Source organism: Streptococcus sp. HMSC061E03 (assembly GCF_001813505.1).
In the GTDB taxonomy this organism is placed as follows: domain Bacteria; phylum Bacillota; class Bacilli; order Lactobacillales; family Streptococcaceae; genus Streptococcus.
Genome location: NZ_KV812784.1, coordinates 67,723 through 114,430 on the forward strand (window position 1 = coordinate 67,723; position 46,708 = coordinate 114,430).

Here is a 46,708-nt window from a genome sequence, read left to right on the forward strand (position 1 = left end):
GAAACAAAAGAAGTGGCAACAAACAAACCAGTTGCTGTCACTTATCATACGGGTGGACAAACAGAAGTAGCTGCTACACCAGCAACTGGTCTTCCAAAAACAGGTCAAGATGAATTGGCTTCAACCGTCCTTAGCCTCTTTGGTATGACCTCATTAGCTTTAGCAGGCTTTGTAGCTAGCAAAAAACGTGAAGGTTAAGAGAAAAAGAGACTAGCAATAGGGTCAAAAAATTCTCGATAAAAAGAATCAGGAGCTCCCAACAGGGAGCTTCTTTTTTATTTATGGGTGGAATTTTCAGAAGAATCAATCATTTATTATACCTTAGGAATTTTACTATAATTTATTGACTTTGATAGAGAGAAGAGCTAAAATGGAAGCAAGCAACCGCTTACAAATATAATAATGACATAGGAGGTCATGTAGATGAGAAGTGAAAGGCAACAACGGTTTTCTTTCCGTAAATATGCAGTCGGTTTGGTATCGGTACTTGTCGGATGCCTTTTTTGTGGTGCGACTGTTTTGGCTGAGGAGCAGGAAGGGCAACTGAATACTCCTGCTATCGTAGCAAAAGAAGAAAGTCAGGCAGTGAATCCGACAGCTGGTCAGGACAAAGACTCAGCTGCAGCTCTTCCAACTGATAAAGTCAATATTGAAACTTCTTCACAAGAGCAACCCATACCTGATAAAACTCCTGAGATAGCCCCTTCACAGACTCCAACAAAACCGGTCTCGGATCCTATACCTGAAAAAGAAGCTGTTGAAAAGAAAGAGCAGCAGGATCAATCTATTCCAGAAGCGAATCCAGTAGAAAATAAAGAAAGTACTTCAGAAACTGTGGCAGATGAAGCCCCTGTTCAGGCCTTGGTACGCTTGGAGACGAAGAAGCAAGAGACGGCAACGTCTCCAAGTATTGCAGAGCAGATCCAGAATAATGCTCCAATCAAGGAAACTGTATTAAATGAATTGAAGGAAAAAGGAATTCAGTACAAAAAATTGGCAGATTTTGATTTGGTTTTTAATGGATTCGTTTTAGAAACCAAGTACAAGGATGCTTTGAAGATTCGGCAACTCGCACGTGTTGAAAAGGTGGAAATTACCCCATTGACGGCTAGAACGGATGGAGAGCCTAGCTCAAATAAGCAGAACACCCTTCTTCCTACAAAGGTGAGCGATGAGAATGAATTGATCAATCTGCAACCCCTTTGGGATAAAGGAATCAAGGGCCAAGGTCGGGTGGTAGCCGTTTTAGATACAGGCCTTGACGTCCACCATAATTTCTTTAGTTTAACCGATAAAAGCAAAGCCAAATACCAGAATAAAGAGCAGATGGAAGCGGCAATGAAAAAGGCAGGCATTACTTATGGGAAATGGTACAACGATAAGGTGGTCTATGCCTACAATTACTCTGATATGAACGATGAGATTCGAGAAGATGATCCGCGTTCACATGGGACCCACGTGGCAGGGTCGGCTGTGGGGAATGCGACAAAACCAGTCCCAACTGGTGAATATTTAAAAGGCGTCGCACCCGAAGCTCAGCTTATCTTTATGCGTGTTTTCTCTGATAAGAAAGGAATGACGGAACAAGGATTTATCGTAGCCAAAGCAGTTGAGGATGCGGTTAAACTAGGTGCAGATACCATCAATATGAGTTTTGGTGGGGTCAATGGGTCTGAAGCAGACACTAATCCCTTAACTCGTCAAGCCTTTGAATTCGCTCGTAAATCCGGTGTTGTTATCAATGCCGCAGCAGGAAACTATGCTGTAAGTGGTTATTGGCAGGCCAAACCAAAAGCAGATGCTCCAGATACAGGAACGATCGATGAACCCTCCATTGAAGATGGGGTTCTTGCCATTGGCGCCTTCAATAATAATATCAATCACGAAACGACCATTCGCCTTGAAATCCCAGCTTTAAAGGATAAAAAAGAATTCCAAAACGGCTTGGTCGATTTACCCGTTTATCGGTTGATCTTCCCAGTAGAAGGTCCTCAAACATATGTTTCAGTACCAAAAGGCGGAGAAGACACTTATCGAAATGCTGCTGTAAAAGACAAAATTGCCTTGGTTGAAAGTGGTGGCGATGTAACGGATGAAGATAAGGTCAACGCCCTCAGACAAGCTGGAGCAAAAGGGGTCCTCGTTTATCAAAATGAGGAACAAGGAGATACTCTTCAAAATCTTTCCATGGGGTATTGGGGATCCTTCTATCCTGTCAGTGTACTTGGTCATTCTATCGGAAAAGAGCTAGCTTCTCATGCTGGAGAGTACAAGCTAACTTTCCATCAAGAAGTTAAGAAAGTACCCTATAGTGAAGCAAACAAGATGCTCTTCTTTACTGGTTGGGGGCTTTCTGCTGAAGGAAAACTCAAGCCAGATGTTACCCTTCCTGGGGGAATGGTTTATTCAGCGATTCCAGATGGTTCCTATGATATGGATGCAGGTACGAGTATGGCGACACCTCATGCGGCAGGGGCGACAGCCTTGATTAAGCAAGCCTTAGAACAACGATTCCCAAATTATAGCCCAGAGCAAATCCATACGCTTTTGCGACAATTAGTCATGAGTACAGCCAAACCTCATTTTGATCAGGAAAGCAAGAGCTACTCCTCTGTCCGCCAACAAGGATCTGGTCTTATGGATGCTGCAGCTGCAGCCTTTGGCGATGTCTTTGTAACAGGTGGGAAAGGAACAACTAGCAGTCTGACTCTTGGCAATGTCAAGGATTCCTTCACATTTGATGTCACTGTGCATAATCTTAGTTCAGAAGCAAAAGAATTTACTTACCATACGGTCGTTAATACGGATCAAGTGGAAAATGGACGTATTACCTTGAAGATGCGCCAACTACTGGATCAAGAAGACGAAAAAACCATTTATGTACCAGCTATGGGAAGTGTGACGGTTCCGATTTCTGTGAATACTAGTAACTATACAAGTGAGCTCACCAATCAAATGAAAAACGGTTACTTTTTAGAAGGTTTTGTCTTCTTTAAAGATGCCAAAACCAAGAAAGAATTAGTGAGTCTTCCATATATTGGTTTTAAAGGGAACTATCAAGATTTACCAGGAATTGAAAAACCTATCTATGCCTTCACTGGGGATGAAAAACCATTCTATTATTACGCAAATGAAAAAGCGGAACACCCTGAAAAAGACTCAGGAGATCACTTTACAGCCTTGGTCAGCACTATTTGGCGCGGGGGCAAAGAAGTACAGGTTGTCCTGGGAGAAAAAGATGGGCATTACGATGGAAATCAGCTCGTCTTCTCGCCAAATGATGATGGATCCTATGATAGTGTCAAACTCAATGCAGTGGTCTTAAGAAATGTGGACAATATTCACCTGACAGTTTATCGTGCGGATGATATCAAGAGAGAACATCCAATTTTTGAAAAAGGCAATGAGAGCCAGAAAAAATCAGATTATGGCTGGCGGATCAACGATCGTAGTAAGATTCTTTATGCGACACAGTGGGCAGGCAAGGACAATAACAATCAGCTTGTTCCAGATGGGGACTATCAATATGTAGTCACTTATCGTCCAAGCACACCTGGTGCCAAACCTCAAGAGATTGTCTTAAAGGTCAAGGTCGATAAGCAAGTGCACAATTGGCTAACACCAAGGATCTGTATGATCCAACAACGCGCCTCTTTAAGCCAGGTGAGATTGTTGAAACGGGTAGTGGGCTAGCTGGTAAATACCTCTCCTACCAAAAAGATGGTCAGGAAGTAGAAATCACTCCAAACGAAGATGGAACCTATCTCATCCCTGAAGGAGTCGATCTAAAAACAGTGCGTTTCTATATTTGGGATCAGGTCAATAATACCAATACCTTGACTTTGGATGGAAAGACTGTCTCGGAAGAAAGTACGACTGAAAAAGCCGGAACAGAGGATGCAAGTCCAACACATGAAACTAGTGAAGCTACAGTCGGCCGTTTAGAAGTACAAATTGTCAATGAAAAAGGAGAGGCGACCAATCAATATCCAGAAATGATGCGTTACCAAGTGTTTGACAGCAAAGGAAATCGGATTGATAAGGAATTTAATATTTATTATGAAGATCCACTACCAACTCTTCCATTTGGAACCTATACTGTAAAAGTCGTCGGTCAAGACCAAAATTACTCTTGGGCTTCTCCAACAACGGTAACAGTTGAATTGAGCAAAGAGCATCCAGAAGGTGTGGTCAAATTTGTCTACCACTATATCGACAAAAATCGCTTTGATCTCGTCTTTGATAAAGAACTTCCAAACGGCACCCGCGTCTTTGCCATCGATAAAAAGACCGGTCAGAAAGTGGAGTTGGATCAAACTCTTTATGAACCGAAGACCTTTGAAAAGATTCTGGTGAATGGAGACTATCAGATCCATATTGATCTACCAAAAGGTTATCGTGCAGTGGAAAACGACTTCTTCTATACAGTTGGTGAGCGTATCAATCGTTACTTGACCAGTTTTATCGAAGTTTCAGATGACCAGGTAGAAGATCCAATTATCCCATCTTCTTCTATTCCATCTCCTCAACCGTCAACGATGACGCAAGAAGGTGAAAAAGGAAAACAACCGGCTGTAATCGATAGCCATCCAATAGTCGCGAAAAAGACAGATATCCGTCCAATGTTCCAGAAAGATCTTGAAAGAGTATCAGAAATGGATCCGTCGACTAAAGAGGTTTCAAGTCAATCATCACCTTCTCTTCCAAATACAGGACAAGAAAATGAACAAACAGGGATGGTAGGTTTGATGGTTCTTCTTCTCACTTTTGGTGCTATCCGCTTGAAGAAAAATCGTCCAGATCAAGGATAATCTTCTATTAGTTTAGTTGCAAGAATAAAATAAGGGTTAAGGTAGTGTGAAGCTACCTTAACCTAGTGTGTAAAAAGGAGTTTTTATGGAATTTCATCGACAACAGCGTTTTTCCATTCGTAAATACGCAATTGGAGTCGCTTCTGTTTTGATTGGTACCTTTCTAATGGGTTCAGCCGTTTCAGCTGATACGATCGTACCAACACCCTCTGTCGTAGAGCCTTCTGTAGTGGTGCCAGAAACCGCAGCAACAGATGAGAAAACAGCAGAACCGATTCCGGCTACCAAGGACAGTATGCCCACTTCAGTTATAGAAGATACTGCTTCTAAAAACCTTGCTACAGCTGAGATTGAGAGTAAGGAAAAGACAAATCAGTCTCTACCTTCATCTTCAATCGATACAAGCAGTTCGGCTACAAATCAAGTAGAAGCAGAGAAGGCTTCGCCTTCTGTTGCGGAAGCGCCAAAAGAAAATGGGGTTGCTACTCCAATTACGACTTCTATTGAGCCAGTAAAGGAAAATTTAGAAGAAACAAGCCCAGTTGAGGTGCTGGTTCGCTTGAAAGAAAAGGTTTCTGAGGGCATTGGAGAAGTATCTCCGACTTCAAAAGAAACTCGCATCGAAAAAACCAATCAGGATCATGAACAGTTTTTGAAAGAGCTCGAAAAGCAATCCATTCAATTTAAAAAATTATATGACTTTAATCTGCTTTTTAACGGCTTGGCTCTAGAGACGACTTATGGAGATGCTAAAAAGATTCGGGGACTAGCGCGTGTAGACGCTGTAGATTATGCTCCACTTGGTCGGACCAGAGTGGCGGAAACACAGCCTACACCTACATCACCGACTTCAACTACGACCAAGGTCAGTGAAGAAAATAGTCTGATCAATTTACAACCCCTCTGGGATAAGGGAATCAAGGGTCAAGGGCAGGTAGTTGCGATCATTGATTCCGGTGTGGACCCTGCTCATGATGTTTTTCGTCTGACAGATATCAGTAAGGCCAAGTACAAGAGTGAAGCGGAAATTGAAGAGGCTAAGAAAAAAGCGGGGATCACTTACGGCAAATGGTACAACAATAAAATTGTCTACATTCATAACTACAGTGATATGGACGACAATGTCAAAGAAGACGATCCAATTTCACACGGGGCTCACGTAGCAGGAACTGCTGTGGGAAACGCTTCTCAACCTTCTCCAAATGGTGAAATTATCCGTGGTGTTGCTCCAGAAGCCCAACTGATGTTTCTACGTGTTTTCTCAGATACCAAGGGAGGTCAAGTTCAAAATTTCATCTACACTAAAGCGGTAGAAGATGCGGTCAAATTAGGGGCGGATTCCATCAATATGAGTTTGGGAACAGCTTCAGGCTCTGTTTATGATGTTGGAGAGATCACTCGCCAGGCCTTTGATACAGCAAGAAAGGCGGGAGTAACCATTACAGTCGCTTCTACCAATATGGCGACCAATGGCTTCTGGCACAGCAAGCCACTGGCCACCACACCAGATTACGGAATGACAGGGACGCCTTCCGTCAATCCAAATGTCATCTCAGTCGCGTCTATTAATAGTCTAACCAAGCATGAGTCGACAGAAGCAAGTTTGACCGTAGATGCATTAAAAGATTCAAAAGACTTCCCAGAGGGCAAGATTCCGATGCATTCCTTTGTAGAACGTGACGCCTTTCGGACAACCATCTCTCAAAGCTATCTCCATGTGGAAAAGGGAGGGATCGACCACTACCAAGCTGATAGTATCAATGGGCACTTAGTCCTTACGGAGCGAGGTGGCGAAGTTTCGGATGTGGATAAGGTCAAAGAGCTGAAAAGAGCTGGTGCTACAGGGGTGATCTTCTACCAGACTAAAGAGCAGGGCAATAATCCTGTAAGCTTTGACTTAGAAGGACTGGGGGAACGATTCCCAGTTGGGGTTATTGGCCACGCTGCTGGACTTGTTTTGGCTCAACATGCCAATGATTACCAGCTCCATATTGCCAATAAATTCAAACGTGTGCCTTACGATGCAGCCAATCAACTATCTGACTTCTCCTCTTGGGGGCTATCAGCTGATGGGGATCTCAAACCGGATGTCACCCTTCCAGGAGGAATGATCTACTCATCTGTTAATAATGGGGAGTACTATATGGATAGGGGAACCAGCATGGCCTCTCCTCATGCTGCGGGAGCCACTGTACTGGTGAAACAAGCCTTGAAGGAGCGCTTCCCTCATCTTAGCCCAGAACAACTACAGGTTCTAGTCAAACAAATGACTATGAGTACAGCGATCCCTCATGTAGATGAGGAAACGCATGCCTATTCCTCTGTTCGTCAGCAAGGAGCGGGGGTTATGGATGTCACAGCTGCGGCACTAGGTGATCTCTATGTGACGGCAAAAGATGCTAAAAGTAGCCTGACACTTGGCAATGTCACAGATACCTTTGAATTTGATGTGACCATCCACAATCTTTCCAATCAAGATAAGTCTGTTCGATATGAAACCACTCTTCAGACAGATCAAGTTCAAGATGGCAAATTCACCCTCCATCCTCGTCTATTAGAAACTTTAGACGGTAAGGAAACGGTCACTATCCCAGCCAATGGTCAGCGGACCATCCACGTAGCAGTTGATGCAAGCAAGTACAAGGAAGAGCTCAGCAAGCAAATGCCAAATGGTTATTTCTTAGAAGGTTTTGTACTGGTTAAAGATGCCAGCACCCAAAAACATCTGGTCAGCCTCCCTTATGTTGGTTTCCATGGGGATTACCAAAATCTGCGTGGCATTGAAAAGCCTATCTACGAATATACAGGTAGCGACAAGCCGTTTTACTACTACAAGGATAAGACCGATTATCCAGATGAAAAAGTCCCAGAAACTCCAGAGCGTCATCCAGACAATCACTTTACCTCTTTGATTAGTTATGTCTATGAAAATGGAGAGTCCGTAGCCAAAACTCTTGGTCAGGATGGGGATCGCTTTGACGGGGATCAACTCTACTTCTCTCCGAACAACGATTCCAGCTTTGATAGTGTCAAGGTAAAAGCCGTCATGCTTCGCAATGTTGAAAATGTACACCTATCAGTCTACAAGAAGGATGACACAGCTCGTGCTAATCCAATTTACGAGGTCGGAAATGAAGTACATCGTAAGACGGACTGGAGTTACCGGATTGGGAATCGCAGTGAAGAGTTTTATGAAATCTCTTGGGAAGGCTTGGACAAAGACGGCAAGCAATTACCAGATGGGGAATACCAATTTGTGATCACTTACCGTCCAACTGCTTCAGGGGCCAAGCAACAAGAGCTTAACTTCAAGGTTAAGATTGACAATACGGCTCCAAGCATCGAGTCTGGAAGTGCTCAGTACGATCCAGCAACACGGATTTTCCGACCAGGTAAGGTACTTGAAACCGGTAGTGGTTTAGCAGGGACTTATCTGTCCTACGTCAAAGATGGGGAAACAGTGGCCTTGGAACCCCAAGAGGATGGTAGCTATCTTCTTCCAGAAGGAGTGGACCCTTCTACTGTTCGTTATACCATCTGGGATAAGGTCTACAATACCACTGAGATGGACATTGAAGGAAAGAAAGTAGAGGCAACGACTCCGACGAATGAAACCAGTTCAGATGAACAACCAAGTGAGACAGAGTCTGAAAAACCGAAGGCTGAAAAGGGTACCCTAGAAGTCGTCTTCACAGATAGCAGTGGCGAAGTCATTTCTTATTATCCATCCGTCGTTCGTTACCAAGTGGTGGACGACCAAGGACGTGTAGTGGAAGGAGAGTTCAATGCTTCCTATAATGGTGGCACCTTCCCAGACTTGCCTTTTGGTACTTATACAGCCAAGATCACCCTATCTGATTACCATTATGATTGGGGAACAGAGCTGGTGAAAAAGGTGACCGTTTCACCTGAGAATCCACATCCAAAAGTAACCTTTGCCTTCCATTATTTAGATGAAAATAAATTGACCATTGGATTTGATCAGCCAGTCCCAGCCGGAACGGTTGTAAAAGTGGTAGGGAATGACGGTATCAGCCGACTTCTCCCACAAAGCATCTATGATCTTCTGCGCTTTGAGACGATGCTGATGAACGGTTCCTATCGTGTCCATGTCGATCTCCCGGCAGGCTATCATGTTGCGGAAAATGATTTCCTTTATGAAGTGAGCAATCGGATCAACTACCATCTTCTTTCTTTGGTCAAAGACGTTATCAAGCCAAACCCAGAGGTACACAGTGGAGCGATTGTAGAACCATGGATTCAACCAGAAAATCCGACACTAGTGATAGATGAAGTGCCAAGTCGTCAATCAGAAATCCCAGTGACCCCAGACCAACTAGTAGTATCCGAAACTCCAGTAACTCCAGCTCAACCAGTTGCAAGCGAAACAAAAGAAGTGGCAACAAACAAACCAGTCGCTGTCACTTATCATACGGGTGGTCAAGCTGAAGTAGTTGCTACACAAGCAACTGGTCTTCCAAAAACAGGTCAAGATGAATTGGCTTCAACCGTCCTTAGCCTCTTTGGCATGACCTCACTAGCTTTAGCAGGATTTGTAGCCAGCAAAAAACGTGAAGGCTAAGTTCTTCATCCGTTAAGTTACCCTAAAAAACGTCCGTTCTTTTAAGAAACGGACGTTTTTGATATCTTAGGCTGTTTTTTCCACCCAGACACTGCGGACAAAGAAGAGGCTGATCAGAGCTAGTGCTAGAAAGGCAACTCCAAGGTAATAATAGGGTTGATCCATTGTGGTAGATCGACCAGAGAGGTTGACAATCCCTCGGTAGAGGGCCCCGGCTGTGAGCGTAGCTACTCCTGAATTCCAAAGATTGAGACTCAGTCGAGAGAAGCCTTTCACCATCAACTGTAGAGCCACTAGTAGGGCGCCACCGATCAAAGGAATCAAGAAGAGGTAGTGCATGAAGGCGGAGGTTTCGCCAAAACTAAAGTGTTCGTAAATGCGACTTCCAACGAAGAAGAAAGCTGAAATCAGAGTGTACCAGAGAATCGTTTTTTTAAACCGTTGTTTAATAGGATTAGTAACCGATGTAGACAATGTCACTCACCGCCCTTTCTGAGATAGTACCATTTGTTGTTGGTTTGTTAATAACTTGGCCATTGAAGTAAAGGGTAGAAGATCCACCCCCATCCAGGTTGTAGGCTGTTTTAACGCCATAAGACTTCATCACTTCTGCTAATTGGTAGAGAGACAGGCCTTCACTTTCTGAAGTCCGTCCGTCTGACACGACGATAATGTAGTGGTTTTCATCGATGATCCCAATCGCTGTCCGTGGGTTGGATGCCATAGATTGCCCAACCTCTGAGTTGGTATCGACAGTAATTTCTCCATTTTCAACTAAGGAAGGACCGAAAGCGAGGAGATTGACGACCCCGTCCTTGACCAATTGATCTGCAGAGATCTCGTCTTCGTAGATAATTTTGAAGGATCCATCCTTGTAAATGGCTAGGTCACCATTGCTTGCATCTTCCCGAACGGTATCGCGGTAGACCACTCCATTTCGGATGACGTATCCTGTACTGTTAGCCCCGTAATAGTCACCATTCACTGCTAGAATGGCACTGTTGTTGGCGGCTGTGACAGAGGTCTTAGCAGTCACGTTGGTTCCGTAAGTGTTTTGTGCAAAGGCTGTTTTGAGGTAGTCAGATGAGCTGACTGTGATATCTGCAATGTAAACCTGGGTATTTTCAACCGTTTTTTCTGTTAGGTTCACCTGGATATTGTCATCTGAATAGCTAGTATCGGTCGTTGTAGCCGATGCAGCTGCTTTTTTGGCTGCCTTGGTGTCCGTAGTCGTAGCTTTTACGGTTTGGATGGCATCGGATAAGACAAAGGTCTTGAGCATCGAGTAGCTAAAACTGCTGGTCAAAAGAAGGCCAAAGCAGGCAGCATAGGTGTAGGATTTTTTAAAGAATTTCATGGTGGGGAGCAGTCCTTTCTTTGAAGATCACTTTTTTCTGGATCACCCATGAGACCAGAAAGAGGAGGAAGCCGACGACAATCTTACTGATCAGGAGATTGAGCCCGAAAGCAGTATAGAAGAGTCGAATCAAGAGCGTATCGAGAATAAAGAGGCCAAGAGCTAGACCAAAGTAGCCACTTCCAGTTTTAGCGACACTATCTTTATTCTTAAAGACCAGGTGCTTATTGGTCGAGTAGTTAAAGATGGAACTCGTCACACGAGCGATCCCATTCGCTAGGAGAATACGCAGACTAATGGGCACGGCCATCATCACGAAAAGGAAGAAGGCGTAGACCAGATAGTCAACGATAAAACTACTCAGAGAGGAGAGGGCAAACTTGAACATGTCCTTGTAGATCATGAGGCCATCTCGAATAGGTCGGAAATGGGAGCCTTCGTTGTCATTGATGTAGACCGTCTCGATGGGAACTTCCACGATGGGGAAGGATTTGCTTGCTGCGAGGAGTACATTCATTTCGTACTCATACCGTTGTCCCTCGATTTCTAACATAAAGGGGATCATGTTGGTTGTAAAGGCTCGAAGGCCAGTCTGCGTATCTGTCACAGCGACCCCTGTTTGTTGCTTAAACAAGAAACGAGTCAATTTATTTCCGAAAGCAGAACGCAAAGGAACTTTTCCAGAGAAGGCGCGTGCTCCTAGAATAAGTGTTCCAGGATGCTCTTGAGATTGGTTAACAACCCTGAAAATATCCCAAATTTTGTGCTGACCGTCTGCATCAGCTGTAACAATGCTTCCATAGGTGCCTCTTTCTAGGATGTAGGCATAAGCAGTCTTGAGTGCTTGTCCTTTTCCTTGGTTGTGCTCATGAGTCAGAACTGTCGCAAGACCCTCTAATTTGTCAAAGATCACTTTCTTGTCAGCGTCACTCCCATCGTCGATGACGATGATGTGGAGATCGCTCTTAGCGTGAACCAGGCGAACCAGTTTGACAAGATTCAGATCCGGTTGATAGGCGGGGATGATAAGATAATTCATAATCGTTCCTCGTTTCTTGAGATTTGTTGTAGCTAGTATAAAGACTCAAGCTTAAAGCTAACTGATATCAGTTTTCTTTAAGGAAAGAGGAGAAAGAAGGGGAGGGGTTTCTTCTATAAAATGTCATTTTTTAGGACATTTCTTTCTTTTTTCTCGAAGGGGACGTCCAGAATCATTTTTCAAATCCTAAAGATAATTCTTGCCTTTGTTCGAAAAGTCTGGTATAATAGTTTCTTGTGAGTAAACCTCACTTACCCCTTGCAAAGACAGGGGGTCATTAGTCCAAAAGGAGGAACATTATCAATGGCTAAATACGAAATTCTTTATATTATTCGTCCAAACATTGAAGAAGAAGCTAAAAACGCTTTGGTAGCACGTTTCGATTCTATCTTGACTGACAACGGTGCAACTGTTGTTGAATCAAAAGATTGGGAAAAACGTCGTCTTGCATACGAAATCCAAGATTTCCGTGAAGGACTTTACCACATCGTAAACGTTGAAGCGAACGACGCTGTAGCTCTTAACGAGTTCGACCGTCTTTCAAAAATCAACGGTGACATTCTTCGTCACATGATCGTAAAAGTTGACGCGTAAGAAATCATCAGAGGTGACTTATGATTAACAATGTTGTACTTGTCGGTCGTATGACCCGTGATGCTGAACTTCGCTACACTCCAAGCAATCAAGCAGTTGCTACTTTCAGCCTAGCTGTCAACCGCAACTTCAAGAGTCAAAATGGAGAGCGCGAAGCCGATTTCATCAACTGTGTGATCTGGCGTCAGCAAGCAGAAAACTTAGCCAACTGGGCTAAGAAAGGTGCTTTGATTGGGATTACCGGTCGCATTCAAACACGTAATTACGAAAACCAGCAAGGTCAACGTGTTTATGTCACTGAAGTCGTAGCAGACAGCTTCCAACTATTGGAAAGCCGTGCAGCACGCGAAGGGCATGCAGGTGGTGGCTATTCATCAGGCAACGGTGGTTTTGCTGGAAATGCAACTCCAAGCTTTGGTGGATCTGAACCAAGCAATGCAGCGCCAAACTTTGGTCGTGAAGAAAATCCATTTGGAGCTAATCCAATGGATATCTCAGACGACGATCTTCCATTCTAAGAATGGGTTTAACGAATTAAAACTATAAAGGAGAATTAAACATGGCTCAACAACGTCGTGGCGGATTCAAACGCCGTAAAAAAGTTGATTACATCGCAGCAAACAAAATCGAATATGTCGATTACAAAGATACTGAGCTTCTTAGCCGTTTCGTTTCAGAACGTGGGAAAATCCTTCCTCGTCGTGTAACTGGAACTTCAGCGAAGAACCAACGTAAAGTAACAACAGCTATCAAACGCGCTCGCGTAATGGCTTTGATGCCTTTCGTAAACGAAGATTAAAAAAGAGGTCCGGGGGACCTCTTTTTCACGAGCTTGAAAACAAGAAAGCGAGTAAGACCCTGGTGGGTCTTTTTTTCAGGTCCGGTGGACCTCTTTGACCTTTCCCTAGCTCTAATCGTGTTATAATGTGGGGAGAAAGGTATCAAGGAGGGAACTATGAAGGAAGGTGTAATCATCAGGAGGATGATAAAGGCAGATATTGAGCACATCTCTCAAGCTTTTATCCACCAAGAGTGGCCGGGTAGAGAGGATATCTTGACTAGCTATTTTCAGGAGCAGGAGAATAGAGAGAGGGACGTATTAGTAGCTGAGTCGGATGGATTTGTGGCAGGCTATATCACTATATTGCCTGCTGCCAAGCACGGCCCTTTTGTGGGAGTTTATCCTGAACTATCTGATTTTAATGTTTTTGAACCATTTAGAAATCGAGGGATTGGGAATCAACTCTTAGAGGAGGCAGAAAAAAGAGTCCGGCTACTATCAGAGATTGTTACTTTAGGGGTTGGTTTACACTCGGGTTATGGCCCAGCTCAAAGACTGTATGTCAAACGGGGCTATATCCCAGATGGATCTGGAGTTTGGTTTAGGGATCAGCCCTTGGCCCCTTACAGTTCTTGTGAAAACAATGATGATTTAGTCCTCTATTTTTCAAAAAGGTTGAACAGGGAAATACAGTAAAACAAAAACGGATGAAAACTTCATCCGTTTCTTTTTAGCGTCGAGTTGTGGGTGCTGTGCTCGAACTTTTAATATTAAAGCGTTTCTTGAGATAGAAGCGAAGGACAAGCGCTAGAGCTCCTAAAACGATGGCAAAAACATCTGGAATAGTTGGGTTGAGGACTTGTGGAAGTAATGAGGTAAAGGACAAGACGATGACCCAAAGGAACATGACGCCGACAAGAATCGGCATGGATTTCCAAAGAGAGGGACGCTCACTGCGATCTTTTGTGCCATCCATATACTGATAGAAGAAGTAGTACATGAGATACAAGAGCAGAGCACCTGTCAAACTTCCAAGGATCAAGGTGATCAACCCATAGCCAGTACGACGCGGTGCAACCAAGTTCATAAAGGCGCTAATCGCAGCAAAGACACCAAAGATAAAGAGGAAGGAATCCAAAATCATAAGGGAGGGAGCATCGTTTAATTTCGGATGCTCTTTTTCATAGCGTTCTTTCTCGCTGAAAGAATTCGCCCAAACAGTTGGAGCTCCAAAAAGAGTCCGTGCCGGAATCCCTTTTCCTTGGTTTTCATGGATAGCTGGAAGGATTTCTTGGATGAGGCTTTCTGCTTCTTCCTCTGATTTCCCGTTTTCAAGCAATTGGTGTTTGGCGATGCGGATAAATTCTTGGTTTTTCTTGCTGAGTTGATTCAAATCAAATTGAGACATAAATACTCCTTAGTGTTATTAGTAGGTGTTAGAACCATTTTTTATGGATGAGGTAGACGACGAGAGACCCGGTCAGGGCAAAGGCGATGAAAATGATGAGCCAGAAGGCGTTTGGTTCTCCATTGAGCGGTAATTCATTGTCTTTGAAGTTCATCCCATAGGCAGAGAAAATCATGGTTGGGATGGACATGACGATGGTCACCATGGCCAGGGTCTTCATGATATTGTTCTGGTTGTTGGAGATGATCGATGCAAAGGTATCGGTCATGGAGTGCAGGATATTTCCATAAATATCTGCCATCTCGATGGCCTGCTGGGTTTCGATCAAGGTATCTTCCAACAGATCCTCGTCTTCTAGGTATTTCTTGATGTTACTAGTAGCACTGGTCAATTTCTTGATCACGCGTTCATTGGTTTTCAGAGAGGCCTTAAAGTAGACGATGGTTTTTTCCAACTCCATCAATTCAATCAGCTCTTCATTACGCGTTGATTTGTGCAATTGACTTTCAATCTGCTCGCTTTTGCGATCCAAGGTACGAAGCGCAGACAAGTAGAGTTCAGCGTTGCGATAGAGGATCTGAAAGATAAAGCGTGACCGCATAAAGGTATAGAAATTCCGCAAGCGTCGGTTGATAAAGATATCGAGAAGCGGCAGTTTCTCCAAGCAAGTCGTGATAATAGCCTCTTCTGTCAGGATAATCCCTAGCGGAATGGTCACGTAGTAGGTCTGATTGTTCCGCTCTTCCTTGATGGGAACGTCTACGATAATCAAGGTATACTCGTCTTCGATGGTCATACGGGACATTTCTTCCGCATCGAGTGGAGCCCGCAAGTCTGCAATATCAATATTAAAAGCAGAAGCGATTTCCATCGATTCACTTTGAGAAGGGTTCACAAGGTTGATCCAGCTACCGGGTTCCAGCGTCTCTATTTCCTTAAATTCAGTCGTTGTCGATAAAAAGACCTGTTTCATGGTGCCTCCCCTTGTTTTTTTACACCTTAACATTATATCAGAAAAAGGACGGTTTTGGATAAAAGAATACTAAAAAATTTGTTATAATGGAGGTTAACAAAAAGGTGATTAGAGTAAGAACATGCAAGATAAAATTGTCATTCATGGGGCACGCGCCCATAATTTAAAAAATATAGACGTGGAAATTCCACGGGACAAATTGGTCGTGGTGACGGGTTTGTCTGGTTCTGGAAAGTCCAGTCTGGCCTTTGATACCCTCTATGCAGAAGGCCAGCGCCGCTACGTGGAGAGCTTATCGGCCTATGCCCGGCAGTTCTTGGGAAATATGGAAAAACCAGATGTGGACTCCATTGACGGCTTGAGTCCAGCCATTTCCATCGACCAAAAAACGACCAGTAAAAACCCCCGTTCTACAGTGGGGACGGCAACAGAGATCAATGACTACCTGCGCTTGCTCTATGCGCGTGTAGGGACGCCTTATTGTATCAATGGGCATGGAGCGATTACGGCTTCTTCGGTTGAGCAAATTGTCGATCAAGTCTTAGAATTACCAGAGCGCCAACGCCTGCAAATTTTAGCTCCCATTATTCGCAAGAAAAAAGGCCAGCACAAGAATAGCATTGAAAAGGTGCAAAAAGATGGTTATGTCCGGGTGCGGGTCGATGGTGAGATCTATGATGTGACAGAGGTTCCAGAACTGTCTAAAAGCAAGCAGCACACGATTGAAGTAGTTGTGGACCGAATCGTGATCAAAGAGGGCATCCGCTCGCGGCTCTTTGATTCGATTGAAGCAGCCCTTCGGATTGCGGATGGTTATGTCGTGATTGATACCATGGATGGCAAAGAGCTACTCTTTTCTGAGCATTATGCTTGTCCAGTCTGTGGCTTTACCGTTCCTGAATTAGAGCCCCGCCTCTTTTCTTTCAATGCGCCTTTTGGATCTTGTCCAGACTGTGATGGGCTGGGTATTAAGCTAGAGGTGGACTTGGATTTGGTGGTGCCAGATGATCGCTTAACCCTTCGCGAAGGAGCACTTGCTCCTTGGAATCCGATCTCTTCCAACTACTATCCACAGATGTTGGAGCAGGCCATGATCCATTTTGGAGTTGATATGGACCGACCTTTTTCCGATCTTTCTCAAGAAGAAAAGGACTTGGTCCTCTATGGGTCAAACGGGAAGGAATTCCACTTCCACTATGAAAATGAGTTTGGTGGAGTTCGAGATATCGAAATTCCTTTTGAAGGGGTCGTAAACAATATTCACCGTCGTTTCCGTGAGACCAATAGTGATTTCACCCGCAACCAAATGCGCTCTTATATGAACGAATTGACCTGTGCGACCTGCCATGGCTACCGTCTCAATGACCAGGCTCTCTCTGTTCGTGTCGGAGGAGAAAAAGGGATGCATATAGGGGAAGTGTCAGATCTTTCGATTGCGGACCACTTAAAAGCTGTGGATCAGTTGGTCTTAACGGACAATGAAGCTACGATTGCAAGACCGATCCTAAAAGAGATTAAGGATCGCTTGACCTTCTTAAACAATGTGGGGCTCAATTACTTGACCCTGTCACGATCGGCTGGAACCTTATCGGGTGGAGAAAGCCAGCGCATTCGCCTGGCAACCCAGATCGGTTCCAACCTCTCTGGTGTCCTTTACATCTTGGATGAGCCGTCTATCGGCCTCCACCAAAGGGACAATGACCGCCTGATTGCCAGTCTCAAGAAAATGCGCGATTTAGGCAACACCTTGATCGTCGTCGAACATGATGAAGATACCATGAGAGAGGCAGACTACCTGATCGACGTCGGCCCAGGTGCCGGTGTCTTTGGGGGAGAGATCGTTGCAGCAGGAACTCCAAAGCAGGTGGCTCGCAACAGCAAATCCATCACGGGTCAGTACTTGTCCGGCAAGCGCAAGATTCCGGTTCCAACAGAGCGCCGTTCAGGAAATGGTCGCTATATTGAAATTACGGGGGCCAGTGAGAATAACTTACAAGACATCACAGCACGCTTTCCTCTAGGAAAATTCATCGCAGTCACTGGAGTTTCCGGTTCTGGAAAATCGACCTTGATCAATGGCATCTTGAAAAAAGCCATCGCTCAAAAACTCAACCGCAATTCGGAAAAACCAGGGAAATACAAGACCATTCAGGGGATTGAGCATATCGATCGCTTGATCGACATTGATCAAAGCCCGATTGGTCGGACTCCTCGTTCTAATCCAGCGACCTATACAGGCGTCTTCGATGACATTCGCGATCTCTTTGCTCAGACCAATGAAGCCAAAATTCGGGGCTATAAAAAAGGCCGCTTTAGTTTCAATGTCAAGGGCGGGCGTTGTGAAGCCTGCTCAGGAGATGGGATCATCAAGATTGAAATGCACTTCTTGCCAGATGTCTTCGTTCCTTGTGAGGTCTGCCATGGACGTCGTTACAATAGTGAGACCCTTGAAGTCCACTACAAGGAAAAAAATATTGCAGAAGTGCTGGATATGACGGTCAACAAGGCAGTTGAATTCTTCAAGCACATTCCAAAAATTGAACGCAAACTCAAGACCATCCAAGATGTGGGCTTGGGCTATGTAACACTAGGCCAACCAGCGACTACTCTTTCAGGTGGGGAGGCGCAACGGATGAAGTTGGCTTCTGAATTGCACAAGCGCTCTACAGGAAAATCCTTCTATATCTTGGATGAACCAACGACTGGACTCCATACCGAAGACATTTCTCGCTTGATCAAAGTCTTAGAGCGATTTGTAGATGATGGCAATACGGTCCTTGTGATTGAGCACAATTTGGATGTCATTAAGACCGCAGACCATATCATCGATTTAGGGCCCGAAGGCGGTGTCGGTGGTGGAACCATTATTGCGACCGGAACACCAGAAGAAGTAGCAGCAAATCCTGCTAGTTACACAGGACAATATTTGAAAGGAAAATTACAATGAATCAACGGATCAGCAACTTAAGAAACAAAATGAAAGCCCAAAACCTCAAAGCGGTATTGATTAACAATTTGAAAAATGTTTATTATTTGACCAATTTCTGGGGTTCAAACGGGACCGCTTTGGTGACAGAAGAACGCGTGGTCCTCTTTACAGATTCGCGCTACACCATCCATGCCCATGCGACTTGTTTCCCCTTTGTAGAGATTGTGGAAACACGCGATGAGTTGACTGCAGCTGCAGAGATCGTTAAGGACCTTGGCATCAAAGAACTTGGTTTTGAGGACGAAGTGACGGTAGCCTACCATGCCCGTATGGCTTCTGTTTTCAGTGGCATTAGCCTTCAATCTCTAGCGAACTTTGTCATGGAATTGCGCTTGATTAAAGATGAGACCGAGATTGCGGCCATTAAAAAAGCTTGTAGCATTTCTGATCAAGCCTTCCATGATATTTTGGACTATATCAAGGTTGGAAAAACGACTGAGTTGGAAGCGGCGACTTTCCTAGATTTTAGAATGCGGGAGTTGGGAGCTTCTGGTGTATCTTTCGATATTATTTCAGCAGCTGGTGAACGTTCTGCCATGCCTCACGCGACTCCAAGTGATCGGGTCATTTCAGCAGGAGATGCCTTGACCCTTGATTTTGGTTGCTTGTATGACCACTATGTCAGCGATATGACACGGACTATCTATGCAGGACATGTCAGCGACAAGGAAAGAGAAATTTACGAAACCGTTTTGAAAGCCAATCAAGCCTTGATTGCTGCGGCTAAAGATGGACTTGGCTTCCGTGATTTTGATAAAATCCCTCGGGATGTGATCGAGGCAGCCGGCTATGGTCAATACTTCACGCATGGAATCGGTCATGGAATTGGGCTAGATATCCACGAAGAACCATACTTCAGCCAAACGTCTAAAGAAGCGATTCAAGCAGGGATGGTCTTAACAGATGAGCCAGGTATTTATATCGAAGGCCTCTCTGGTGTGCGGATCGAAGACGACCTCTTGATCACAGAAACTGGCTGTGAAGTCTTGACTCTTGCTCCTAAAGAATTGATTGTCCTATAAAATAGACAGTATTTTCTTAACCCCTGTGTAACAAACAAAGATAAGAAAAGAGGCCTATGAAAAAACGAAGTGTAATAGTTGGAATTCTTCTAGTAGTCCTGCTATTTGTATTTGTTCCTTCTGCCCATGCAGGTGTCGGTAATACAGATAGTGGTGGCAGTAGCTTGATTGATTCAGGTGGCGGTAGCAGTTGGTCCGATAGTGGCAGTAGCTGGTCCGATGGCGGAAGTAGTTGGTCTGGTGGCAGCAGCTGGTCTGGTGGATCCAGTAGCTACAGTTCTAGTTCAGGAACAGACTCTGGTGGTGCGGTAGCAGTTGTCGCCATCATTGGATTGATTGGATTTGTCTACAATATTGCAAAAGAAGCTAATGATAGTGATGAATCATTTTCTTCAAATAGTGGTCCAAAACGGACTACCGAAGAACGGGCTGGTCGACCAATTGAGAACAACTATGAAGCGATTCGTCGCATCCGTAAACTGGATCCAATGTTTGATGAAGACCGCTTCTTGTCGCAAGTCAAGCTGGTTTATCTTCAATTGCAGTCTGCCTGGACAGAAAAAGATTGGAATTCCGTACGGAACTTAGAAAGTACCAGTCTTTATGAGCAACACTTGACGCAGTTGCAAGAGCATATTCGCGCCAAAACAACCAATGTTCTAGAGCGCGTGCGTGTGGAAGATTCGAAGATCAAAGACTTTATCGAAAATCCAGAAGGCAATGACCGCATTGAAGTTATTCTGTCTTCGACGATGAGAGATTACATCCGAAATGATGAAACGGGTCGTGTGATCGAAGGGGATCCAACCAAAGATCTCTTTACCGTTTACCGCATGGTCTTCCTCCGTGAACATGGAGCTCAGACAGAGATCATTAAGAATTCAGAAGTCGTTAGTGATCACTGTCCGAACTGTGGTGCGCCACTGACGATCGATTCAATCGACAAGTGTGAATATTGCCAAGCATCCTTGAAGCACAATCCAAAAGATTGGGTCTTGGATGTCTACGAAGTTGTGGATGAAATTGAATTCTACAGATAGGAGAATGTATGGGATTTATTAAAGCAGCCCTTTCAGCGGGCATTTCAAGTTTTCAAGATAGTAAATTTAAGGAAGCCATTACCCTGCCAGAAGCTGTTCCAGCAACAGCTTTGGCCATTAAGGGACAGCTCTTAACCAAAGATCCAGATGGGCGCTCTCGTCAGAGTAACCAAAATACGGGCCTATTGACAGATGGTTCTGTCGTCATCGTTCCCCAAGGCTATGTTGCTCTCTTGGTCAATAATGGAACTTTTCTAGGAGACCTTCTAGAAGCAGGGAGCCACGAATGGCAAGCCGGTGAAAATGCCTGGTTGTTTGAAAAGGGTGGTGTGAAAGGAACGTGGGATCAGTTCAAGAATCGTTTCTCATTTGGAGGCCAAGTGGTCACCCAACAAGAAATTATTTTTGTGCGGATGCAACCTTTTACAGGAAATAAATTTGGCACTCAAAATCCAGTCGAGTATTTTAGCGACCGTTACCAACAACTTCTTAGTATTCGTTTTTATGGTCTTTATGATGTTAAAGTAGCAGATCCTGTACTCTTTTACATCAGTGCAGTCAGTCGTCAAATCACTACAGATAAGCCATTTACCTTGGAAGATGTGGCTCAGGGAACCTTACGCCAAAACCTGGCTCCAAAAATTGCAGTGGCCATTTCAAAATATACAGCAGAAAATAAGGCGGACATTTACAATATCAATGCGGACCAAGATGTCTTCAATGAAGTTGCAAAACGCGAAGTCAACAAAACTTGGACAGAATTATATGGTATCGAATTAACCAATGTCCTCATCGAAGATTTGAGCTACGATGCAGACAGTATGGCCAAGGTCAATAAACTGGACAGTGAATTGGCAGCGATGAAGTACAATACCATTGAAATCGAAGAACGTCGTGCTCGCAATGAGGCCTTGGTCGCAGCTGCTAAAAATGAAGGTGGTAATGGCATGAACATGATCATGGGGATGAACTTGGGTCAAGCCCTTGGCAATGACCTTCAAAAACAAGCCTCTCCAGCTCAAGACAAGCCTCATACCTTCTACATTGAAGTAGATGGAAAGTATGTCCATGTCACCAAAGATGCGGATGGCAATATTGTGCCTGTGGATCAATAAGGAATTGTGAAGATGGAGTTGGAGATGTAGAGATTCGAAGGACTCGTTTCTGCAATCTCTCTCCGCCTTCTAGCCTTCCTAAAAAGGGAAAATTGCTGTTTGAGAAAAATCAAATAGTGTGTTACAATAAAGAGTAATCTATTTTTAAAAAAGAGGTAATAAAACATGATTGAAGCAAGTAAATTGAAAGCTGGTATGACTTTTGAAACAGCTGACGGAAAATTGATCCGCGTTTTGGAAGCTAGCCACCACAAACCAGGTAAAGGAAACACTATCATGCGTATGAAATTGCGTGATGTCCGTACTGGTTCAACATTTGATACAAGCTACCGTCCAGAAGAAAAATTTGAACAAGCGATTATCGAAACTGTCCCAGCTCAATACTTGTACAAAATGGATGATACAGCCTACTTCATGAACACGGAAACATATGACCAATATGAAATTCCAGTTGTGAATGTAGAACAAGAATTGCTTTACATCCTTGAAAATTCAGAAGTAAAAATTCAATTCTACGGAAGCGAAGTGATCGGTGTAACAGTTCCTACAACTGTTGAATTAACTGTTGCAGAAACTCAACCATCTATCAAAGGTGCTACAGTGACTGGTTCTGGTAAACCTGCTACAATGGAAACTGGTTTGGTCGTAAACGTTCCTGACTTCATCGAAGCTGGACAAAAATTGGTCATTAACACTACTGAAGGAACTTACGTTTCTCGTGCATAAGAGACATCTCAGGGTGTCAAATAGAAAGGAACTTCTATGGCAACTGAACAATTTGGTGACATCGTTATTGCACCACGTGTATTAGAAAAAATTATTGCGATTGCGACAGCAAAAGTAGAGGGTGTCTATTCGCTTGAAAACAAGAGTGTTTCAGATAGCTTATCCAAACGCTCCCTTGGACGTGGCGTCTACCTTCATACAGAAGAAGATGGTCAAGTTTCAGTAGACATCTATCTCTATTTAGAATATGGAGTGGCTGTACCATCTGTCGCTGTAGCCATTCAAAAAGCGGTTAAGTCTGCAGTTTATGATATGGCAGATGTAACCTTGGATGCTGTCAACATTCACGTTGTTGGTATCGCAACGGAAAAATCTCCAAAACCAGACTTGAAAGACTTGTTTAATGAGGACTTCCTCAATGACTGATGAAATTTTATTAGAATCACGTCGAGATTTGCGTGAGCGTGCCTTCCAAGCCTTGATGGCCTTGGAATACGATGGAGACATTGTTGAAGCTTGTCGCTTTGCTTATCTACATGACAAGGACCTAGCAGAAGACAAAGAAGTCGATCTTCCTGCCTTTCTCATGAATCTCGTGACGGGTGTCTATCAGTCAAAAGATCAACTAGACCAACAAATCGGTCAACATTTGAAAACCGGCTGGACTGTTGAGCGCTTGACCTTGGTAGAGAAAAATATCCTTCGTCTGGGAATTTATGAAATGACAGAGTTTGATACACCACAGATCGTCGCAGTCAATGAAGCGGTGGAATTGGCCAAGGCCTTTTCAGATGAAACCTCTTCACGATTTGTCAACGGTGTCCTCAGTCAATTTGTGACAGAAGAATAATTAAAAAAGAGCCGATGGCTCTTTTTTTGGTAAAAAATATCCCCACAGTTTCTACTGAGGGGATATTGCTTTTAGACACTTTTTCCAGAGTGGAGACTAACGGGCAAGAAATAACCGGTAGTCGCTACTTTTTTTCCTTCGATCTTTTGGAGTAAAAGATCCACCATGAGGATAGCAATGTCTTCGAGGGGTTGTTGGATGGTTGTCAGTTCAGGTGTATAGGTCTCGATGAACTGGGTTCCATCATAACCAATCACTTTCAAATCCTGAGGAATCTGAATATCTAATTCTCTAGCGACTTTCATGATCAAGATCGCCGTCAAATCATCGGAGGCAAAAATAGCGTCTGGTTTGTGGTGGGTTAAAATCTGTTTGATTTCCATTTCTTTGCGAATAGGGGAGAAATCACTGGAAACATTGATGATCATGGACTCAGGTAGAACTGATGCAAATCCCGCATGACGCAAGCCAGTTGGGGAGTTAGAGTTGTCATTACCTGTGATCATGATAATATTTCGGGCTCCGGTTTTTACTAAAGTTTCTGCTGCTAGCACTCCACCAGCATAGTTGTCTGAAGAAACAACCGGAATTTCTGGGGAGAGGTTGCGGTCAAAAGCAATGATAGGAGCAGTTACCCGGTTGTAATCTTCAATGCCCAAATTATGACTTCCTGAAATGATGCCATCTACCTGGTTAGCCTCCAACATCTCAATATATTCGCGCTCTTTCTCGGAGTCGTGCTCACTATTGCAGATGATGGTTTTATAGCCATGTTTGAAGAGTTGGTGTTCTAGTTTGTCGATTAATTCAGCATAGAAAACATTGCTGATGTTGGGAAAGATCAAGCCGACTAACTTGGCTGATTTTCCTTGGAGGCTTCGAGCAACATTGTTAGGTTTATAGCCTAATTCTCGCATGGCTTCTTGGACTTTTTGAATCGTTTTCTCAGACAGGTATCCTTTTTTATTGATAACCCGTGAGACAGTAGTAGGGCTGACACCGGCGAGTTTGGCGACATCAGTTAGCTTTGCGACCATAATCAAGTTCGTAGTAAGTTCCAGTAGGGGTTCCAGACTTGATCAAGATTCCATTTTGATCTGCATGTGGGTAGACCCGACCAGAAAATACTTTTTCTCCTTTATTGATAAAGATTTCAAAAATCGAATTGTCAATGAAAATATTAGCGGTTGTTGCTTGGTTAGCGATTGTGCAGCTACGGCTCGCACCGAATTCTTGGGCATATTGCTCACCAGCCTGGCTTCGATCGACTGTGACCAATCCTTTAGCCAGATCAAATGTGAGAGCTAAGCCCTTCCCTTCTGCATCGGCAAAGAGGACGATTTCGTTCTGGCTATCCTTTTCAAACTGCAATTCCAATTCATAGCAGTTCTTGGTTTGTGCCTTGTTGGCAAATTCCTCACTCTCAGCGCGCAAGTCTTTGATGGCTTCAACTGGGTATTGGTAGAGCTTGCCATCTTTGATGGTTAATTCTTTGACCAGTGAGAGAGCTCCTTGGTAGTCATAGGAATCCGTTGGATAAGAAACGTCTGGAAGACCTAGCCAGCTAACAGTATAGGCACGTCCATCGGGAGCATTAAATCCTTGAGTGGCATAGGCTTCAAAACCATAGTCGAGATTATGCAATTCAGATACATCAACCATTTTGGCCTTTTCTGGGTCAAAGCTTGCCCCAATCTTGTACATATTTGGATAGATATTGTCATAATCGAGAACGGCTTTATCTAAGCCTTGAGGGCAGTATAGGAGAACGGGTTGGTCTCCTACAAAGACTAGGTTGGGACATTCCATCATATAAGCTGTCCGATCGTTTGCAAAATCCAAGTCACCGACTGTAACCCAGTTGGAATAGTCATTATCTACAGCCTTATAGAGACGGATGAATCCTTTCTTCTCAAGGTCTTGACCACCAACGATAGCGTAGAATTGACCTTTGAAATTAAAAATCTGTGGGTCACGAAAGTGATCCGTAGAGTCAGCCGGTTGATCAATCAAGATTTTGTCAATTTTTTCAATCTTGCCGTCTTTATCCATCAAAGCACCGACTTGGTAAGGATGACGAACCCATTCTGCATCACGAACATTTCCGGTGTAGAATAAGAATAGTTTGTCACCAAACTGCATGGCTGATCCGGAATAAGCTCCATGGCTATCCAGATCTGTGTCTGGAAGAAGCGTTACACCAGTTTCTTTGAAATGAACCAAGTCTTCACTTTCTGTTTGTACCCATGATTTTAACCCATGGGCTGCACCAAATGGGAAATTTTGGTAAAACAAGATCCATTTTCCATCAAAGTAGGAAAAACCGTTAGGATCATTTAAGAGACCAGCTTTTGGCTCAACATGATAGTGTGTATGCCAAGGAGATTTGGCCATATGATCTTGGATGGCTTGCTTTTCCTCTTTTGTCCAGTCTTCGTAACGTCTGTAACGACGTTCAGTTGTCCATTCCATTTTATTCCTCCGAATTTTTTCTTACTTCCATAGTACCGATTTCCTATTAAAAATGCAAGCGATAAATGAAAAAAATGGCAAAAAATGTCAAACGATTGACAGCTATTTTGCAGCCTGAAGAAAAGAGGAGAAGTTGAAAATTTATGAAAATATGAAAGAAAATGAAAATAAAAGTCTGATTTAAAGTGCTAAAAAGCGTAGCATAGGCATATCTTGAAATGAAAATAGTTTCATACTATCAAAAAGTGTCAAAATGTCCAAAAAAGTTTCAAAAAAATCCTGCAAAACGCTTGACATATTTTCAATACGTGGTACAATTAAAAACGTAGAAACGATTTAACCGTTTACATTACAAAAAATAAGGAGATTTTTGCAAAATGTCAAATACAGAAATTGCAAAGCAGGTCATCGATGCAATCGGTGGGGTTGAGAACGTTAGCAGTGTTGCTCACTGTGCGACTCGTCTTCGCGTGATGGTAAAAGATGAATCAAAAATCAACAAAGATGTTGTTGAGAACATTGAAAAAGTACAAGGTGCTTTCTTTAACTCAGGTCAATACCAAATCATCTTTGGTACTGGTACTGTAAACAAGATCTATGATGAAGTAGTAGCTCTTGGCTTACCAACATCATCAAAAGATGAAATGAAAGCTGAAGCTGCTAAACAAGGAAACTGGTTCCAACGTGCGATCCGTACCTTTGGAGACGTTTTTGTGCCAATTTTACCAGCGATCGTTGCAACTGGATTGTTTATGGGGATTCGCGGTGCTATTGCTCAAGACCAGGTTTTGGCTTTGTTTGGTACAACAGCAGATGCATTTAAATCTACTGATTTTTATACCTATTCAACAATTTTAACTGATACCGCGTTTGCCTTCTTCCCAGCCTTGATTTCATGGTCTGCATTCCGAGTATTCGGAGGAAATCCTGTTCTTGGGATTGTAATTGGTTTGATGATGGTTAGTCCGACACTTCCAAATGCGTGGGTTGTAGCGGAAGATCCTTCTAAAGCAGCAACATACTTTGGTATCTTCCATCATGTGGTTGGATTCCAGAACTCAGTTCTTCCCGCTTTCTTCGTTGGTCTAATTGGTGCGAAACTTGAAAAGTGGCTCCATAAGAAAATTCCAGATGTCTTAGATTTGTTATTGGTTCCATTATTCACATTGACAATCATGTCATTCCTCGCTTTGTTTATTATTGGTCCATTCTTCCACAGTATCGAAGAATATGTACTAAATGTAACTAAGTTTATTTTGAATTTACCATTTGGTCTTGCAGGTCTTCTTATTGGTGGCGTTCATCAGTTGATTGTCGTTACCGGCGTCCATCATATCTTTAATCTTCTTGAATCACAATTAATTACTGCAGATAAAAAAGATCCATTTAATGCAATTATTACAGCGGCTATGACTGCACAAGCTGGAGCTACTTTAGCAGTGGCAGTGAAATCTAAATCTCAAAAAGTGAAAGCTCTAGCATTTCCTGCAACTATCTCTGCCTTGTTAGGTATTACTGAGCCTGCAATCTTTGGTGTAAACTTGCGTTATGTGAAACCATTCGTTATTGCATTGGGAGCAGGTGCAGTAGGTGGTTGGATTGCATCTATGTTAAATCTTGCTGGTACAGGATTTGGTATTACAATTATTCCAGGAACGCTTCTCTATCTAAACGGTCAATTATTGAAATATGTATTTATGGTTGTATTTACAACTGCCCTAAGTTTCGGTTTGACTTATATGTTTGGTTATGAAGATGAAGCTTCATCAGTTCCTGCAGAGGACAAAGAAGCAGAAGCTATTATTGAAGAAGAAACAACTGGAGCTCTTCCAGCATCTCTTCAAGACGAAACCATTATCTCTCCGATCGTTGGTCAAGCTGTTGCTTTGTCTGATGTGAATGATCCTGTCTTCTCAAGTGGAGCGATGGGACAAGGAATTGCCATCAAACCAACTGAAGGCGTTGTCTATGCACCAGCTGATGCTGAAGTAACCATTGCTTTTGCAACTGGTCACGCTTACGGTTTGAAGACCGCTAATGGTGCTGAAATCTTGATCCACGTTGGGATTGATACCGTATCAATGAACGGTGAAGGATTTGATCAAAAAGTAGCTCAAGGTGATAAAGTGAAAGCTGGTGATGTCCTTGGTACATTTGATGCAGCGAAAATTGCCGCAGCTGGTCTTGAAGACACAACTATGGTGATCGTCACTAACACAGCTGACTATGCTTCTGTCACACCTGTTGCAACTGGATCTGTTGCGAAGGGTGATGCGATCATCGAAGTCAAAGCTTAATCGAAACAATAAGTTTTCAAGGACTGGTCTATCATCTCCAGTCCTTGAATTTTATTTCTCAAAAAAAGTGTGTTTTTTCTTTAGAGAAGAGAAAAAGATTGACTACAAAATATGCTATAATAAATACAGGATATTTTTCATAATAAAAAAGGAGCCAACATGACAAAATTATATGGAAGTTTGGAAGCTGGCGGTACAAAATTTGTTTGTGCGGTTGGTGATGAAAACTATAATGTTGTGGAAAAAGTACAATTTCCAACAACCAAGCCAATTGAGACGATTGATAAGTGTATTGAATTTTTCTCAAAATTTGAGGATCTAGTTGGGCTTGCGATTGGTTCATTTGGACCAATTGATATCGATCCAAATTCAAACACTTATGGTTTCATCACAACGACTCCAAAACCAAATTGGGCCAATGTAGATATCGTTGGGGCCTTCCGTCGTGCCTTGAATGTACCTATCTATTTCACAACAGATGTAAATAGTTCTGCCTATGGAGAAGTGGTCGCACGCAACAATGCGGGTGGTCATATCGAAAACTTGGTTTACTATACAATCGGAACAGGAATCGGAGCTGGTGTCATCCAACGTGGTGAGTTTATCGGGGGAGCTGGACACCCAGAAATGGGGCACTACTATGTTGCCCAACACCCAATGGATGTAGAAAAAGAATTCAAGGGTGTTTGTCCTTTCCACAATGGCTGTTTGGAAGGTTTTGCGGCTGGGCCAAGTCTCGAAGCTCGTACAGGTATTCGTGGGGAAAACATTGAACTCAACAGCAATGTATGGGATATTCAAGCCTACTACATCGCACAAGCAGCAGTGAATGCGACAGTTACCTTCCGCCCAGACATCATTGTCTTTGGAGGAGGAGTAATGGCTCAACAACATATGCTAGATCGTGTGCGAACGAAATTTACAGCTTTATTGAACGGTTACCTCCCTGTACCAGATGTGAGAGATTATATTGTGACACCTGCAGTTGCTGGCAATGGTTCAGCAACCTTGGGGAACTTTGTTCTTGCAAAAGAAGTGAGCGAGAAGCTTAAAAAATAAGTAGCAATTGTCTCTTAGAGGTTAGAAACAAGAGCGAGACCGAGACAGATTTGTCTCGGTTTCTTTCGTCTATCTATAAAGAAGAGAGGGAAGAAATGAAAAAGAATATTGTGAAGAATGTCTTATTCTTGGGTCAAAAGTCAGAAGAAGCGACACCTGAGGATCGCACCTTGGCTTTGGATTTGCAGGATACCTTAAATGCTCATCTCCTTGAGTGTGTAGGTTTGGCGGCCAATATGATCGGAGTGAAAAAGCGGGCGATTATCATTCGAATGGGAAATGAAAATCTGGTCATGTTTAATCCTGTTCTCCTTGAAAAGAAAAAGCCTTATCAAACAGAGGAAGGATGTTTATCTTTAGTGGGGAGTCGGCCAACAACTCGTTATGAGGAGATGACAGTGGCCTATCGAGATGTGAATTGGAAAGCAAAAACGATTCATTTGTCAGGTTTTCCAGCCCAGATCTGTCAGCACGAAATGGATCATCTAGAAGGCGTTATCATATAGAAGTGATGGATGGAGTCAATCTGGCTCCATTTTTTACTAGGAAAAAGTAATAGAAAAGTCGATTCTTGGAGACATAAAATTGATAAAAGCAAAAAAAGGAATAGCGGTTGTATAGAAAAAGAAGAAAGAAACAATAAAAAAGGAACCGTACTTGACAGGCTTTCTTAGGATCGCGTATACTAGTAGTACAAAAATGAGATGATAGACAGGAGTGCCAACATGAAGCCCAATCTTCAAGATTATCCGAAATTTTATCGTTGGCTAACCCTGCCTTTTACGAGAAAGCCACATCGTGTGCAGGTCCTTCAAAGGACGAATCGAATCTTGACGTTCGCCATGCCAGGCATCTACGGCCTGGTCTTTTGTTGGCTGTTTTTAAAGAAAACTTCAATGGGAGAAATCTGGCCTTTTATCTGGATCCCTGCTTCGGGTTTTGTCTTGTTTAGCCTCTTTCGTCATTGGGTCAATGTTCCGAGACCTTATGAAAAATGGGAGATTCAACCCTTATTAGAAAAGAATTCATCTGGTCATTCCTTTCCTAGCCGACATGTTTTTTCGGCGACCATTATCTCCATGTGTGTCTGTCAGTTGTCTCTTCCGCTAGGAATGTGCTCCATGCTCCTATCTCTTCTATTAGCCCTTGTTCGAGTTCTTGGAGGGGTTCATTATCCCAAGGATGTCCTCGTCGCTTGGGGGCTGGGACTCGTCTGGGGAGGACTCTTTTTGCTGGCTTGAATGAACAAATTGCTGAAAATTGACCTTTGTCTAACAGCGTATCATAGTGTATACTGGAAAGTGGACTTAGAATAGGAGAGAAGATGAAGTACAGAAAAGCAGAAAAAGCAGATCTGGATCAGGTGGTTCGAGTAGCCAGTACAGCCTTTGAGGACTATCTATTTTTAAAAGTTATCAAGGATTTGGTTCGGGATCCCAAGCAATACCCAGCCTTTGTTGAGGCAATGATGCGCATCCTGGTAAAGGTTTTTCTTAAGCACCATATTTGCCTTGTGGCAGAAAAAAATGATGAAATTTATGCAGTTGCCTTGTTGCAAAAAGGACCGATTCCTTTTCGGGCCTATCTCTTAAATGGGGGATTCGGTTTGCTCAAGTTTATTTCCTTGAAAAATATGTTGGCCTACTTCAAATTTATGGAGGACACGGATAAGGAATTGGAGCAAAATGTAGACTTTGATTGGTATTTGATGCTTCTCGCAGTCGCCCCTAAACACCAACGGCAGGGCTATGGCAGTCGCTTTATGACAGAAGGAATTGAGCCTTTCTTGGAAGAGATCCAAGGAAAAAAACTAGCCTTTTATACCAATACCAAAGGAAATGTCTATTTTTACACGAAAAATGGTTACAAGGAAGTCTATTCAAGTGAGATTAGCTTTAACCAAGTAGAGATGGGTAGTTGGTATTTCTTGAAGGAACTAAAAAAACACTAAGGATACAACCTTAGTGTTTTTTCATTGTAGCTGTGAATCTGCTTAAATACCGAATTTTTCAAAGAAAGCAGTTCGTTCTTCTATGATAGCATCGGTCGGATGTTTGATATTCCGTAAGAGCTCAACAAGGTCCGGCGTGACATCACGAAGCAGTTGCCCTAAGGACCAGATAGCCGTTGCAATATGGATCTGATTTTGTGAAGTCTCGATGATGTTCAGGAGCTTAGGAATGGCAGAGCGGTCATTGGCATTGGCTAGTGCGATAATGGCATTGCGCTGGAGGATGTTCTTGCCTCGCCAACTTCCAGCAACATGTCCGAATTTTTCCTTAAATTGTCCGTTGGACAGCTCGATAAAAGGAATCAACTCTGGATGAGCCAGATCAGGATCGATTTCTGTTGCCAAGGGATTATCTAGCCCTTTGTTATAAGGGCAACTAATCTGACAGATATCACATCCATAGATGACCGTTTTAATTTTCTTGCGAAATTCTAGGTCCATCATGCCCTTGTCTTGGGTTTGAAAGGACAAACAGCGTTTGGCATTCATAGAGCCATCCCCGATTAAACAGGAGGTTGGGCATGCATCTAAACAACGTCGACAGTCTCCACAACCATAGTCGACTGGCTGATCCGGTTCGATTTCGAGGTTGGTAATCAATTCGCCCAGGAACATGTAAGAACCGTATTCTTTTGAAATGACCAAGCCATTTTTTCCGATAAAGCCAATCCCTGCTCGTTGGGCGACAGCCGTATCAACCAGTGCTCCAGTATCGACCATGCCCTTGTATTCAAAATCTTGCGTCATTTCTTCAATCCCAGCAGCTAAGCGGTTGAGCTTGTCTTGAAGGACATAATGGTAGTCTAATCCCCAGCTGTTGGGCGTGAATTTTCCTCTTTTATAGGCTGTTTTTTGAGGTTGCTGCTTGAGTTTGTGGGGGTAGGCGACAGCGATTGAGATGATGGTCTTAGCGGAGGAGAGACTTAATTTGGGTTGGATACGCTCTTCAATATTCTTATGCTCGAATCCAGAATTCCGTCCTTCCTCAACGGCCAAGCGGAGCGATTTTTCCAAATAAGCGAAGTCATCAGCGGTTGTAAAGCCAATTTTTGAAATCCCAATAGAATGCGCCAGTTGGATAATGTTTTCTTTTAGTGTCATCCCTTTCATTATACACAAAAATGAAGTTTCTGGCGAGAGAGGAAAAAATGGAAAGGGCTTTCAAAAACTTTCTTTTTTTTGTATAATAGAAACATGAAATGCGAGGAGGATATTATGGGACAACCATTATTTTTACATTCAGTCATGCAGGAAAAAATTTGGGGAGGAACTCGTCTGAAAGAAGAATTTGGTTACGAAATTCCGAGCGACCATGTCGGTGAATTTTGGGCGATTTCAGCCCATCCACATGGAGTTTCTAAAGTAGCCAATGGTCCATACGAAGGAATGGGATTGGACCAGCTCTATCAAGAGCATCGGGAATTATTCGGTAATCGTAAAGAGCCTGTCTTTCCTTTATTAACAAAGATTTTGGATGCCAACGATTGGCTCAGTGTACAGGTGCACCCGGATGATACCTATGCAATGGAGCATGAAGGAGAACTTGGAAAAACTGAGTGTTGGTACGTGATTGCGGCTGATGAAGGATCTGAGATTATCTATGGACACAATGCCAAGTCAAAAGAAGAACTCCGCCAGCAAATCGAAGATAAAAACTGGGATGCCTTGCTGACAAAGGTTCCTGTCAAGGCTGGAGATTTCTTCTATGTGCCAAGCGGGACCATGCACGCCATTGGTTCTGGAATATTGATTCTTGAAACCCAACAGTCGAGTGACACCACTTACCGGGTTTATGATTTTGACCGCAAAGATGCTCAAGGAAACTTGCGGGAACTTCACTTGGAAAAATCAATTGATGTGTTAAACATCGGTGAGCCTGCCAATAGCCATCCAGATACAGTTGTCATCGATGATCTTCGAATGACCACCTTGGTTGCCAGTGATTTCTTCACCGTTTACAAGTGGGAACTGACTGGAAAAGCTGATTTTGAAAAGACCGCTGATTACAGCTTGTTGAGCGTATTAGCCGGAGAAGGAAAATTGACGGTAGATGGAAAGGATTATCCTATTCAAAAAGGAAGCCACTTTATCTTACCGAGCGATGTTGAATCTTGGACTTTGGAAGGGCAAGGTTTAGAATTGATCGTGAGTCATCCATAAAAAGAAAGGGTTTGAGTTAAAAGCTGTGAAACAACTCAAGCCTTTTTTATCTGAAAATTATTTTTATGTTAAGCCTTGACTCTGACCTAAGGGGAGGGGTTATACTATCCATGTAATACTCTTCGAAAATCAAATTCAAACCACGTCAGCATCGCCTTACCGTATATATGTTACTGACTTCGTCAGTTCTATCTACAACCTCAAAGCAGTGCTTTGAGCAACCTGCGGCTAGCTTCTTAGTTTGCTCTTTGATTTTCATTGAGTATAAGGAGGAAATCATGTACCATATCAAAGAAGCTGCAGAGCTGTCAGGTGTCTCTGTCAAGACCTTGCACCACTATGACAAGATAGGACTTCTCGTCCCTGTCAAATCTGAAAATGGCTATCGGACATACAGTCAAGAAGATTTAGAACGATTACAGGTGATTCTCTACTACAAGTATCTAGGATTTTCCTTAGACCAAATAGCAGAACTCTTAGCTGAAGAAAAATCTAACTTATTGCCCCATTTGACCAAACAGTTGGACTATTTGACTCAAGAAAGACAACGTCTGGATACCTTGATTTCTACCTTGCAAAAAACCATTCAAGAACAAAAAGGAGAAAGAAAAATGACCATTGAGGAAAAATTTACTGGATTTAGCTACCAAGATACTCAAAAATACCAGCAAGAGGCGGTAGAGAAGTACGGTCAAGAAGTCATGGACCAAGCGCTTGAACGTCAAAAAGGTCGAGAAGAGGAGGCGACAAGAGCCTTTAATCAAGTCTTCCAAGTCTTGGCGAAAAACCTCCAAGCTGGTTTGCCGGTAACAGCGTCGGAAAACCAAGATCAAGCCGCCAAACTTTTAGACGCGATTCGAACGTATGGATTTGACTGCTCTATAGAGGTTTTTGGCCATATCGGCAAAGGCTATGTCTATAATCCAGAATTCAAGGAAAACATCGACAAGTTTGGAGTTGGCACAGCCCAGTACACTTCGGATGTCATTGCCTTTTATGTCGAAAATCAAGCAAAATAAAAAAGTGAGAGTGGGACAGAAATCGGTCATTCGTTAGAATTCGATTTCGTCGTCCCACCTCCGCACAGTTGAGTAGGGCTGTATAAGCTGATGAAATCAGCGTATTAGAGCCCACTCAACCACTGCGTCTTGCTCTACAATCCAAAAATAATTGAGAGGCTAGGATTTTTGTCCCAGCCTCGTTTTTTGCTTGGATCAATTTGAAAAGAAGCTGGCTGATCTAAGAGAGGTTGAATGAACACAATGAAAACTTTATGAGAATTTCACAATTTTGGTTGACAGTCTTGAAAAAAAGGAGTAGAATAACCCCTGTTTTATGAAAAGAGGCAGGGAATTCCCGGCCTCATGATCTTTTTTCAAGGAGTTTTTTATGTTTTCAACATTGAAAAAATGGTTTATTGGCCGTCCGTTGAAATCTGGCGCAGAAGGTGAAGGAGGGTTGCTTGGGAAAATGCAGGCCTTGGCCATGCTCTCTAGTGACGCGCTTTCTTCTATCGCCTACGGTCCAGAGCAAGTTATCCTGGTCTTGATGACCGTTTCAGCAGGAGCCATTTGGTGGTCTATTCCGATTGGGATTGTGGTCCTGGTTCTCCTAGCCAGTTTAACGATTTCTTATCGCCAGGTCATTCATGCCTACCCTCAAGGGGGAGGGGCCTACATGGTGACTACGGAGAACTTGTCTCCCAAAGCGGGTTTGATCGCTGGTGGTAGTCTCTTAGTCGACTACATGCTGACAGTAGCAGTATCTGTGTCTTCCGGTGCAGATGCCATCACGTCAGCGATTCCATCTCTTCATCCTTATAATCTTCACATTTCCATTTTATTGGTCTTGATCTTGATGCTGATGAACCTTCGAGGGCTACGCGAATCAGCGACATCGTTGATGATTCCGGTTTACCTTTTCATTGTCAGTACTATTGCCTTGATCGGCTATGGTGTGATCCAAATTTTGACGGGTCACTTGGCCTATAATGCAACTGCTCATGTGGGTCAAACCATTTCAGGGGTTAGTGTCATTCTCTTATTGCGGGCCTTTACGAGTGGATCCGCTTCCCTAACAGGGGTTGAAGCCATCTCCAATTCGGTTCCTTTCTTTAAGAAACCAAAAGCAAAGAATGCAGCCTCTACCTTGACCATTATGGCTTTGATTTTGGGGATCATGTTTGCAGGGATTACCTTCCTCAATTACTGGGTGGGTGTCGTTCCAGCAAAAGGGGTAACAACTCTAGCCCAAATGGCCCAAGCCATCTTAGGGAATTCCCCAGTCGGACAAGCCTTCTTTTACGTCTTCCAATTATCAACAGCCTTGATTTTGGCAGTTGCGGCTAATACCGGTTTCTCAGCCTTTCCAATGTTGGCCTTTAACATGGCTAAAAATAAATACATGCCACACATGTATATGGAAAAAGGGGATCGTCTGGGCTATTCTAATGGGATTTTGACCTTGGCGATTGGTGCCATCGTTTTGCTCTTGATCTTTGATGGGCAAACAGAAAGCTTGATTCCGCTTTATACCATCGGGGTCTTCATTCCTTTTGCCCTTTCTCAAACAGGGATGGTGATCCACTGGAAACGCCAATATCAAAAAGGATTTCTCAAGTATTCCCTTGCCAATATCCTGGGGGCAGCCATCTGTTATGGGATTGTCTTGATCCTCTTATTATTCCGTTTGCGTGAGATCTGGCCCTTCTTCCCTATTATTGGTCTCTTGCTTTGGATGTTCTTGAGTATCCGTAATCACTATGATAAAGTTGCGGCTCAATTGCGCTTGGGAGGTAAGATTGAAAAGACAAGTTATGCGGGCAATACCGTGATTGTCCTTGTTGGGAATGTCACTCAGGTAAGTGTGGGAGCTATGAGTTATGCAAATAGCCTAGGAAACGATGTTATAGCGATGCACGTCTCAACGGAAGAAACCAAGGTTAAAGATGCGGAAGTGGCGGAAGAATTTAAGCATTATTTCCCTCATATTCGCTTTGAAAATGTCATGACGAGTTACCGGGATATTATCCAGCCAACAGTTGAATTTGTCTCAAAAGTAGCTGAGGAGGCCAAGGAAAAAGGCAACACCGTTACAGTCTTAGTCCCTCAATTTATTCCTAAAAAACATTGGCAAAATATTCTCCACAACCAAATGAGTTTGAAATTGAAGTATGCACTTCGTTGGCATGAAGAAGTGGTTGTGGCAAGCTATTCTTACCATTTGTCTGAATAAACACCGTATATAGAAAAGATGTCTGCTTGAGCAGGCATCTTTTTGGATTTTCTTACACGAAAAAAACCACTCGAAAGTCTTGTAAGATACAGCCTTGATCTTGAAAAAATGTTTAAAAAATGCTAGAATAAAAAGAACATTTTAGATTTTGAAAAATTCAAAGTAAGGAAAAAAATGGCAAATTTATTAAAAACAATTATTGAAAATGATCGAGGCGAAATCAAACGCCTTGAAAAAATGGCTGACAAGGTCTTTTCTTATGAAGACCAAATGGCAGCTTTGACGGATGACGAATTAAAAGCGAAAACAGTTGAGTTTAAGCAACGCTACCAAGATGGTGAGTCTTTGGATGATCTCTTGTACGAGGCTTTTGCAGTTGTTCGTGAAGCTGCAAAACGGGTTCTTGGTTTGTTCCCATACAAGGTTCAGGTCATGGGGGGAATCGTCCTTCACCATGGTGACGTTCCAGAGATGCGTACAGGGGAAGGAAAAACCCTGACAGCCACCATGCCGGTATACTTGAATGCCTTGTCTGGCAAAGGGGTACACGTTGTTACCGTCAATGAATACTTGACCGAGCGGGATGCAACAGAGATGGGAGAACTTTACTCATGGCTTGGTCTTTCAGTAGGGATCAACCTTGCAGCAAAATCTCCAGCTGAGAAAAAAGAAGCTTACCTCTGTGATATCACTTACTCAACCAACTCAGAGATCGGGTTTGACTACTTGCGTGACAACATGGTTGTGCGCGCAGAAAACATGGTTCAACGTCCGTTGAACTATGCCTTGGTCGATGAGGTAGACTCCATCTTGATTGACGAAGCCCGTACTCCATTGATCGTTTCTGGTCAGACAGCTTCTGATACGAGCCAGCTCTACCACATGGCGGATGCTTATGTGAAGACCTTGACAGAGGACGATTACATTATCGATGTCCCATCTAAAACCATCGGTTTGTCTGATTCAGGAATCGATAAGGCAGAAAGCTACTTTAATCTTGAAAACTTGTACGATATTGAAAACGTAGCTTTGACTCACTTTATCGACAATGCCCTTCGTGCCAACTACATCATGATTTTGGATATCGACTATGTGGTCAGCGAAGATCAAGAAATCTTGATCGTTGACCAATTTACTGGTCGGACCATGGAAGGTCGTCGTTATTCTGATGGTCTTCACCAAGCGATCGAAGCCAAAGAAGGTGTTCCAGTTCAAGAAGAAACCAAAACATCTGCATCGATTACTTACCAAAACCTCTTCCGTATGTACAAGAAGTTGTCAGGGATGACAGGGACAGGGAAAACTGAAGAAGAAGAATTCCGTGAAATTTATAACATTCGCGTGATTCCAATTCCAACCAACCGTCCGATTGCTCGTATTGACCATCCAGACCTTCTCTACCCAAGCTTGAAATCAAAATTCAAGGCTGTTGTGGAAGATGTGAAGTCTCGTCATGAAAAAGGTCAACCAGTCCTAGTAGGTACCGTTGCCGTTGAAACCAGTGATTACCTTTCTCAATTGTTGGTTCAAGCAGGTGTCCCTCACGAAGTTTTGAATGCGAAAAACCACTACAAAGAAGCGCAAATCATCATGAACGCTGGTCAACGTGGTGCTGTTACCATCGCGACCAACATGGCCGGACGTGGTACCGATATCAAGCTCGGTGAAGGAGTTCGTGAACTTGGTGGACTTTGTGTGATTGGTACAGAGCGTCACGAAAGCCGTCGTATTGATAACCAGTTGCGTGGACGTTCTGGACGTCAAGGTGACCCAGGTGAATCTCAATTCTACTTGTCTCTTGAAGATGAATTGATGCGCCGTTTCGGTTCTGAACGGATCAAAGCAGTGCTTGATCGCTTCAAGTTGAGCGAAGAAGAATCGGTGATCCGTTCAAATATGTTCACCCGTCAAGTAGAGGGTGCACAAAAACGGGTTGAAGGAAACAACTACGATACCCGTAAACAAGTCCTTCAATACGATGACGTGATGCGGGAACAACGGGAAATTATCTACGCTGAACGCTATGATGTTATCACAGCTAACCGTGACTTGGCACCTGAAATCAAGGCCATGATCAAACGGACCATCAAACGGATTGTTGAAGGGGCCAGCCACTCAAGCAAGGAAGAACGCGTTGAAGCGATTCTGAACTTTGCCAAATACAATTTGGTTCCGGAAGATACGATTTCTGCAAGCGATATTGAAGGAAAATCTGACAAGGAAGTTATCGATTACTTGTATGCACGTGCAGAAGAAATCTATGCTAGCCAAGTAGCGAAATTGCGTGACGAAGAGTCTGTGCAAGAATTCCAAAAAGTCTTGATCCTTCGTGTGGTGGACAGCAAGTGGACGGACCATATCGATGCTTTGGATCAATTGCGAAATGCGGTTGGACTCCGTGGGTATGCGCAAAATAACCCAGTGGTAGAATACCAATCAGAAAGTTTCCGTATGTTTAACGATATGATCGGATCGATTGAATTTGATGTGACTCGTCTCATGATGAAAGCCCAAATTCACGAACAAGAACGTCCACGTACGGAACACAGTATTTCAACAACTGCGACTCGCAACATTGCAGCGCAACAACAAGATATTCCAGCAGATATTGACTTGTCACAAGTGAAACGCAACGATTTGTGCCCTTGTGGTTCAGGCAAGAAATTCAAAAACTGTCACGGACGTAAATTTTAAGAGCTCCTCTGAACTAGAAAGAGGATGGGTCTAGGTAGCATAAGGAGGCCGTATGGTATTCATTACGAAGAGCAATAAGATTGATGAGCAAGAGATCACTTCGCTTTACCGCTTGGAAGGTCCAGCCTTGGAGCGCAAAGAAGCGCGTGATCGAGAATTGGAAGCTATTATCAAAGGAGAAGACCAACGGATCCTTCTTGTGATCGGACCTTGCTCTTCTGATAATGAAGAAGCTGTGATGGACTATGCCCGTCGTTTGGCAGACTTGCAAGAGCAAGTGAAAGATCAGATTTTCATTGTGATGCGGGTCTATACGGCTAAACCTCGGACCAATGGGGATGGCTATAAAGGCTTGATGCACCAACCAGATACACATGCAGCACCAAGCTTTGTGGACGGTTTGAAAGCAGTCCGACATCTCCACTACCGTGTGATTATAGAAACTGGTTTGACAACTGCGGATGAGTTGCTTTATCCAGCAAGTCTTCCGTATGTTGAAGATTTGATTTCTTATCATGCCATTGGAGCGCGTTCAGTTGAAGACCAGGAGCACCGCTTTGTATCTAGTGGGATCTCTGCTCCGACAGGCATGAAGAATCCAACTTCTGGAAATCTTTCTGTCATGTTCAATGCGATTTATGCAGCCCAACATCCCCAAAACTTTTTGTTCAATGCCCAAGCAGTGGAAACATCAGGAAATCCTTTAGCCCATGCGATCCTTCGTGGGGGCTTGGATGCAAGTGGTAAGAATATTCCAAACTACCATTATGAAGATTTGCTAGCGGCAGCAAAACGCTATAGCGAAATGGGCTTGCAACATCCCTTCATCCTGGTGGATACCAACCATGACAATTCTGGCAAACAATTCGAAGAGCAAGTACGCATCGTGAGAGAAACCATGATGAACCGTGCTTGGAATAAGGATTTGGCAACTTTAGTTCGTGGTTTCATGATTGAATCCTATCTAGAAGATGGTCGTCAAAATGAACCAGTGGTTTATGGTCAATCCATCACAGACCCTTGCCTGGGTTGGGAAAAAACACAGGCCTTGGTCAAAGAAATTGCAACGATGAATAAGTAAAAGGCAGGGGCGGAAGGAGTGATTCTTTAGCCCCTTCTCTTTTGTCAGTAAAACGATACTGAAACGATAAATAAGGATAAAACAAGATGATCAAAGGACATGGGATCGATATTGAATCGATCGCTGCGATTGAAAAAGCCTATCAGAAGAATACCCGATTCGCTGAAAAAGTCTTAACCGAGGCTGAGCGAGAGCGCTTTGAGGAATTGTCTGGAAAACGGAAGATGGAATATTTGACGGGCCGATGGTCCGCAAAAGAAGCCTTTTCAAAGGCAATGGGAACAGGGATTGGACCAGTTGGTTTTCAAGATTTAGAAATTTTAAATGATGCCCACGGAGCTCCCTATTTTTCCAAGTCTCCTTTTTCTGGGAAGGTATGGATTTCGATCAGTCACAAGGGAGACCTAGTGTCGACCAGTGTCATTTTGGAGGAAGAAAATGAAAGCAAGTAAACATAGACCAACTGTTGCAAGAGTCGATTTGGATGCCATTGTCTTTAATGTGCAACAAGTTAGTGAGCATATTCCGAGTCAAGCCTTGAAATATGCAGTCGTCAAGGCCAACGCCTATGGTCATGGGGTCGTTGCGGTGACCAAAAAATTGGCGCCTCAGGTTGATGGCTTTTGTGTTTCCAATATGGATGAAGCCCTCGAAATCCGTGAAGAAGGCTTGCAACACCCTATTTTGATTTTGGGAGTTGTTCCAAGTGAAACAGTGAATCTAGCCAAAGAGCATGACATCCGCTTAACGGTGGCGAGTCTTGCTTGGTTGGATCAATTGCTTGGACAAGAAGCAGATCTTTCAGGATTGAAGGTCCATATCAAGGTGGATTCAGGAATGGGGCGGATTGGATTCCGAAGAATCGAAGATATCAAAGAGGCTGAACGCCTCCTCTTAGCAGCTGGAGCTGAGATTGAAGGGATCTTTACTCATTTTGCGACAGCAGATGAGGCAGATGATCGAAAATTTCAAGCGCAATACCAGTTTTTCAAAGAAGTATTGGCTGCTCTTGAAACCCTTCCTCCTATTGTCCATGCGAGTAATTCAGCCACTTCTTTGTGGCATGCGGATACGATTTTCACAGCTGTACGCTTGGGAGATGTCATGTATGGCTTGAATCCGAGCGGATCTGTGTTAGCCTTGCCATATGAAATTAAGCCAGCTTTGAGTTTGGTGAGCGAATTAGTTCATGTGAAACAGTTGGAAGCTGGTCAAGATATTGGCTACGGGGCAACCTATACGACAGAAGAACCCCAATGGATCGGGACGATTCCTATTGGCTATGCGGATGGTTGGATCCGAGAGATGCAAAACTTTCATGTGCTGATTAAGGGGGACTATTGTCCCATTGTTGGTCGCGTTTCGATGGACCAGATAACGGTTCGCCTTCCTGAAGAATTGCCTCTGGGGACCAAGGTTACCCTGATTGGACGAGAGGGCGAAAAAGAAATCACGGCAACAGAGGTTGCAGATTACCGTGGTACCATTAATTATGAAGTGGTCTGTCTCTTGAGTGATCGGATTCCTCGTGACTATACAGGTGAAGAATAAGAAGAAGCAGGTGGGATTTTCCCGGATGGACCTGCTTTTTTATAAAAGAAAGGAGGAGAAATGAATCTACATCAACCCTTATCCGTACTGCCTGGAGTCGGTCCAAAATCGGCGGAAAAATATAAAAAGTTAGGAATTGAAACCTTAGAAGATCTGCTCTTGTATTTCCCCTTTCGTTATGAAGACTTTAAAACGCGCAATGTTTTAGAGTTAGAAGATGGGGAAAAAGCCGTCATCTCTGGGGTGGTAGCAACGCCAGTCAATGTCCAATATTATGGCTACAAACGAAATCGCTTGCGTTTTTCGATCAAACAGGGAGATCAAGTCATTGCGGTTAATTTTTTCAACCAACCCTATCTAGCAGACAAAATCGAGGTCCAGCAGACAGTGGCGATTTTTGGAAAGTGGGACAAGGCCAAGGGGAGTTTGACAGGGATGAAGCTCCTGGCTCAAGTGGAAGATGATTTGCAGCCAGTCTATCGAGTGACACAAGGAGTGAGCCAAAACAGCCTGGTGAAATTGATCAAAATAGCATTCGACCAGGGCTTGGACCAGCTTTTAGAAGAGAATGTCCCCCAGATCTTACGAGAGCGTTATCAACTCATGTCTCGTTCCCAAGCAGTGCAAGCTATGCATTTTCCTAAGGATCTGGCAGAGTACAAGCAAGCTCTTCGCCGGGTAAAATTTGAAGAGCTCCTCTTTTTCCAGCTGCAACTCCAAGTGTTAAAGGAAGAAAATCACGATGCCAGCCAAGGGATTTCCTTGGCCTGGGATCCAGAAAAATTAGCAGAACGAAAAAAACAGCTTCCTTTTGAGCTAACGCAAGCTCAAGAAAACAGCTTGAATGAAATCTTGACAGATATGGCTTCTCCTTATCATATGAACCGCCTCTTACAAGGGGATGTGGGAAGCGGGAAGACAGTCGTGGCCGGTCTTGCCATGTATGCAGCCTTAAGCGCTGGGAAGCAAGCAGCCTTGATGGTTCCAACGGAGATTTTGGCAGAGCAGCACAAGGAAAGCTTGCAAAATCTTTTTCCAGATTTGCCAATTGCCCTTCTAACAGGAGGATTAAAGGTGGCTGAGAAACGAGAAGTCTTAGAAGAGATCGCCTCAGGAACAGCTCAACTGATTGTTGGGACACATGCCTTGATTCAAGAGGGAGTTCACTACCAAGATCTAGGCTTGGTCATTATTGATGAACAGCATCGCTTTGGGGTTTCCCAACGTCGTATTCTTCGAGAAAAAGGACAAAATCCAGACGTCCTGATGATGACGGCTACCCCTATTCCCCGGACCTTGGCTATTACAGCCTTTGGAGATATGGATGTGTCCATCATTGACCAGATGCCTGCTGGACGAAAGGAAATCATCACACGTTGGGTCAAGCATGAGCAGTTAGAAGTGGTCCTCGACTGGTTAGTCAAAGAACTTGGCAAAGGTTCTCAAGCCTACTTTATTTCTCCATTAATTGAGGAGTCAGAGGCGCTAGATTTGAAAAACGCCCTCGCCCTCCAAGAAGAGCTAGAGACCTTCTTTGGACAGCGAGCACGCGTTTCTCTTCTTCACGGGAAGATGAAAAGTGAAGAAAAAGATGCCATCATGCAGGCCTTTAAAGAGCACCAAGTCGATGTTTTGGTGTCTACGACCGTTATTGAAGTAGGAGTCAACGTACCCAATGCAACCGTTATGGTCATTATGGATGCAGATCGGTTTGGTCTTAGCCAGCTTCACCAGCTACGAGGCCGGGTTGGTCGGGGGAACAAGCAATCCTATGCTATTCTAGTAGCCAACCCTAAGACAGATAGTGGCAAGCAGCGCATGAAAATTATGACAGAGACGACCAATGGGTTTGTTCTAGCAGAAGAAGATTTGAAAATGCGGGGTTCAGGTGAAATCTTTGGAACCCGTCAATCTGGGATTCCAGAATTTCAAGTAGCGGATTTGGTAGAAGATTATCCCATTCTGGAAGAAGCAAGGAAAGTTGCCAGCCAGATCGTAGCCACGCCAGATTGGCGCGAACACTCCGATTGGCATTTGCTCTCGCTTTACTTAGAAAAGAAAGAACATTTAGACTAAAATATAAAAAGGGAGTAGAGTGGAAATTCTTTGGATTCCACTCTACTCCCTTTGAGATTGCATTTTACGGGCTTTGTATCTTATTAATTGAACATGGGCTGCGGATTGTGTCAAAAAGATGAATCCTCCTAGAATCTTTTGGATTCTTCGTCGTATTCCCTATTTTGACTGTATCCGCTACGCCCTTTGTATCTTATTTTACCCTTCGATATAGTCTTTGAGTTCTTGTCCTTTTAGGCCGGCATTGAGGGCGATGAGGAGTTTGATGCGCGCTTTGGGGGCATTTAATTCTTTGATGAAAAAGACACCTGCTTGATGGAGTTGGACGCCTCCTCCTTCATATGCGTAGACGGGTTCAGCGATCCCGTTGAAGCAACGGGATACTAAAGCGATTGGAAGGCCTGCATCTATAAACTCTTGGAGTTTATGTGCCGTTTCTTTAGGGATGTTTCCTGCTCCAAAGGCTTCGATAATGAGGCCATCAAGCTTTGAAAGATCCAGCATGTCCAGCAGATCGGTTTTCATCCCTGCATAGGTAGTGATGATCGGAACGAACCCATCGATGGTATCGAGATCAAAGCGCACTCTTGGCTCGGCTGTTTTAAAGAAGAGGATTTCCTTTTTCATGACCAAACCTAGTGGACCGTGGGTTGGTGTCTGGAAGGTACTGACATTGGTGGTATGGGTTTTGGTGACGTACTTAGCCGCATGAATTTCGTCGTTCATGACGACTAAGACGCCTTTATCGCGTGCTTTTGGATCGGCAGCTACTCGAAGGGCTGTCAGAAAATTATAGACACCATCGCTTCCAAGTTCGTTGGAGCTTCTCATAGCTCCTGTAATGACCACAGCGATCTCTGGTAACTCCATGGTATCCAAGAAATAAGCCGTTTCTTCCAGCGTATCTGTCCCATGGGTAATAACGATGCCATCGTAGTTGTGAGCTTCCTCTTTGATTTTTTGATATAGGGCTAACATGTGACAGGGGGTCATTTGAGGGCTGGGAAGGTTGAAGAAGTCCTCCGAGGTGACTGCAATCCCTTCAATTGGTGAAGTAACTTGGGTCATGGGATTGACTTCATTGGTAATCACTGCCCCAGAGTCATCTGCCGCCATCGAAATGGTCCCTCCGGTATGTAGTGCTAAAATTTTCTTAAACATGTGAAGCTCCTTGGAATATATGATATAATTTATTTTATCATAAAAAGAAAGAAACAGTAGACATGGAAATAAAAGCAGTCTTTTTTGATATCGATGGAACCTTGGTGAATGATAGTCGAGCGGTCCTCAAATCAACAGAAAAAGCTATTCAGTCTTTAAAGGAAGAAGGGATCTATGTAGGTCTTGCGACAGGGCGGGGACCGGCCTTTGTCAAACCGTTTATGGAACGCTATGGTTTTGATTTTGCAGTGACCTATAATGGTCAGTATATTTTGACCAAGGACCGCGTGCTGTTTACTAGCCCAATCGATAAAAAGAGTCTGCACCAACTAATTGCCTATGCTCGAGAACACCGCAAGGAAATTGCTCTCGGTACCAAGGATGGGGTATTTGGTTCTCGGATCATGAGTTTTGGGATGAGTCCTATTTCAACCTGGTCCAGTCGCTTTGTGCCCCGCAAAATGGCCCGTACAGTCAGTCGAGGATTTAACAAAGTGGTCAGCAAGGTCGTCCCACAAGATCAGGACACCCTCTATGCACTAGCGCAAGAACCGATCTACCAAGTGTTGATCTTATCGAGTCCGGAAGAGACTGCAAAAATTGAAAAAGAGTTTCCGGATCTGAAATTCACACGGTCTAGTCCTTTTGCAGCAGATGTCCTCAACCCAGGGATTTCCAAGTTAGAAGGGATCCGCATCGTTGGTCAGGAATTTGGCTTTGACATCGATGAAGTGATGGCTTTTGGAGATTCTGATAATGACTTAGAGATGCTGTCAGGTGTTGGCTTGTCTATTGCGATGGGAAATGGGACGACCAGCGTCAAAGCGATTGCCAAGCATACCACGACCAGTAATGGCAAGGATGGCATCCAAAAGGCCCTGCAACACTTTGGTATTCTCTCAGAGAAAGAACTCTTTCTTTCTAAGGATGATCACTTCAATAAGGTCAAAACCTTCCATGGTGTGATGGATGGAGAAACCCAGGAGAAACCAGTTGTTTGGCAACCTCAAGGGGCCCTTTATCGAACCATGTTCAAGCAAGAGGAGTTGGTAGAATTTGTCCGAGCAGCTAGCACAAGTGAGGAAGAATTTGACCGCTCGGTAGCCGCTCTTCACGAAGCCTTGGATAGGGCTGCAGATAAGGTTCGGAGCAAGCATCCAGCTGAGATCTCCATGGTAGGGCAGGTTGATGCCTTAATTGATACCCTCTATCTGACTTATGGTAGCTTTGTACTAATGGGGGTCGATCCTGAAGAGGTCTTTGAGATTGTTCACCGGGCCAATATGGGCAAGATTTTCCCAGATGGAAAGGCGCACTTTGATCCAGTAACCCACAAAATTCTGAAGCCAGATGATTGGGAAGAAAAATACGCCCCAGAACCAGCCATCAAAAAAGAACTCGATCGCCAGCTGAAGGCCTACGAAAAACACGTGAAACAAAAAGAAGCAAAAAAAGACAACTAAAAAAGTTTGGAACAAAGGTTCCAAACCTTTTTTAAAATGTAGACAAACTATTTTTTATTAAGATAAGTAAAGTGTTCCACAAAGAAGTCGAAATATGTTCTTATTTTTAAAATTTATAAAAAATATTGAAAAACTTTCCGCCGTGAGAAAAGTGCTAGAAAC

Annotated in this window: 36 protein-coding genes and 1 pseudogene; 28 read left to right on the forward strand and 9 right to left on the reverse strand. The window is 43.6% G+C overall.

The window, feature by feature from the left end; all coding sequences use genetic code 11:
- From HMPREF2917_RS00600 to HMPREF2917_RS00610, 3 genes and pseudogenes are all read left to right on the forward strand, one after another.
- The coding region (locus tag HMPREF2917_RS00600; RefSeq protein WP_256324238.1) for an LPXTG cell wall anchor domain-containing protein at positions 1 to 198 on the forward strand (198 nt) is incomplete at its 5' end.
- A gap of 225 nt (positions 199 to 423) precedes the next feature.
- Positions 424 to 4,811: pseudogene (locus HMPREF2917_RS00605) on the forward strand (SGO_0316/SGO_0317 family LPXTG-anchored serine peptidase).
- Positions 4,812 to 4,896: 85 nt separating this feature from the next.
- On the forward strand, positions 4,897 to 9,393 hold the full coding sequence (locus HMPREF2917_RS00610) for an SGO_0316/SGO_0317 family LPXTG-anchored serine peptidase (RefSeq protein ID WP_070588704.1): 4,497 nt from the start codon (positions 4,897 to 4,899) through the stop codon (positions 9,391 to 9,393).
- A 66-nt stretch (positions 9,394 to 9,459) separates the two neighbouring features.
- Here HMPREF2917_RS00610 and HMPREF2917_RS00615 read toward each other — a convergent pair whose 3' ends face one another.
- Genes HMPREF2917_RS00615 through HMPREF2917_RS00625 form a run of 3 tightly spaced genes read right to left on the reverse strand, consistent with a single transcriptional unit; the run spans position 9,460 to position 11,789 of the window.
- Positions 9,460 to 9,867 (reverse strand): hypothetical protein, encoded by a 408-nt coding sequence (locus HMPREF2917_RS00615; protein ID WP_070589696.1) that lies wholly within the window; start codon positions 9,865 to 9,867, stop codon positions 9,460 to 9,462.
- Positions 9,848 to 10,750 carry a phosphodiester glycosidase family protein gene (locus HMPREF2917_RS00620; protein ID WP_070588705.1) on the reverse strand — a complete coding sequence of 301 codons (903 nt, stop codon included), beginning with the start codon at positions 10,748 to 10,750 and terminating at the stop codon, positions 9,848 to 9,850. The genes HMPREF2917_RS00615 and HMPREF2917_RS00620 overlap by 20 nt, the downstream gene beginning before the upstream one ends.
- Positions 10,737 to 11,789, reverse strand: a complete 1,053-nt coding sequence (locus HMPREF2917_RS00625) for a bifunctional glycosyltransferase family 2/GtrA family protein (protein WP_070588707.1) — start codon at positions 11,787 to 11,789, stop codon at positions 10,737 to 10,739. The genes HMPREF2917_RS00620 and HMPREF2917_RS00625 overlap by 14 nt, the downstream gene beginning before the upstream one ends.
- Before the next feature lie 303 nt (positions 11,790 to 12,092).
- On the opposite strand from HMPREF2917_RS00625, the gene rpsF reads away from it, so the two are divergent.
- From rpsF to HMPREF2917_RS00645, 4 genes are all read left to right on the forward strand, one after another.
- A complete protein-coding gene (gene rpsF / locus HMPREF2917_RS00630) occupies positions 12,093 to 12,383 on the forward strand; it encodes a 30S ribosomal protein S6 (RefSeq protein ID WP_003005040.1) in 291 nt (96 codons plus the stop codon).
- 20 nt (positions 12,384 to 12,403) lie between these two features.
- On the forward strand, positions 12,404 to 12,901 hold the full coding sequence (locus HMPREF2917_RS00635; RefSeq protein ID WP_003008622.1) for a single-stranded DNA-binding protein: 498 nt from the start codon (positions 12,404 to 12,406) through the stop codon (positions 12,899 to 12,901).
- Positions 12,902 to 12,942: 41 nt separating this feature from the next.
- A complete protein-coding gene (gene rpsR / locus HMPREF2917_RS00640) occupies positions 12,943 to 13,182 on the forward strand; it encodes a 30S ribosomal protein S18 (protein WP_000068664.1) in 240 nt (79 codons plus the stop codon).
- A gap of 156 nt (positions 13,183 to 13,338) precedes the next feature.
- Positions 13,339 to 13,860, forward strand: coding sequence for a GNAT family N-acetyltransferase (locus HMPREF2917_RS00645; protein ID WP_070588708.1), 522 nt, complete (start codon positions 13,339 to 13,341; stop codon positions 13,858 to 13,860).
- A gap of 34 nt (positions 13,861 to 13,894) precedes the next feature.
- On the opposite strand, the gene HMPREF2917_RS00650 is transcribed toward HMPREF2917_RS00645, so the two are convergent.
- Together HMPREF2917_RS00650 and HMPREF2917_RS00655 are read right to left on the reverse strand one after the other, a co-directional pair.
- On the reverse strand, positions 13,895 to 14,572 hold the full coding sequence (locus HMPREF2917_RS00650; RefSeq protein ID WP_070588709.1) for a DUF1129 domain-containing protein: 678 nt from the start codon (positions 14,570 to 14,572) through the stop codon (positions 13,895 to 13,897).
- A gap of 28 nt (positions 14,573 to 14,600) precedes the next feature.
- On the reverse strand, positions 14,601 to 15,545 hold the full coding sequence (locus HMPREF2917_RS00655) for a magnesium transporter CorA family protein (RefSeq protein ID WP_031576884.1): 945 nt from the start codon (positions 15,543 to 15,545) through the stop codon (positions 14,601 to 14,603).
- 121 nt (positions 15,546 to 15,666) lie between these two features.
- On the opposite strand from HMPREF2917_RS00655, the gene uvrA reads away from it, so the two are divergent.
- The 7 genes from uvrA (at position 15,667) to nusB (ending at position 23,287) form a co-directional block, all read left to right on the forward strand.
- The gene (gene uvrA, locus HMPREF2917_RS00660) at positions 15,667 to 18,492 is read left to right on the forward strand and encodes an excinuclease ABC subunit UvrA (RefSeq protein ID WP_070588711.1); all 2,826 of its coding nucleotides are present in this window, start codon (positions 15,667 to 15,669) and stop codon (positions 18,490 to 18,492) included.
- The gene (locus HMPREF2917_RS00665) at positions 18,489 to 19,556 is read left to right on the forward strand and encodes a M24 family metallopeptidase (RefSeq protein WP_049471837.1); all 1,068 of its coding nucleotides are present in this window, start codon (positions 18,489 to 18,491) and stop codon (positions 19,554 to 19,556) included. Before uvrA ends, HMPREF2917_RS00665 begins: the two co-directional genes overlap by 4 nt.
- 56 nt (positions 19,557 to 19,612) lie before the next feature.
- Positions 19,613 to 20,596, forward strand: coding sequence for a TIM44-like domain-containing protein (locus tag HMPREF2917_RS00670; protein ID WP_070588713.1), 984 nt, complete (start codon positions 19,613 to 19,615; stop codon positions 20,594 to 20,596).
- An 8-nt stretch (positions 20,597 to 20,604) separates the two neighbouring features.
- Complete coding sequence (locus tag HMPREF2917_RS00675) at positions 20,605 to 21,711, forward strand: SPFH domain-containing protein (protein ID WP_061590914.1); 1,107 nt, start codon at positions 20,605 to 20,607, stop codon at positions 21,709 to 21,711.
- 165 nt (positions 21,712 to 21,876) lie between these two features.
- Entirely contained in the window at positions 21,877 to 22,437 is a 561-nt protein-coding gene (efp, locus tag HMPREF2917_RS00680; protein WP_003005479.1) for an elongation factor P, read from the forward strand.
- A 36-nt stretch (positions 22,438 to 22,473) separates the two neighbouring features.
- On the forward strand, positions 22,474 to 22,863 hold the full coding sequence (locus tag HMPREF2917_RS00685) for an Asp23/Gls24 family envelope stress response protein (protein ID WP_003005404.1): 390 nt from the start codon (positions 22,474 to 22,476) through the stop codon (positions 22,861 to 22,863).
- Positions 22,856 to 23,287 (forward strand): transcription antitermination factor NusB, encoded by a 432-nt coding sequence (nusB, locus tag HMPREF2917_RS00690; RefSeq protein WP_003008602.1) that lies wholly within the window; start codon positions 22,856 to 22,858, stop codon positions 23,285 to 23,287. The genes HMPREF2917_RS00685 and nusB overlap by 8 nt, the downstream gene beginning before the upstream one ends.
- 71 nt (positions 23,288 to 23,358) lie before the next feature.
- On the opposite strand, the gene HMPREF2917_RS00695 is transcribed toward nusB, so the two are convergent.
- Both HMPREF2917_RS00695 and HMPREF2917_RS00700 read right to left on the reverse strand, forming a co-directional pair.
- Positions 23,359 to 24,324 (reverse strand): LacI family DNA-binding transcriptional regulator, encoded by a 966-nt coding sequence (locus HMPREF2917_RS00695; RefSeq protein WP_049471835.1) that lies wholly within the window; start codon positions 24,322 to 24,324, stop codon positions 23,359 to 23,361.
- Positions 24,305 to 25,759 carry a sucrose-6-phosphate hydrolase gene (locus HMPREF2917_RS00700; protein ID WP_049490884.1) on the reverse strand — a complete coding sequence of 485 codons (1,455 nt, stop codon included), beginning with the start codon at positions 25,757 to 25,759 and terminating at the stop codon, positions 24,305 to 24,307. Before HMPREF2917_RS00700 ends, HMPREF2917_RS00695 begins: the two co-directional genes overlap by 20 nt.
- Positions 25,760 to 26,136: 377 nt before the next feature.
- On the opposite strand from HMPREF2917_RS00700, the gene HMPREF2917_RS00705 reads away from it, so the two are divergent.
- The 5 genes from HMPREF2917_RS00705 to HMPREF2917_RS00725 all read left to right on the forward strand — a co-directional run bounded on the left by HMPREF2917_RS00705 (position 26,137) and on the right by HMPREF2917_RS00725 (position 31,066).
- Positions 26,137 to 28,056 (forward strand): sucrose-specific PTS transporter subunit IIBC, encoded by a 1,920-nt coding sequence (locus HMPREF2917_RS00705; RefSeq protein WP_003008594.1) that lies wholly within the window; start codon positions 26,137 to 26,139, stop codon positions 28,054 to 28,056.
- 159 nt (positions 28,057 to 28,215) lie between these two features.
- The gene (gene scrK, locus HMPREF2917_RS00710) at positions 28,216 to 29,115 is read left to right on the forward strand and encodes a fructokinase ScrK (RefSeq protein WP_003008590.1); all 900 of its coding nucleotides are present in this window, start codon (positions 28,216 to 28,218) and stop codon (positions 29,113 to 29,115) included.
- A gap of 95 nt (positions 29,116 to 29,210) precedes the next feature.
- Complete coding sequence (locus tag HMPREF2917_RS00715) at positions 29,211 to 29,621, forward strand: peptide deformylase (protein ID WP_003008588.1); 411 nt, start codon at positions 29,211 to 29,213, stop codon at positions 29,619 to 29,621.
- 219 nt (positions 29,622 to 29,840) lie between these two features.
- Positions 29,841 to 30,356 (forward strand): phosphatase PAP2 family protein, encoded by a 516-nt coding sequence (locus HMPREF2917_RS00720; protein WP_037608065.1) that lies wholly within the window; start codon positions 29,841 to 29,843, stop codon positions 30,354 to 30,356.
- Between the two features lie 83 nt (positions 30,357 to 30,439).
- A complete protein-coding gene (locus tag HMPREF2917_RS00725; RefSeq protein WP_024054808.1) occupies positions 30,440 to 31,066 on the forward strand; it encodes a GNAT family N-acetyltransferase in 627 nt (208 codons plus the stop codon).
- 42 nt (positions 31,067 to 31,108) lie between these two features.
- On the opposite strand, the gene queG is transcribed toward HMPREF2917_RS00725, so the two are convergent.
- Positions 31,109 to 32,227, reverse strand: a complete 1,119-nt coding sequence (queG, locus tag HMPREF2917_RS00730; RefSeq protein WP_070588715.1) for a tRNA epoxyqueuosine(34) reductase QueG — start codon at positions 32,225 to 32,227, stop codon at positions 31,109 to 31,111.
- 114 nt (positions 32,228 to 32,341) lie between these two features.
- Here queG and manA point away from each other — a divergent pair, with 114 nt between their 5' ends.
- The 8 genes from manA (at position 32,342) to recG (ending at position 43,922) form a co-directional block, all read left to right on the forward strand.
- Entirely contained in the window at positions 32,342 to 33,286 is a 945-nt protein-coding gene (gene manA, locus HMPREF2917_RS00735) for a mannose-6-phosphate isomerase, class I (RefSeq protein WP_003005297.1), read from the forward strand.
- A gap of 278 nt (positions 33,287 to 33,564) precedes the next feature.
- Positions 33,565 to 34,305 carry a MerR family transcriptional regulator gene (locus tag HMPREF2917_RS00740; protein WP_070588717.1) on the forward strand — a complete coding sequence of 247 codons (741 nt, stop codon included), beginning with the start codon at positions 33,565 to 33,567 and terminating at the stop codon, positions 34,303 to 34,305.
- A 370-nt stretch (positions 34,306 to 34,675) separates the two neighbouring features.
- On the forward strand, positions 34,676 to 36,520 hold the full coding sequence (locus HMPREF2917_RS00745; RefSeq protein ID WP_049497760.1) for an APC family permease: 1,845 nt from the start codon (positions 34,676 to 34,678) through the stop codon (positions 36,518 to 36,520).
- A 174-nt stretch (positions 36,521 to 36,694) separates the two neighbouring features.
- Positions 36,695 to 39,214 (forward strand): preprotein translocase subunit SecA, encoded by a 2,520-nt coding sequence (gene secA, locus HMPREF2917_RS00750; RefSeq protein ID WP_021153773.1) that lies wholly within the window; start codon positions 36,695 to 36,697, stop codon positions 39,212 to 39,214.
- A gap of 52 nt (positions 39,215 to 39,266) precedes the next feature.
- Entirely contained in the window at positions 39,267 to 40,295 is a 1,029-nt protein-coding gene (locus HMPREF2917_RS00755; RefSeq protein ID WP_070588719.1) for a 3-deoxy-7-phosphoheptulonate synthase, read from the forward strand.
- Between the two features lie 86 nt (positions 40,296 to 40,381).
- Entirely contained in the window at positions 40,382 to 40,747 is a 366-nt protein-coding gene (gene acpS / locus HMPREF2917_RS00760) for a holo-ACP synthase (RefSeq protein ID WP_003005615.1), read from the forward strand.
- Positions 40,734 to 41,846 (forward strand): alanine racemase, encoded by a 1,113-nt coding sequence (alr, locus tag HMPREF2917_RS00765; protein WP_070588720.1) that lies wholly within the window; start codon positions 40,734 to 40,736, stop codon positions 41,844 to 41,846. The genes acpS and alr overlap by 14 nt, the downstream gene beginning before the upstream one ends.
- A gap of 60 nt (positions 41,847 to 41,906) precedes the next feature.
- Positions 41,907 to 43,922 (forward strand): ATP-dependent DNA helicase RecG, encoded by a 2,016-nt coding sequence (recG, locus tag HMPREF2917_RS00770; RefSeq protein WP_070588721.1) that lies wholly within the window; start codon positions 41,907 to 41,909, stop codon positions 43,920 to 43,922.
- Between the two features lie 198 nt (positions 43,923 to 44,120).
- Here the strand turns inward: recG and HMPREF2917_RS00775 are convergent, their stop codons facing one another.
- Positions 44,121 to 45,083, reverse strand: coding sequence for an asparaginase (locus HMPREF2917_RS00775; protein ID WP_070588722.1), 963 nt, complete (start codon positions 45,081 to 45,083; stop codon positions 44,121 to 44,123).
- Between the two features lie 62 nt (positions 45,084 to 45,145).
- Between HMPREF2917_RS00775 and HMPREF2917_RS00780 the strand changes: the two genes are divergently transcribed.
- A complete protein-coding gene (locus HMPREF2917_RS00780; RefSeq protein WP_070588723.1) occupies positions 45,146 to 46,546 on the forward strand; it encodes a Cof-type HAD-IIB family hydrolase in 1,401 nt (466 codons plus the stop codon).
- Positions 46,547 to 46,708 lie beyond the last annotated feature (162 nt).

Excerpts from the sequence above, each read along its gene's own strand:
- HMPREF2917_RS00700 (WP_049490884.1), bottom strand. The coding sequence starts at position 25,759 with ATGGAATGGACAACTGAACGTCGTTACAGACGTTACGAAGACTGGACA.
- HMPREF2917_RS00650 (WP_070588709.1), bottom strand. The coding sequence starts at position 14,572 with ATGTCTCAATTTGATTTGAATCAACTCAGCAAGAAAAACCAAGAATTT.
- HMPREF2917_RS00705 (WP_003008594.1), top strand. The coding sequence starts at position 26,137 with ATGTCAAATACAGAAATTGCAAAGCAGGTCATCGATGCAATCGGTGGG.
- efp (WP_003005479.1), top strand. The coding sequence starts at position 21,877 with ATGATTGAAGCAAGTAAATTGAAAGCTGGTATGACTTTTGAAACAGCT.
- HMPREF2917_RS00740 (WP_070588717.1), top strand. The coding sequence starts at position 33,565 with ATGTACCATATCAAAGAAGCTGCAGAGCTGTCAGGTGTCTCTGTCAAG.
- rpsR (WP_000068664.1), top strand. The coding sequence starts at position 12,943 with ATGGCTCAACAACGTCGTGGCGGATTCAAACGCCGTAAAAAAGTTGAT.
- scrK (WP_003008590.1), top strand. The coding sequence starts at position 28,216 with ATGACAAAATTATATGGAAGTTTGGAAGCTGGCGGTACAAAATTTGTT.
- HMPREF2917_RS00755 (WP_070588719.1), top strand. The coding sequence starts at position 39,267 with ATGGTATTCATTACGAAGAGCAATAAGATTGATGAGCAAGAGATCACT.
- HMPREF2917_RS00625 (WP_070588707.1), bottom strand. The coding sequence starts at position 11,789 with ATGAATTATCTTATCATCCCCGCCTATCAACCGGATCTGAATCTTGTC.
- HMPREF2917_RS00655 (WP_031576884.1), bottom strand. The coding sequence starts at position 15,545 with ATGAAACAGGTCTTTTTATCGACAACGACTGAATTTAAGGAAATAGAG.
- acpS (WP_003005615.1), top strand. The coding sequence starts at position 40,382 with ATGATCAAAGGACATGGGATCGATATTGAATCGATCGCTGCGATTGAA.
- HMPREF2917_RS00675 (WP_061590914.1), top strand. The coding sequence starts at position 20,605 with ATGGGATTTATTAAAGCAGCCCTTTCAGCGGGCATTTCAAGTTTTCAA.
- manA (WP_003005297.1), top strand. The coding sequence starts at position 32,342 with ATGGGACAACCATTATTTTTACATTCAGTCATGCAGGAAAAAATTTGG.
- HMPREF2917_RS00780 (WP_070588723.1), top strand. The coding sequence starts at position 45,146 with ATGGAAATAAAAGCAGTCTTTTTTGATATCGATGGAACCTTGGTGAAT.
- alr (WP_070588720.1), top strand. The coding sequence starts at position 40,734 with ATGAAAGCAAGTAAACATAGACCAACTGTTGCAAGAGTCGATTTGGAT.
- queG (WP_070588715.1), bottom strand. The coding sequence starts at position 32,227 with ATGACACTAAAAGAAAACATTATCCAACTGGCGCATTCTATTGGGATT.
- HMPREF2917_RS00715 (WP_003008588.1), top strand. The coding sequence starts at position 29,211 with ATGAAAAAGAATATTGTGAAGAATGTCTTATTCTTGGGTCAAAAGTCA.
- HMPREF2917_RS00635 (WP_003008622.1), top strand. The coding sequence starts at position 12,404 with ATGATTAACAATGTTGTACTTGTCGGTCGTATGACCCGTGATGCTGAA.
- HMPREF2917_RS00720 (WP_037608065.1), top strand. The coding sequence starts at position 29,841 with ATGAAGCCCAATCTTCAAGATTATCCGAAATTTTATCGTTGGCTAACC.
- recG (WP_070588721.1), top strand. The coding sequence starts at position 41,907 with ATGAATCTACATCAACCCTTATCCGTACTGCCTGGAGTCGGTCCAAAA.
- secA (WP_021153773.1), top strand. The coding sequence starts at position 36,695 with ATGGCAAATTTATTAAAAACAATTATTGAAAATGATCGAGGCGAAATC.
- HMPREF2917_RS00725 (WP_024054808.1), top strand. The coding sequence starts at position 30,440 with ATGAAGTACAGAAAAGCAGAAAAAGCAGATCTGGATCAGGTGGTTCGA.
- HMPREF2917_RS00665 (WP_049471837.1), top strand. The coding sequence starts at position 18,489 with ATGAATCAACGGATCAGCAACTTAAGAAACAAAATGAAAGCCCAAAAC.
- HMPREF2917_RS00775 (WP_070588722.1), bottom strand. The coding sequence starts at position 45,083 with ATGTTTAAGAAAATTTTAGCACTACATACCGGAGGGACCATTTCGATG.
- nusB (WP_003008602.1), top strand. The coding sequence starts at position 22,856 with ATGACTGATGAAATTTTATTAGAATCACGTCGAGATTTGCGTGAGCGT.
- HMPREF2917_RS00610 (WP_070588704.1), top strand. The coding sequence starts at position 4,897 with ATGGAATTTCATCGACAACAGCGTTTTTCCATTCGTAAATACGCAATT.
- HMPREF2917_RS00645 (WP_070588708.1), top strand. The coding sequence starts at position 13,339 with ATGAAGGAAGGTGTAATCATCAGGAGGATGATAAAGGCAGATATTGAG.
- HMPREF2917_RS00670 (WP_070588713.1), top strand. The coding sequence starts at position 19,613 with ATGAAAAAACGAAGTGTAATAGTTGGAATTCTTCTAGTAGTCCTGCTA.
- HMPREF2917_RS00620 (WP_070588705.1), bottom strand. The coding sequence starts at position 10,750 with ATGAAATTCTTTAAAAAATCCTACACCTATGCTGCCTGCTTTGGCCTT.
- uvrA (WP_070588711.1), top strand. The coding sequence starts at position 15,667 with ATGCAAGATAAAATTGTCATTCATGGGGCACGCGCCCATAATTTAAAA.
- HMPREF2917_RS00695 (WP_049471835.1), bottom strand. The coding sequence starts at position 24,324 with ATGGTCGCAAAGCTAACTGATGTCGCCAAACTCGCCGGTGTCAGCCCT.
- rpsF (WP_003005040.1), top strand. The coding sequence starts at position 12,093 with ATGGCTAAATACGAAATTCTTTATATTATTCGTCCAAACATTGAAGAA.
- HMPREF2917_RS00685 (WP_003005404.1), top strand. The coding sequence starts at position 22,474 with ATGGCAACTGAACAATTTGGTGACATCGTTATTGCACCACGTGTATTA.
- HMPREF2917_RS00745 (WP_049497760.1), top strand. The coding sequence starts at position 34,676 with ATGTTTTCAACATTGAAAAAATGGTTTATTGGCCGTCCGTTGAAATCT.